Below are 57,671 nucleotides of genomic sequence, written 5' to 3' on the forward strand. Positions count from 1 at the left end.
CTCGCTGCGGCCGATCCAGTTGCGCTGCTGCAGCTTGATCGCCTCGGGCCAGTCCAGCACGTCCAGGTCGCCGGCCAGCCGGTCGGCGTACGCGGTGATCCGCATCATCCACTGGCGCAGGTTGGCCTTGAAGACGGGGAAGTTGCCGCGCTCGGAGCGCCCTTCGGAGGTCACTTCCTCGTTGGACAGCACCGTGCCCAGGCCGGGGCACCAGTTCACCGGCGACTGGGCGACGTAGGCCAGCCGGTAGCCGCTCAGGATCTCGGCGCGCTCCGGGCCGGTCAGTTCGGCCCACGGCCGGCCACCGGGCACCGGGCGACTGCCGTCCTCGAACCCGGCGACCAGGGTGTCGATCGGGCGGGCCCGGTCGGCGTCGGGGTCGTACCAGGAGTGGTAGATCTGCAGGAAGATCCACTGGGTCCAGCGGTAGTACTCCGGGTCGATGGTGGCGAAGGAGCGGCGGCGGTCGTGGCCCAGGCCCAGCCGGCGCAGCTGCGCCTTCATGTTGGCCATGTTGGCCTCGGTGCTGACCCGGGGGTGGGTGCCGGTCTGCACGGCGTACTGCTCGGCGGGCAGGCCGAACGCGTCGAAGCCCAGGGTGTGCAGGACATTGTGGCCGGTCATCCGCTGGTGCCGGGCGAAGACGTCGGTGGCGATGTAGCCCAGCGGGTGTCCGACGTGCAGGCCCACGCCGGAGGGGTAGGGGAACATGTCCATGATGAACTTCTTCGGCCGGGCGGCCAGATCCGGCTGACCGTCCAGGTCGCCGTCGGGGTTCGCGGCCGCGAAGGTGCCGTGCTCGTCCCAGTGGTCCTGCCAGCGGCGCTCGATCCGCGCGGCCAGCTCCGCGGTGTAGCGATGGGGTGCAGCCGTCTCGGCGGCCGGGGTGGTGTCGCTCATCGTCCTCGGTACTCCATCGATGTCGTGACGGCGGCGCCGCCGTGAGCCGGTCGGGAAGACCCGGGAGACCGCCGGAAGCCCCGGGAAGAACCCGGAGACCACGGAGCACCTCGGGAGCGGACCCGGAAGCGGGAACAAAAAAACCCCTCACGCAGGAGGGGTGCCGCACTGACGTCCTTCGTGGTCAGCGCGGCGGGCTAAGCAGGAGGCTCGCGGCTCGCATGGCAGCAGGATACCGCAGCGGGCGGCGGGCCCGCACCGAGGATGCCGGTGCGGGCCCGCCGACGTGCGAGGACGGTCGCCTCGTCAGTGCTTCTTGCCCGCCTTCGCGGGCTTGTACGACTGGACGTAGCCCTTGGCCGGGGAGCCGACGCCGGTGACGTCGTCGTAGCCCACCGTGGCGTGCAGCGAGCTGTCCGCGCCGAAGGTGCGCAGCGAGGTGATCAGGCCGTCCGAGGCGTCGGTGCTGTTCGCGAAGTCGACGCGGACGTTGGCGATCCCCTGACCCTGGCCGAGCGGGTGGTCGGTCACGTCGTGGTACGCGGAGGTGCCGTACCGGTCGTAGATCAGCGGGTTGGCGAAGCCGATCGGGACGCCGCCACGGGCCTGCTCAGCGAGCGCCTGGACACCGGCGATGACCGGCGAGGCCAGCGAGGTGCCGCCGAGGCGGTACTCGTTGTACTTCGCCTTCCCGTTCGGGAAGGTCATCGTCTCACCGACGAGGAAGCCGGTGTTCGGGTCGGCGACGGCCGCGATGTCGGGCTGGACCCGCATCTTGGTGGTGCCGCCGTTCGCCAGCGCGAGCGAGTCGGGGACGACGCCCTTCTGGTAGAAGGGCTGCGCGACGAGCTTGCTGGCGCCGCCGCCCGCACCCGAGGTGAACGGGCCGGGGAAGCCGTCCCAGCTCTTGCCGTCGGCCGACAGCGGGGCGCGCTCGGTGCCCCAGCCGGTCTCCCACTCGTACTTGTCGTTCTTGCCGACGGCCAGCGAGGTGCCGCCGACCGACGTGGCCCACTCCGAGTCGGAGGGGGTGCTGACGTCCTCGGCGCCGTCGATGACGTTGTCGCCGTCGTCACCGGAGGAGAAGTAGAAGCCGATGCCCTCGACCACGCCCTGCTCGAAGACCTGGTCGTAGGCGGCCTGGACGTCGGGGGTCTCGTCGGCCTCGACGTCGCCCCACGAGTTGGTGACGATGGTGGCGAGGCGGCCGTCGACGACGGTGCTCAGCGCGTCGAGCAGGTCGTCGTCGCCGCAGGAGGCGGCGCCCACGTAGACGATGTTCGCGTCCGGGGCGACGGCGTGCACGGACTCGACGTCGAGGGACTCCTCGCCGTACCAGCCGGACGCGTCGCAGTCGGCCACGCTGTTGTAGCCGTCGGGGCCCGGGGTGACCTGGGTGAGCTGGCCCTTGCGGTACTTCTGACCGCCGGTGTCCTTCGCCAACTGGGCGCTGTCGCCGACGATGTTCGGCGAGGCGTACGCGTCGGTGATCGCGACGGTGACGCCCTTGCCGGTGTACGAACCCGCTCCGTAGGCGGCGCGCAGCTGGTCGCCGTCGTAGCCCTTGATCGTGTAAGGGGCCTTGCCGCCGTACGCGGAGGGAAGCTTGGTGTTCGTGTTCGACCCGTAATAGGTCGAGAACGGGCCGGAGTTGACGAAGGCGGCCTCGGGACCGGGCAGCGTGTCGTCGTGGGTGGCCCGCTTGGGGGCGTTGTCCAGGCCGGTGACGGTCAGGACGGCGCCGTCGAGCGAGGCGGGGGCCGAGGCGTTGGCGTTAGGGGCGTGGTAAGTGTGCCCGCTCTTGGTGTAGTTGTGCAGCTGCGTGCCGAACGCCTTCTCGGCGGCCTTCACTTCGCCGGTCACCGTCAGGTAGTGCGCGTTGGCGCCGGTCACCTTCAGGCCGGAGGAGGTCAGCCACGCCTTGACCGCGGCCGTCTGGGCCGAGGTGGCGCCGAACCGCGACGTGGCCTGAGCGGCCGTCAAGTAGTGGGCGTACTGGCTGGAGTTCGGGTCGGAAACGGCTCTGGCGTAGGCGGCCAGACCCTTGGCGTCCTTGCCGGCCAGGTACACCCGGAGGGTCACCTTGCCGCTGTCGGAGGCCGCTCCCTTGTCCGCGTGGGCGGTGGCCCACGTCGGCTTCGTACCGCTCAGGAGCTGGCGTGCGCTGGGCTGTTCGGCCGTCGCGCTCTGTGCGCCGAGGGCGAGAGCGCCGGCGACCAGCGGCAGCGCCGCCGCGACCGCGAGTCCCGCGCGCGTTCTCTTGCGGTCAAATCTCATGAAACCCCCATGCGAAGCGAATGGTTGTCGCATCTGAGGCGGTGTCGCCGCTATGCGTGCGCGGGGCACCGCAGAGCGACACTCTTTCGCTGATCAGTTCATGCCAGGGATATGGTTTTCCCAAGAGAAGGTCAAGGAACGGTAGGCACCGGCGCCGGAACGATCAGACGCTAGCAGCGGCGGGCCTCACCCGAAAGGGCGGCGTGATCTCCGGCACACCCCGTGCTACCTGCGCCTCGTCACCTCGCCGGAGGGGTGCCTGACGCACCGTGCGTAGACGATCTCAACATCCGTGCCCGTGAGGCGACTTGGCGGGTCGGTTCGTGAAGTGGCCCTCTCTCTCGCGGGGTTCGGTGGGCCGCCCGGCGCGGATCCTCGCCGCGCGGCTCGTACCTCCCTCGGCGTACCCCCGCCTACTCCACCGACCGGCCCGGCCCGCCGCGGCGTACGGCCGCGGGCGCAGCCTCGGATGTCGCCCGCGGTGCGACGACACGGCCACGCGTAACGCGGAGGGTGGCACCGAGCGAGCGGACCTGGAGGGCCCAGAGCCGCGTCGACCGTACGGGAGTAGTCGTGACCTTGTGTTTCTCCTCGCCACCGGCCCCGCAGGACCGCGGCCGCGACCGGTGCGCGCCCCCGCCGCGGAACGAGGTGCCGGCATGAGCGCGTCCCACGCGATCGAGGTCTCGGGCCTGCGCAGGTCCTACGGTTCCCACACCGCGGTGCGGGACGTCTCCTTCCAGGTGCGGCACGGCGCGGTGACCGGATTCCTCGGCCCCAACGGTGCGGGGAAGTCGACCACGCTGCGGATGCTCGTCGGGCTCACCACGCCCGACTCCGGGCAGGCCCGCGTCCTGGGGTCGGACTACCGCGCGCTGCCCAACCCCGGCCGGCACGTCGGGGTGCTGCTCGACGCGTCCGCGCAGCACTCCGGTCGCACCGGCCGCGAGGTGCTCGCGCTGGGCGCGATGGCGATGGGCCTGCCGCCGCGGCGGGCCGACGAGCTGCTGGAGGTCGTCGGGCTGGACGCCGACGAGGCCCGGCGCCGCACCGGCACGTACTCCCTGGGGATGCGGCAGCGGCTGGGCATCGCGCACGCGCTGCTCGGCGACCCGCGCGTGCTGGTGCTGGACGAGCCGGCCAACGGGCTCGACCCCGGCGGCATCCACTGGCTGCGCACGCTGCTGCGGGAGTTCGCCGACCGCGGGGGGTGCGTGCTGCTGTCCTCGCACCTGCTGCGCGAGGTCGAGGTGATCGCCGATCTCCTGATCGTCATCGGCCGCGGCAGGGTCGTCGCCCAGGGCGCCAAGCAGGAGTTGCTGGCCGCGGGCGGCACCGTGGTGCGCGGCAGCGACGCCGGCACGCTCGCGGCCGCGCTGGCCGCCGCGGGCATCGCCGCCACCCGTACCGGCGACGCGTTCCTCGCGCAGGCCGAACCCGAGCAGGTCGCCCGGGCCGCCGCGGCCGGCGGCGTGGTCGTCCTCGAACTGCGCCCGGCCGGCACCGACCGGCTGGAAAGCCTCTTCCTCCAGCTCACCGCCGACGACTCCCGCGAAACGGTGCGACGATGACCACGCTCACCCTTCCCCCGGCGCTCGAACCCGCGCCGCTCGCCGGCCCGGCCGGCGTGCCCTTCGGCCGCCTCGTCCGCGTCGAGCTGCGCAAGCTCGTCGACACCCGGGCCAGCCGCTGGCTGCTCGCGGGCATCGCGGCGCTCACCCCGGTCATCGTCGTGGTCATGCTGGTGGCGGTGAAGCCGCACGACCTGACCTACGAGAAGTTCGTCGACTTCACCCAGGCCCCGCAGAAGTACCTGCTGCCGGTGCTCGGCATCCTGACCGTCACCAGCGAGTGGAGCCAGCGCACCGGCCTGGTGACCTTCACCCTCGCCCCGAACCGCGGCCGGGTGCTGTGCGCCAAGGCCGCCGCGGCGCTGCTGGCCGGTCTGCTGGTCATCGTGCTCGCCTTCGTCGCCGCGGCCGCCGGCAACGCGCTCGGCGGGCCACTGCGCGGCGGCGACGGCAGCTGGTCGTTCGGCGCGGGCGGCTTCCGCGACATCGTGCTCGTGCTGCTCATCGGGCTGGCCCAGGGCCTGGCCTTCGGGATGCTGCTGCTGGTCAGCGCCGCTGCGATCGTGACGTACTTCGTGCTGCCCAACGTCTCCAGCGTCGTCTTCAACACCGCGCCCGGGCTGAAGGCCGACGAGAAGTGGTTCGACCTCAACACCTCCACGAGCTCCCTCTACAGCCACGACACCACCCCGCACGGCTGGCTGCAGATGCTCAGCGCCACCCTGATCTGGGTGGTGCTCCCGGCCGTCCCCGGGGTGCTGCGGGTCCTGCGCAGCGAGGTCAAGTCCGGCTAGCCGCGAGGTCCTTGCGCCGATTCGAGGAGGGCCGACCCGCGGGGGCGGCGACCAACCCCGCGGGCCGGTTCAGACCCTCCGCACCGGCGCCGGGTCGGAGACGGTCAGGTGGAGGCTGCCGCGCGCCGCGTCGTACGGCGTGGCCGCATCGATCGCCTCGGCCGCCTTCGCGTCGCGGTCCACGGCGTTCGGCTCGCGGTCCCCGTCCGCCTTGGTCCAGGCCGCGGCGGCCCGCTGCGCCGACGCTTCCACCTGGGCGATCGGGCCTGCGGCGTCCGAGGGCCACTGGTGGGCCTTCAGTGCCCGCACCATGGCCTCCTCGGCCGAGGCCATGTGCACGGCGTACACGGTCCATTCGGACATGGCGCCGTCGGCCGTCGGGCTGTCCGGGACCTGGGCGCGGACGATGTCCAGGGCGTTCTCGGCGTCGAGGTACGCCGTCCGGTGCGGTCCGAGCACCGCGGGGTCCTGGTAGAGCGTCCCCTTGGCGCCGTTGGACTCCACGCTGCAGACGACCTGGTGGATGCCGCTGTACCGCCATCCGCTCCGGGTCGGGGCGAAGTAGCGTTCGGTGCTGCCGTCCGGAATCCGCCAGAAGTCCCTCGCGTAGCCGTGGGTGAGCCGGTCGCACTCCTGTGACGCTCTGCTCTCGAGCGTTTCCTGGTCGTCGGGGTAGTCCGACCACGCGCGGCCGGCGTCCCACACACCGACCACCTCCCCGTCGTGCTCGCTTCCGCAGCCGACCCGCCGGACCTTGTCCAGCGTGCCGATACCGTTGTGCGGGTCGATCTCGTGCTCGTGGGTGAGCACGTAGCACTGGTGGGCCTTGAGGTCGGTGACCGCCACCTGGTCGGAGCCGCCCGGCAACGAGATGGCCACCAGGCCCCCCACGAAGACGGCCGTCACCGCGGCGTTGATCCTGATCGCCCACAGCGCCTCGTGCCGGCCGCCCTGCCCGGTCCAGCGGATGTCCTTGAGCGCCAGGCGCCCGATGATCATTCCCACGAACGGAATCCATGACCTCCGCAGCGCCTTGACCGCTGATCTGCTGAGTTCTGGAGTCGACATGTCGATCTGGTCCATCAATCCCCCCCGGGAACGGCCGCGCCATGGCGGCCTCGATGTCGCACGGCCGGGACCACGCCCGTACCGTGACGCGATGGAACCACCGGACGCGGACACCAGGTGGAAGCGCGGATGGCGGCGCCGGAACGAGAACGCCGCACACCTCGTGCGGTGTGCGGCGTCGAACATCTCTGTGGAGCTACGGGGAATTGAACCCCGGACCTCTTGCATGCCATGCAAGCGCTCTACCAACTGAGCTACAGCCCCGCACGGGTCCCGGGGGACCCCGGCGACCTGGGGTTACTTTACACGGCGGTGGTGGTGGCGCCGCAAATCGATTGTCGGGGCGGCGGGCGCTCCGGCGGCCTCCGGGCGGGCCCGCACGGTGTTCACGAAGTCTCAATAATCGGTGCGGGGTTGGCGGGCTACGGTGGAACAGGCCGTGCGGACGAGAGGCTGGAGGCACCTGTGACCACCGCGTTCGACCCGATCGACCTGGGCGGGATCCGCCTGCACAACCGGATCGCCATGGCGCCGATGACCCGCAGCCGGGCGTACGCCCCCGGTCTCGCTCCCACCGCGTCCACGGCGGCGTATTACGCCCAGCGGGCCTCGGCCGGGCTGATCGTGACCGAGGGGACGCAGCCCTCACCCGTCGGGCAGGGCTACCCGGACACCCCCGGGCTGCACAGCGCGGAGCAGGTCGCCGCCTGGCGGGAGGTGACCGCGGCGGTGCGTACCGCGGGCGGCCGGATCTTCGCCCAGCTGATGCACACCGGCCGGATCGGCCACCCCTCGCTGCTGCCGGAGGGCCTGCACCCGGTGGGGCCGTCCGCGGTGGCCGCGAAGGGATCGGTCTACACCGCGAACGGGCCGAAGCCGTTCGTGGTGCCGCGCGAGCTGACCGAGGACGGGATCTGGCAGACCATCGAGGACCACGCCGCCGCGGCCCGCAACGCCATGGCCGCCGGGTTCGACGGGGTGGAGGTGCACGCCGCCAACGGCTACCTGACCCACCAGTTCCTCGCGCCGAACTCCAACACCCGCACCGACCACTGGGGCGGCGACGACCGGCGCCGGGCCCGGTTCGCCGCCGAGCTGGTGCGGGCGGTCGCGAGCGCCATCGGCCCGGAGCGCACGGGCCTGCGGATCTCCCCCGGCAAGCCGCTCGGCGACATCGACGAGCCGGAACCGGATGCCACCTACCTCGAACTGGTCCGCGCACTCGAACCGATCGGCCCGGCCTACCTGCACCTGGTCGAGGGGCGGGACCGGGCGCTGACCCTGGAGCTGCGCAAGCGGTTCGGCGGCGCCTTCCTCCTCAACGCCCGCGCCGAGCAGGGACATTCGGGCCCGGAGCAGCTCTCCCTGATCGAGGACGGCACCGCCGACATGCTCTCCTTCGGCGCCCTCTTCCTCGCCAACCCCGACCTGCCGCGCCGGCTGCGCCTCGGCGGCCCGTACAACTCCCCCCAGCGGGAGACGTACTACGGCGGCGACGACCGCGGCTACACCGACTATCCGGCGCTGCCCGCCACCGAGGAGCAGTAGCGCCCTCGTACGGACGCCCGCATGCGCGCCCGTACCGACGCCCGCACCGGCCGGAGCAGGCCCGCACCCGCCGGGAGGGGCCCCGGGTGGACCCGGAGCCCCTCGTCCGTACCGCGCCGCGCCTCCGCCTCAGTCGCGCCTGCGGGCCAGGGCGACGAGCGCTCCTCCCGCCGCGACCGCGGTCAGCGCCACCGAGGTGACGGTGAACGCGTGGGCCGAGGCGTGCAGCCCGCCCGAGCCGAGCCGGTTGAGGAACAGCGTGCCGAGGGTGGCCACGCCGATCAGCTGGCCGAGCTGCGTCACCGTGGCGAGCAGCCCGCTGGCGTCCGCCGCGTCCTGCGGGTCGACCTTGGCCAGCGCGAGGGTGAAGGTCGGGCTGAACGACAGGCCCAGGCCCGCACCGAGGAGCACCAGGCCGACGTAGATCAGCGCGCCGCCGTGCCCGCCGCCGTGCAGGGCCAGGCCGATGCCCGCCAGGGCGACCGCCGACAGCGCCATGCCCACCGAGGCCAGCCGGGGCCACCACGCGCGCGGCAGCCGCCGCCAGTACAGCCCGGCGCCGCCGAAGGCCACCGCGGTGGCCGCGAAGGTCAGCCCGGTGCGCAGCGCGCTGAAGCCGAGCCCGGTCTGGAGGTGCAGCGCCACCGCGAACAGGAAGCCCGCGTTCACCGCCATGGTGAGCATCAGCACGGTCACCGAACGGGTCATCCCCGGCGCCCGCAGCACCCGGCCGGACACCAGCGGGGCGCCGCCGCGCCGGGCCAGCCGCGACTCGATCACGACGAACGCGCCGAACAGCAGCACGCTCAGCGCCAGGCAGCACCAGCCCCACACCGGCCAGCCCTCCTCCTGCCCGAGCACCAGCGGCACCGTGAAGAGGGTGACGGCCGCGCCCAGCACGACCAGGCCCGGGAGGTCCAGGCCGCGCCGCCGCTCGGGGTCGGTGGGCCGGTCCTTGGGCAGCACCTTCGGCGCCACCACCAGCATCACCGCGCCGATCGGCACGTTCACCAGGAACACCGGCCGCCAGCCGCTGCCGAACAGGTCCGCGCTGACCAGCACCCCGCCCAGCGACTGGCCGAGCGCCGCGCCCGAGGAGAGCACGGCCGCGTACACGCTCATCGCGCGGGTGCGGGCCTCGCCGCGGAAGTTCAGCTGGAGCAGGCTCAGCACCTGGGGGATCATCAGCGCGGAACCGGCGCCCTGCACGAAGCGGAAACCGATCAGCTCGCCCGTGCTCTGCGCGAGACCGCAGGCCAGCGAGGCGGCCGTGAACAGGGCGAGTCCGGCGACGAACAGCCGCCGGTGGCCGAGCAGGTCACCGAGCCGGGCACCGGTGATGAGGAGGACCGCGTAGGCGATGGTGTAGCCGGCTATCACCAGTTGCAGGCCCGCGCCCGAGGCGTGCAGGTCGGTCCGGATGGTGGGCGCCGCCACGTTGACGATGAAGACGTCGAGCAGGGCCATGAACTGGCCGGTGAGGATGATCGCCAGCAGCATCCCCGGCCGTGGCCCGGCCCGGCCCGGGCGTCCCGTGCCGGGATGGTCGACGTGCCGGCCCGATCCGGGCACGGTGGAATCCGTGGCGGAGGTCGTCGGGGAAGCGGTCGCGGGGCTGGCTCCCGCCAGCGTCTCGTTGGTCATGCACCGATCGTGCGGCCCGCGCGGTACCGGTAACGAGAGCCCAGTGATCCTGGTACTGACACCACCTGGCACCCGCGGCGCCGCCCGTCCAGGATGGAAGCATGGCATCGCCAGAAGCCCAGCCCGACAGCCGGAAGCAGAGCCCGCAGCGCCGCAGCGAGCTCGCGGCCTTCCTGCGCAGCCGCAGGGCCCGGATCGGCCCGGAGGACGTCGGCATGCCGCCGGGGCTGCGCCGCCGCACCCCCGGCCTGCGCCGCGAGGAGGTCGCGCAGCTCGCCGGGGTCGGCGTCACCTGGTACACGTGGCTGGAGCAGGGCCGCCCGATCAACGCCAGCGTCCAGGTCCTGGACGCGGTGTCCCGGGTGCTCCAGCTGGACGTGACCGAGCGCGACCACCTCTACCGGCTGGCCGGCATCCCCTTCGTCCGCGAGCCGGTCTCCGACGCGGAGGTGGTCGGTGAGGAACTGCTGGGCGTGCTCGGCTCGCTGGACCCGCTGCCGGCCGCGGTCTACAACGCGCGCTACGACGTGCAGGCCTCCAACGAGACCTACCGCGTGCTGTGGCCGATGACCGCGCTCGTCGAGCGCTGGGAGCGGAACGTCCTGTACAAGCTGTTCACGGTGCCCGAGTGCTGCTCGACCTTCGTCAACAGCGCCGACGAACTGCCGTGGATGGTGGCCCAGTTGCGGCGCAGCTACGCGCGGCACATGGGCGAGCCGGCGTGGGAGAACTTCGTCCAGCTGCTGATCGAGGAGAGCCCGACGTTCGCGCAGCTGTGGGCGAGCGGCAACGTCGCGGCGCCGGGCCGCCGCGTCAAGGTCTTCCGGCACGCGGAGGTCGGCATCATCAACATGACCTCGATGTCGCTGAGCATCGACGGCATGGCCGAGCACCGGATCGTGGTCTACACCCCGGTCGAGGAGGAGGATCAGCTCCAGATCGAGCGGCTGCGGGCGATCGACGACCCGATCATCGGCTGCGCGCGGCACGCCCGCCGCCTGTCGGTGTCCCTGGCCGCCCGCGCCGACGCGGCCCGCGCAGGTCAGGAGCAGCGCGCCACCGCGACCTGAGGCGGGCGCACCCCCGGAACCCCGCCGAGCCGGAAACAGCCGCGCACGCGAACGGCCCCGCCCGTACCCGCCGCATGTCACAGAACGCCGGGCTGTCCCGTCGTGTAGGGAGACGGACTCCGGAGGCGGGAAGGGTGAGGGCCATGCGGCAACGGGTGGCGGGTGGGACCGGCGGCGGCGCGGCACGCGATGCGGAGGGGCCGCGGTGACGCCGGCCGAGGAGTTCCAGGAGCTGCGGCCGCTGCTGTTCTCGATCGCCTACCGCATCCTGGGCAGCGTGAGCGAGGCGGAGGACGCCGTCCAGGAGACCTGGCTGCGCTACGAGGGTGCCGCGACCCGGCCCGCCTCCACCAAGGCGTTCCTGTCGGCGGTGGTCACCCGGATCTCGATCGACGTCCTGCGCTCGGCCCGGGTCCGCCGGGAGCAGTACGTCGGGGAGTGGTTCCCCGAGCCGCTGCTGGCCGACCCCTACCAGGACCCGGCGCGCTCCACCGAGCTGGCCGACTCGGTGTCGATGGCCGCCCTGCTGCTCCTGGAGCGGTTGAGCCCGCTGGAGCGGGCGGTGTTCGTGCTGCGCGAGGTCTTCGGGTTCGGGTTCCCCGAGATCGCGTCGGCGGTGCGGCGGTCGGAGCCGGCCTGCCGCCAACTCGCGGTGCGGGCACGGCGCCACATGGACGAGGGCCGGCCGCGCTTCGAGGCCGATCGCAAGGAGCGCAGGGAACTCGCCGAGCGCTTCTTCGACGCCTTCCGGGAGGGGGACGTCGACGGGCTGCGGGACCTGCTGGCCTCCGACGTGGCGATGGTCGCCGACGCCGGCGGCAAGGCCCCGCTGTGGGGCCGGGGCGTCTTCGGCGACGGCAACGTCGCCCGGGTGCTCGCCGCGATGGCCGCGCCCTTCGACCGGATCGGCGGCGTGGTCCAGCCGCACGAGATGAACGGGCAGCCGGGCGCGATCTTCCGCGACCGGGACGGCCGGGTCGTCAACACGCTGACGCTCGACATCTACGAGGGCCGGATCCAGACGATCCGCTCGGTGCTCAACCCGGACAAGCTCGGGCACGTGGGTCCGGTGGCGGACGCCTGGGCGGTCGTCCGGGAGGCGAACGACGCGCGCCGCCCCACGGATTGACCGGGCGCCTGAGGACAGGCGCCGCCGTGCGGCCGCCGCTCCCCGGGAGGGGCGCGGCCGGAAAAGCAGCGAGCGGGACCCGTCCGCATTTCTCTCGGACGAATCCCGCTCACCTACGCGTGGAGCTACGGGGAATTGAACCCCGGACCTCTTGCATGCCATGCAAGCGCTCTACCAACTGAGCTACAGCCCCGCGTCCGACCCGGCAGCGCCGGCGACGAGAAGAAGCATAGCCGGTGGACGGGCCGGAAACGAAATCGGCCGCACGGCCCGCCGGGAAGCCCGGGATGCCGTCACACGTCGTCGCCGAGCACGGGTTCCGGCAGGGTGCCGGCGTTGTGCTCCATCAGCCGCCAGCCGCGGGCGCCCTCGCCCAGCACCGACCAGCAGCAGTTCGACAGCCCGCCCAGCGACTCCCAGCTCACCGGGTCGAGGTCGAGCAGGCGGCCGATGGTGGTGCGGATGGCACCGCCGTGACTGACCACGACGAGCACGCCCCGGTCGTCGAGCTTGTCGGCGGCGGCCAGCACCAGCGGCGCGGCGCGGTCGGCGACCTCGGTCTCCAGCTCGCCGCCGCCGCGCCGCACCGGCTCGCCGCGCTTCCACGCCGTGTACTGCTCGCCGAAGCGGGCCAGGATCTCGGTGTGCGTCAGGCCCTGCCACTCGCCCGCGTAGGTCTCCCGCAGGCCCTCGTAGTGCGTGACGGGCAGGCCGGTGAGGGTGGCCAGCTCGGCCGCGGTGTCGGCGGCGCGGCGCAGGTCGGAGGCGATGATCGCGTCCGGGCGCAACGCGGCGAGCAGCCGGGCGGCGCGGCGGGCCTGGGCCACGCCGGTCTCGGTGAGCGGGATGTCCGTGTCGCCCTGGAAGCGCTGCTCGATGTTCCAGGCGGTCTGGCCGTGGCGCCACAGGACGATACGGCGGTGGCGGTCGGTCCCGGTCACCCTGCGCTCACGCGTCCTCGCGCTCGGCGGCGACGGCGGCCGCCTCCGCCGCCTCGGCGTGGGCCGCGCCCTTGCCCCGGGTGGCCACGGCGTCCGCGGGCAGCTCGATCTCCGGGCAGTCCTTCCACAGCCGCTCCAGCGCGTAGAAGACCCGCTCCTCGGAGTGCTGGACGTGCACCACGATGTCGACGTAGTCCAGCAGCACCCAGCGGCCGTCCCGCTCGCCCTCCCGCCGCACCGGCTTGGTGTCCAGCTCCTGGAGCAGGTGTTCCTCGATTGCGTCGACGATCGCCTTGACCTGCCGGTCGTTGGGCGCCGAGGCGACCAGGAAGGCGTCGGTGATGGAGAGCACATCGCTGACGTCGTAGGCGATGATGTCGTGCGCGAGCTTGTCGGCGGCCGCCTGTGCGGCGGCGCGGGTCAGCTCAAGGGAACGGTCAGTGGCGGTCACGGATGCGGCTTTCCGGTCGGGGACTGTCACCTCAAGGGTCTCACGACCCTCGGACAGACCCCGACCGGAAATCGGGCGGCGCCGCTGACCTGCGGCGCCGCCCGGTTCGCCGGTCAGTCGCCGGAGGTGCTCGGCTTGTAGTCCTTGCCGAGCACGACCGAGATGTCCGCGTTGGACGGGACCGTGCCCTTCTTCACCGCGCTCGTCGGCAGGCCCAGCGTGGCCGCCACGTCCTTGGCCGCCGCCGCCCGGGCCGGGTCGGTGTAGAGCACCTGGGACACCGCCTGGGTCGTGGTGGACTTGCCGCCCGCCACGTAGGTGTAGGTGCCGCCGTTGACGATCGCGGCCTGCGCCATGGTCGCGGACTTGGAGTTGCCGCTGGCGTCCTTGACCGAGACCCTGGCCGCCGCGGAGGAGCCGGTGCTCTGCTTCACGCTGCCGCCGAGCACGTCCTTCACGATGCTGTCGGTGGCCTTCGTGTCGAGCGTCCCGTCCTTCTGCACCGGCAGCATGGTGGTGGAGTACTGGCCGGTCTTGGCGAGGTCGGCGAGTTCGGCGAGCGAGGCCCCGAGCTGCTTCTCGGTGAGCGACGGGTCGAGGATCTGGGCGAGCGCCTGCACGGTCTTGGTCGCGTCCGGCGCGTCGCTCGGCATCTTCTTCAGCACGGCCTGCATGACCTGGCCGAAGCGGGCGAGCTGGTCGGTCTGCGACTCGCCGGGCCCCTTGTAGGTGGCGTAGGTCACGGCGGCCTGACCGTTCAGGTCCTGCTGCTCGCCCTTGGGGACGAGCACCTTGTCCTTGTCCTTGCCGGTGCCCTTGATCTCGGTGTTCGTGTCGACGAAGACGTCGCCGAGGGAGTCGACCAGCAGCTCCAGGTACGGGGAGTCGAGCCGCCAGCTGCCCTTGATGTCGGTGCCGAGCAGGGTGTTGAGGGAGTCCCGGGTGGGCCCGACGCCGTTCGCGACCGACTTGTCCAGGGTGGTCGCGGAGCCGTCGTCGTCGGTGAGCTGCACGCTCCCCGGTATGAGCACGGTGGTGCCGTGCTTCTTCGTCGTGTTGTCCACCAGCAGCGCGGTGGAGCTGGCGCCGCCGTTGACGGGCAGCATGTGCACCACGATCACGTCGCGCCGCTGGTCGCCCCCGGTCGCGGCCGCCGCCGTGGAGTTCTTCTTCAGGCCGGGGATCTTGCCCGCCTGCCAGAGGTAGCCGGCGCCGCCGAGCAGCGCGAGCACGAGTATGACCACCAGCCCGGACGTGCGTTTGCGTCCGCGCCGCTTGGCCTCCTCCCTGCGCTCGGTGCGCGACTCGGAGAACTTCAGCCAGTCGATGACCTCTTCGGACTCCTCCGACTCCTCGTCGACGAAGGCGAACTGATCGGTCCCGTCGTCCCGCGCCGTCTGCTGCTCGGCCGCCGGGGGCTGCTCGCCCTGGTACACGGGCTGCTGGCCGGTCTCGTACGCCGGCTGCTGCCCGGTGTCGTACGCGGGCATCTGCCCGGTCTGGTACGCCGCCTGCTGGCCGGTGTCGTACGTCGGGATCTGGCCGGTCTCGTACGTCGGGATCTGGCCGGTCTCGTACGTCGGAATCTGGCCGGTCTCGTACGTCGGGATCTGGCCGGTCTCGTACGTCGGAATCTGGCCGGTCTCGTACGTCGGGATCTGGCCGGTCCGGTACACGGGCTGCTGGCCGGTCCCGTAGTCCTGCTGGTAGCCCTGCGGGGGGTGGACCGGGTGCTGGCCGGTGTCGAACTGCTCGTAGTACGGCGGCGCGGCCTGCTGGGGGATGTCGTAGCCCTGCGGCCGGCCGCCGCCGTAGGTCGACGACGGGTCCTGGTACGGCGGTTGGGCGTAACCCTGCTGCGGTGGCGCGGGCGGCGGCGGCACCGGGCGGCCGTACTCGTCGTAGTCGTAGCGCTGCTGCTGGTAGTAGGGGTCCTGCGGGTAAGGGTCTCTCTCGTTGTCCTGACCGCCCTCGGCATAGTGCCTGCGGGGGTTTGCGTCGTTCACGAGGAACCCCTTCTTGTTTGCTGTACGCCGCTACCCGGTCTCGTGCCGGTAGAGCGCGCGCTTGTCGATGTAGCGCACCACACCGTCCGGAACCAAGTACCAGACCGGATCCCCCTTGGCCACCCGCTGGCGGCAGTCGGTGGACGAGATCGCCAGCGCCGGGACCTCCACCAGCGACACACCGCCTTCGGGGAGCCCCGGGTCCGACAGCGTATGCCCTGGACGTGTCACGCCGATGAAGTGCGCGAGCGCGAAGAGTTCCTCGGCGTGCCGCCAGGACAGGATCTGCGAGAGCGCGTCGGCCCCGGTGATGAAGAACAGCTCAGCATCGGGATGCTCGGCCCGCAAGTCCCGCAGGGTGTCGATGGTGTAGGTCAGGCCCCCGCGGTCGATGTCGCTGCGGCTCACCGAGAACTGCGGGTTGGACGCGGTGGCGATCACCGTCATCAGGTAGCGGTCCTCGGCGGCCGAGACCTTGCGGTCTTCCTTCTGCCAGGGCTGACCGGTGGGCACGAAGACGACCTCGTCGAGGTGGAAGAGGCTCACCACCTCGCTCGCGGCCACCAGGTGCCCGTGGTGGATGGGGTCGAAGGTACCGCCCATCACACCGATGCGCTTCTTCTCTGACATACGGACCGTTAGTCCCGGTTGAAGCGGGTGACGACCCACAGCAGGAGCAGCAGGGCACCCAGCGCGCCGAAACCGGTCAGGTACGGGCTCAGGCTGGGGTGGTTGCCGCCCTCGGCGAGAGTGGTCAGGGTGGTGACTGCGGGGCTCGACATTCGGCTGACCCTTTGCGTTCTCGGGGACGGACGGGAAGACTCACGCCACATGGTACGGGCGGCGCCCGGGGAACTTCGCGCAGGCTCCGCGCGTCCAGCACTGTGTAACGGTTGGCGAGCAGGGGGTTGGCCCACGTGTCCGAATCGTCCCAGTCGAAGAAACCGAAGAAGGACGGGCCCGGCGGAAAGGGCTCGGCAGGGAAGGGTTCGGGCGGTGGTTCGGGCGAGAAACTGCCCAGCCGCACCCGTCGCCGCTTCCCCGACATCTCGTCGCGGGCGTACGAACACCCGGCCGACAAGTCGGCGCTGGTGGCGCTGCGGAAGCTGACCGGATTCGACACCGTCTTCAAGGCGTTGAGCGGCCTGGTGCCGGAGCGCAGCCTGCGGCTGCTGTTCCTGTCCGACTCGGTGCGGGTCAGCGACGAGCAGTTCCCCCACCTCAACGCGATGCTGCGGGACGCCTGTTACATCCTGGACCTGGAGAAGATCCCGGCGTTCTACGTCTCCCAGGACCCGCAGCCGAACGCGATGTGCATCGGCATGGACGAGCCGATCATCGTGGTCACCACCGGTCTGGTGGAGCTGCTGGACGAGGAGGAGATGCGCGCGGTCGTCGGCCACGAGGTGGGCCACGCGCTGTCCGGCCACTCCGTCTACCGGACGATACTGCTGTTCCTGACCAACCTGGCGCTGCGGGTGGCCTGGATCCCGCTGGGGAACCTCGCGGTGCTGGCCATCGTCACCGCGCTGCGCGAGTGGTTCCGCAAGTCCGAACTCTCCGCGGACCGGGCCGGCCTGCTGGTCGGCCAGGACCTCCAGGCGTCGATGCGCGGCCTGATGAAGCTGGCCGGCGGCAACCACCTGCACGAGATGAACGTCGACGCATTCCTCAAGCAGGCCGACGAGTACGAAGCCGCCGGCGACCTGCGCGACTCCGTCCTGAAGATCCTCAACGTGCTGCCGCGCAGCCACCCCTTCGCCGCCGTGCGCGCGGGCGAGCTGCGCAAGTGGGCGGCCAGCCGCGACTACCAGCGGCTGATGGACGGCCACTACCCGCGGCGCACCGAGGACAAGGACGCGTCCGTCTACGACTCCTTCAAGGAGTCGGCCAACCACTACGCCGATCGGGCCAAGCAGAGCAAGGACCCGCTGGTCGGTCTGATCCGCGACTTCGGCAACGGCGCAGGGGACATCGGCGGCAAGTTGCGCGACAAGTTCACCGGTTCAGGAGCGAAGGGCGACCCGGGTCCGGACACGTCGGGCGCCACGCCCGAGGGCGCGTAGCGGACGTCGACCGCGGTCCGCGCGAGCGGGATCGCGGCCGGCGCACTGGACGCTGCGGACGCAGAAGAGGCGATGGACGCGGTGGTCGTCGCAGCCGTGGTCCCGGGCGCGGCTGCGGTCGGGCCGGTGACGGTGGCGGCGGGCGCCGTGGCGCCGGCCGTCGCGCTGCCGGTCGGGCCGGCGCCGGCGGTGTCCAGGGTGGTGCAGACCGAGCCGGCCGTGCCGTCGGGGTGGTACGGGTCGGTGCCGTTGACGGCGCCGCCGCTGCCGCCGGCCAGTATCGGCCGGAAATAGCTGCCCACGCTGTCGGTGCAGCCCAGCGGTCCGGCCTGGACATCGGCGTCGACCAGCTCGATGTGGTGCTGCCGCAGGTCGGAGTGGTCGAAGTGGAAGGTCAGCTGGCGCCGCACCGTGAACAGCGACACCCCGGTGTTCGGAGTGCCGTGCAGGGCGTAGACGAAGGTGTAGTCGGAGACGATCTCCAGCGCGTTCCCGGCCGCGGCGGTCCGCACCTTCCCTTCGTTCACCCGGACCCCCTTGCCCGCGCCGACCAGGGCGATCCCCGCGGTCGGGTCGAAGCGCACCAGCCAGCCGGTGGCCGCGTGCCGGCCGTCGTCGCTGGGCTGCGAGAGGGTGTCGTCGAACTGGTCGAGCTGGCTCGGGCTCAGCAGGTCGCGTACCGGCTCCAGGTCGCCGTCGATCACCGTGCCGGGGTCGAGGGAGGTGTCAGTGAGGTACTCCTTGGCGGTGTCCAGCGCCTCCTGGACCTCGCTCTGCGCGTAGCCGCCGATCCGCCGGGCCGCGTCGCTCGGCAGGATGACGGTGCGCTGGTAGCCCTCCGCGCCGGTGCCGGCGAACGGCGTGCTCGCGGACACCTCGGGCACCGTGCCCTTCGGTACCAGCGGTATCAGGTTCACCCGGATCTGCTCGCTGACCGCGGGGGCGTGGGTGCGGTACGGGTGCCGCACCCCCATGTAGACCGCGAAGCCGAACGCGACCATGATCAGCAGGAACATCGCCAGTGCCTGGCGGGCGATGCCGCGCGGCATCGCGTGCCGGATGTGCACCGCGTGCGTCGCGTCGTCGAGCCGCTCCCGCGCGGAGTACTCCTGGATGCGGGCAGCCTTGACGAACGACTCGTCGAACACGACGGATCGGTACTCGTACTCGTCGTCTCCCCCGGCCGGTACGCCGTCGGGCGTGCCCTCGGGAGGGTCCTCGTGCCCGCTCATATCACAAGGTTAAGTCCGCGGGGACATGAGTAAACGCTCCGGTGACGGTCACGTTGACGGAGAATCAGGGCCGGGCCGAGAAGACCGGCGGCGAGACGGCCTGCGAGCCGATCGGCGGGTGGGTCGGCGGCGGGGTGGACGAGCGCCCGCTGCCGGCACCGCGATAGACCGCGGCGAAGGTCAGGGCGACCACGCCGATGCCCATCACCACCGCGAGCGCCCAGGCGACCGGCCGGTGCCAGCGGGTGCTGCTGCCGCGGTACGGGTGGCCGGCCGAGTACAGGTCGTCGGGTTCCAGGACGGACTCGGCGTCCGCCTCGGGTATGGCCGCGGCCCGGCTCGCGTGCCGTCCGGGGCGTCCGGGCGGCAGCGCAGGGCCCTCGGCGACGGCGAGCATCCGTTCCGTGGCCGTGGGCTCATGGAACAGGGCGGACCGTACGAAATCTTCGTCGAGGACTACGGAGGCGAACTCGTCATCGTCCGGCATCTGTTCAGGGTAATCCGGATGGGGCCCTTTTGGGCAGGGGATTCCTGGCCCACTGTGCGGAGACCGTGCGGCGGCCATCCGGCTGTGATAAGGCTGCCGTCCCGGGGCGGCTGGGACGGCGGTGCAGCCGTGGGGCCCGGGTCAGCGGATGTGGCCGTCGCCGGTGACGACGTACTTGGTGGAGGTCAGCTCCGGCAGGCCCATCGGCCCGCGCGCGTGCAGTTTCTGGGTCGAGATGCCGATCTCGGCGCCGAAGCCGAACTGGCCGCCGTCGGTGAACCGGGTGGAGGCGTTCACCATCACCGCCGCGGCGTCGACCAGCCGGGTGAAGCGGCGGGCGGCGGCCTGCGAGGAGGTGACGATGGCCTCGGTGTGCCCGGAGGACCACAGCCGGATGTGGGCGACGGCCGCGTCCAGCGAGTCCACCACGCTGGCCGCGATGTCGTACGACAGGTACTCCGTCTCCCAGTCCTCGGCGGTGGCCGCGACCACGGTGGCCTTGCTGTCGTACGCCCGCGCCGCGGCCTGCACGTGCTGGTCGCCGTGCACGGTGACACCGGCCTCCGCGAGCGCGTCCAGCGCGCGCGGCAGGAAGCGGTCGGCGATGGCGCGGTGCACGAGGAGGGTCTCGGCGGAGTTGCAGACGCTGGGCCGCTGGGCCTTGGAGTTCACCAGGATGCGGACGGCGGTGTCCAGGTCGGCGTCGGCGTCGACGTACACGTGGCAGTTGCCGGTGCCGGTCTCGATCACCGGCACGGTGGAGCCCTCGACGACGGCCCGGATCAGTGCGGCGCCGCCGCGCGGGATCAGCACGTCGACCTGGCCGCGGGCGCGCATCAGCTCCTGGACGGAGTCGCGGCTCTCGCCGGGGACGAGCTGGACCGCGTCGGCGGGCAGCCCGGCCCCGCCGATCGCGTCGCGCACCACGGTGACCAGGGCGGTGTTCGAGGCGTACGCCGAGGAGGAGCCGCGCAGCAGGACCGCGTTGCCGGACTTCAGGCACAGCGCGGCGGCGTCCACCGTGACGTTCGGCCGGGCCTCGTAGATGATGCCGACGACGCCGAGCGGGACCCGGACCTGCCGCAGGTCGAGGCCGTTGGGGAGGGTGGAGCCGCGCAGCACCTCGCCGACGGGGTCGGGCAGCGAGGCGACGTGCCGCACGTCGGCGGCGATCGCGGCGACCCGCTCCCGGGTCAGGGTGAGCCGGTCGATGATGGACTCGCTGGTGCCGGCGGCCTTGGCCCGCGCCACGTCCTCGGCGTTGGCCGCGACGATCTCCTGGGTGCGGACGATCAGCGCGTCCGCGATGGCGAGCAGCGCGTCGTCCTTCGCCGCGCGGGCCAGCGGCGCGAGGTCCGCAGCGGCCGCACGGGCGCGGTAGGCCGCGAGGAGTACGGGGCTTTTGGGGAGCGGCGAGGACAGGTCCATGCGGTGCAGGGTACCCCTGACCCCCGGGGCTGCCCGCGTCTGTTTGTCGAGGGACCACCTGCCGGTGGCCGGTTGCTCGCGCCGTTCCCCGCGCCCCTCGGGGATACGCCGTTGCCCGCGCCGATGCGTGCCGACCTCGCCACGGTGACCGGTTGCCCGCGCCGTTCCCCGCGCCCCTTCGGGGCGCGTCACGGTGGGGCGAGCTTCTATTCGCGGAGGGAGCCGCGCATAGCCAGGGGCGCGGGGAACTGCGCGACAAGCCACCGCGGACCGCGAGGTCCCGCAACTCGCAGCGCGGGGCAGCCGGGCGGGTCAGGGAGCTAGTAGGGGTGGACGCCGAGGGGGATCGCGGGGGGTGGGCCGTAGCCCTCGGCCAGGCGCTGGTGGTAGGTGGTGCGGTCGATGACTTCGAGCCCGACCGTCTCCCAGGGGGGCAACCCCGCGGTGGAGCGGTGCTCCCCCCACAGGCGCAGCGCGAGCGCCGCCGCGTCGTGGAGGTCCCGCGCCTCCTCCCAGTAGCGGATCTCCGCGTGGTCCGTGGCGTAGCGGCTGGTGAGGAGGAAGGGATGGTCGTGGGCGAGCTGTTCGAGCCCGCGTCTGACCTCGGCGAGGGGCGCCCGCGGCCCGGAGACGCTGAGGGTGACATGCCACAACCGGGAGAGCGGCCGTTCCTCGTGACGGGTGGCCGCGTCGTCAGCGCTGCTGCCGGTGCCGCCGACGGCCGTTCCGGCGTCGTGCCCGCTGTTCACGCTGACCAGCGCACGTCCCGACGCCCCCTTGGACGACTGCCCTGGGCGCCCTCGTTTCACCGGTGGCCTCCCTGTGGGTGACGTGACCGAGTGCCGCCCGCACACTGCCCGCAGACGACTCCTCCGCATCACAGTTGACCAGGCTCCGCGGCCGGGCGGGGCGTTTTCCCGGAGATTGGCCGAGGAGCGGAGGGTGCCTTCGGTCACTGATTGCGACGGAGCAGGACGAGGTCGTCGCGGTGGACCACCTCGCGTTCGTACGCCGGGCCGAGTTCCCTGGCCAGGTCGTGGGTGGAGCGGCCGAGCAGCCGGGGGAGCTCGCGGGCGTCGAAGTTGACCAGGCCCCGGGCGACCGCGCGGCCGGACTCGTCGAGCAGGTCGACCGGGTCGCCGGCGGTGAAGTCGCCCTCGACCGCGGTGAGTCCGGCCGGCAGCAGCGAGCTGTGCCGCTCGGTGACGGCCCGGACCGCGCCCGCGTCCAGGCGCAGCGAGCCGCGCGGCGCGGAGGCGTGCGCGAGCCACAGCAGCCGGTCGGCGGAGCGTTTCCCGGTGCGGTGGAAGTACGTGCCGGTGGCGCGGCCGGCCAGCGCGTCGGCGGCGTGCGCGGCGGAGGTGAGGACGACCGGCACCCCCGCGCCGGTGGCGATCGCGGCGGCCTCGACCTTGGTGACCATGCCGCCGGTGCCGACACCGGCGCGGCCCGCGCTGCCGATGGTGATGCCGGCCAGGTCGCCGGGGCCCGTGACCTCGCCGACCAGCCTGGTGCCAGGGGTGCGCGGGTCGCCGTCGTACAGGCCGTCGACGTCGGAGAGCAGCACGAGCAGGTCGGCCCGGACCAGGTGGGCGACGAGGGCGGCGAGCCGGTCGTTGTCGCCGAAGCGGATCTCGTCGGTGGCGACGGTGTCGTTCTCGTTGACGATCGGCAGCGCGCCCATGGCGAGCAACTGGTCCAGCGTGCGGTAGGCGTTGCGGTAGTGGCTGCGGCGGCTGACGTCGTCGGAGGTGAGCAGCACCTGGCCGACGCGGATGCCGTGCCGGGCGAAGGAGGCGGTGTAGCGGGCGACGAGCAGTCCCTGGCCGACGCTCGCGGCCGCCTGCTGCCGGGCCAGGTCGCGGGGGCGGCGCGGCAGGCCCAGCGGGGCGAGCCCGGCGGCGATGGCGCCGGAGGAGACGAGGACCACCTCGCGGTCCTCGCGGGTCTTGGCGAGGACGTCGACGAGGGCGTCCACCCGGTCCGCGTCCAGCCCGCCGGCGGCCGTGGTCAGCGACGAGGAGCCGACCTTGACCACGACCCTGCGGGCCTGGACCACTTCCTGCCGTGCCGCCGCTGTCACGTGCCCCGTCCCTCTGTCCGCTGTTCCTCCCCAGCCTGGCGGCTGGGAGGTGCCCCCAGCGCCCCCGCCGCCCGGCACGGGCCTGCCGCCCGGCGCGAGCCTGCCGCACCGGCCGCCGCGCCGTGCGCCGCCGTCATGCCGGGTGGTGCAGCCGCCAGCCCGCCCATGCCGAACCCACCATCTGCCGGACGTCGTACCGTGCCCGCCAGTCCAGCTCGCGGGTGATCGCCTCGGCCGAGGCGATGACGCGGGCCGGGTCGCCCGGGCGGCGCGGGCCGATCTCGGGCGTGAGGCCAGTGTGGCCGGTTTCCTCGGCGATCACCGCAACCATCTCGGCCACCGAGACGCCGCGGCCGGTGCCGATGTTCAGCACCAGGGACGCCTCCGGGTCGCGGGCCAGCCGGCGGGCGGCGGCGACGTGCGCGGACGCGATGTCCTCGACGTGGACGTAGTCCCGCACGCAGGTGCCGTCGGGGGTCGGGTAGTCGTCACCGAAGATCCGCGGCGGCAGGCCCTCGCCGAGCCGGCGGAAGACCATGGGGACGATGTTCGAGACACCGGTGTCGGCGAGCTCGGGGGTGGCGGCGCCGGCCACGTTGAAGTAGCGCAGCGAGGCGGTGGCGAGGCCGTGCGCCCGGCCGGCCGCCGCGAGCAGCCACTCGCCGGCGAGCTTGGTCTCGCCGTAGGGGCTCATCGGGGCGCAGGGCAGGTCCTCCGTGACCAGGTCGGCGTCGGTGGGTCCGTAGACGGCCGCGGAGGAGGAGAAGACGATGCGGCGCACCCCGGCGCCGACGGCCGCGTCCAGGACGGTGCGCAGACCCTCGACGTTCTCCTGGTAGTAGTACAGCGGGCGTTCGACGGACTCGGCGACCTGCTTGCGGCCCGCGACGTGCACGATGCCGTCGACCGCGTACCGGCCCAGCACCCGGTCGAGCAGCGGGCGGTCGAGCACCGAGCCGCGCTCCAGCGGCACTCCGGCGGGCAGCCGGGCCGGATCGCCGGTGCTCAGGTCGTCCAGTACCACGGTGTCCTCACCGGCGGCGGCCAGTGCCCGCACCACATGTGAGCCGATGTACCCCGCACCGCCAGTGATCAGCAACATCGGCCCACCCTAACAAGCGCCGGTCCGGTGCCGGACCGGCACTTGCGGGGTCCCTCGTCCGGGTGATTCGACTCAGGGCCGCCCGCCACGGCCGGCCGCGCCACCAGCGCCGTCGCCCGCCTGCCGGAGTCGCCACGCGGGACCCGCTCGCGACCCACACAACGGGCACAGGTCACCGTCCTAGACTCCGGGACCGTAGCCCCTCGATCCATTTTGCGGCGCTTGGGTGCTGTTTGGCCTGCCCTTGTGCCTGCGTGATGCGGCGGTCACCCCGGCGCCGCCGTGACGACAGCACGAAGAACCCGGACAGAACAGAAAGAGGCGTACTCCCGCATGGCGGTCAAGGTCAGCGTCATCGTCCCGGTCTACAACCCGGGCAAGTACATCGAGCCGTGCCTGGCCTCGCTGCTGGGCCAGACGCTGCCCGCCGAGGAGTGGGAGCTGCTCCTCGTCGACGACGGCTCGACCGACGACACCCCCGCGATGCTCGACGCGCTGGCCGCCGAGCACTCCCACGTACGGGTGATTCACATCCCCAACTCCGGCTGGCCGGGCAAGCCCCGCAACATCGGCGTCACCGAGGCCCGCGGGGAGTACGTGCAGTTCGTCGACCAGGACGACCACATGGGCGAGGACGCGCTGCGCCGGCTGTACGAACTCGGCCACCGCAACGGCTCGGACGTGGTGATCGGCAAGGTCGCCAGCAACTTCCGCGGGGTCCCGCACGGCGTCTTCCGGCTCAACCGGGACACGTGCACGATCCACGACGCCCCGCTGTACGACAGCCTCACCCCGCACAAGATGTTCCGCACCGCCTTCCTGCGCGACAACGGGATCAAGTACCCCGAGGGCAAGCGGCGGTTGGAGGACCAGCTCTACATGATGCAGGCGTACTTCGCCGCGCGGGCGGTCTCCATCCTCGGCGACTACACCTGCTACCACTACAGCAAGCGCGACGACGGCAAGAACGCCGGCTCGGCGCGGATCGTGCCCGCGCAGTACTACGACAACCTTCGCGAGGTCCTCGACGTGGTGATGGCCAACACCGAGCCCGGCGAGTTCCGGGACCGGGTGCTGCGCCGCTTCTACCGGGTGGAGATGCTCGGCCGGCTCAGCGAGCCGTCGGTGCTGACGTACGAGCCCGACTACCTGGACCAGATGGTGGTGGCCGTGCACGGCCTGGCCAAGGGCTACATGGGCGACGGCGTGCACGACGGGCTCGGCGCGCTGCCGCGGATCCGCTCCACGATGCTGCGCCGCGAGGACACCGCCGCGCTGCTGGAGACCGCCCGCCGCGCCTCGGCGGTCAAGGGCCACGCCCGGCTGGAGGACTTCCGCTGGGTGAACGGCCGCGCCGCGATCACCGTCACCGCCCGGCTGCGCCACGAGGACGGGCGGCCGGTCACCCTGCTGCGCCGGGACGGCCGCTACTTCCTGCACCCCGATTTCCACCAGGGCCTCCTGGACGACGGGGAGGAGGCGGACGTCACCGGCGAGATGGACGCCTTCCGCGCGGAGGTGCAACTGCGCAACCGGGAGACCGCGGTGGAGTGGTCCTGCCCGGCGGAGTTCGAGATGCACGTCGAGGACGTCAGCGACACCGAGGACAACGACGACAACGACGACGTCGCGGCCGCCGCGGACACCCCGGACACCCCGGACACCCCGGGCGCCTCGGACGGCCAGGACGACAGGACCGCCCGCCCCGCCGGAACCCGTTGCCACGTGGTGATAAAGGGTGTCGCCTACCTCGACCCGAAGAAGGTCAGGACGCGTCCGGCGCTGACCCGCGGGATGTGGGACGTGTGGGTGCCGGTACGCGGTCTCGGCCTGGTCCGCAAGGCCCGGCTCGGCGCCGACCGCTCCCCCTCGGTCGACGGCCACTGCCTGCCGGCGCTGCTGGGCACACCCGCCCGGATCGCCGTGCCGTACTTCACCAACCCGCACGGCAACCTCACCCTCGACGTCGACCGGCGCGGCAAGAAGCTCGGTGTCGCCCTGGCCGGCCGCCAGGTGCTGCGGATGCCGGGCACGCACCGTCTGGAGGTCGAGCTGAGCGCGATCACCCACCCGGGCACCGCGCCGGCCGACGCGACGCTCCGGCTGCGGGCGGAGAGCGGCGGTGACGTCGCCGCCGAGCTGCCCGCCACGCTGCTGCCGGTGGGCGGCCGGGTGCACCTGCGGGCCGACGGACGGCTGGACGCCGCGGCGCAGGCCACGGTGGGTGCGGGCACCTGGACGCTGTCGGCCTGCCTGGACGGCGCCAAGGCCCCCGAGCTGGAGATCGGGCCGGTGCAGGTGGACCGGCACGGGCGGATCCGGCTGTCGGACGGCCTCGCCGTGGTGGCACCGTCAACCGCGCGTGACGCGCGCCGGCAGCGCCGCAGGGCCGCCTTGCGGGCGGTGCTGCGGCAGGTCGGTGGGCCGCTGGTACGGCGGATGGGACCGGCCGGACGCAAGCGGGCCCGGCGGTGGGCGGGGAAGCTGGGGGCGTAGCACCGGCCGGACGCGCGGTAGCCTCTCGAAGAGTGGCATCCAGGAGAATTCCCGCTGTCACGGCGGAGTCGAACGGATGACACCCGATCGGGTCCGACCGGGGCCGCACGTCCGCCCCCCGGCTCGGCCCGGCCCGTCAGCGGCAGAGCGAGCGAAGGAAACGACACCCATGCGGCCACTGGACATCGAAGGCGCCTTCGTGCACGAACCGAAGGTCTTCCCCGACGACCGGGGCAGCTTCCACGAGTGGTTCAAGGCCGGGGACTTCCAGGAGTCCCTCGGCCACCGGCTCGACCTGGCGCAGGCGAACTGCTCGGTCTCCCGTCGCGGCACCCTGCGCGGCGTGCACTTCGCGGACGTGCCGCCCAGCCAGGCGAAATACGTCAAGTGCGTGCGCGGCGCGGTCCTCGACGTGATCGTCGACATCCGGGTCGGCTCGCCGACGTTCGGCCGCTGGGAGGCGGTCCGGCTCGACGACGAGCAGCACCACGCGGTGTACCTGTCGGAGGGCCTGGGCCACGCCTTCATGGCGCTCACCGACGACGCGACCGTCGTCTACCTCTGCTCGACCGGGTACGCGCCCGGCCGCGAGCACGGCATCAACCCGCTCGACCCGGAGCTGGGCATCGCCTGGCCCGAGGACGTCGAGCCGCTGCTGTCGGAGAAGGACGCCCAGGCGCCCGGCCTCGCCGAGGCACGCGCGCAGGGTCTGCTGCCCGCCTACGAGGACTGCAGGCGCTTCGCGGCGGAACTTCGTGCCCGAAGCGTGTGAGGTTCAGACAAACTTCCGCTGAACGATGTCCGTACGGCCATGCAAGCGCTAGCGTCGCTCCATCACTTTCCCGCCATCTTTCACAGCGAAGGGTTATTCAGTGCACCGTCACGAGTTCCTGCGCAGGCTGCACAAGGTCTACAAGCCGCGCAACTACCTGGAGATCGGCGTCAACGACGGAAAGAGCCTGGCACTGTCCCGGGTGCCGTCCGTCGCCATCGACCCGGCCTTCAAGGTCACCCAGTCGATCAGCTGCGACGTGCACCTCGTGCGGGACACCAGCGACGCGTTCTTCGGCCGCAAGGACCCGCTGCTGCACCTGCGCCCGGGCCGCAACCCGTTCCGTGCGCTGGGCCGCCGGGACCCGCTCGCCCTGGTCGGCGACCCGAGCCTCGAGCTCGCCTTCATCGACGGCATGCACCTCTTCGAGTTCGCGCTGCGTGACTTCATGAACGTGGAGAAGCACTCCCGCTGGTCCAGCGTGATCGTCTTCGACGACATGCTGCCGCGGAACGTCGACGAGGCCGCCCGCAACCGCCACACCGGCGACTGGGCCGGCGACGTCTACAAGGTCGCCCAGGTGCTGCGCCGCTACCGCCCCGACCTGACGGTCGTCGACGTGGACACCGTGAAGACCGGTGTCACCGCGATCTTCGGCGCCGACCCGACCAACACGGTGCTGCAGGACAACTACGACAAGATCCTCGAGGAGTTCGTCACCGAGGACCCGCAGGACATCCCGCAGGAGATCCTGGTCCGCAAGAACGCGGTCAACGCCGAGACCCTGCTGCGCGCCCCTTTCTGGCCGTCGCTGGTCCGCGCCCGCAACCTGCACCGCGGCCGCTCCTCGTTCGGCTCGATCCGCCGGCAGATCGAGGCCGTGAGCTGAGCTCACGCCCCACGTCCCGTCACCGGCGCCGCGTCCTGGTCGCCCTCAGCGGGCGGCCGGGCCGCGGCCCCAGGGGTGTGCGACGCGCGCCACGGGCGCCGGGGCGGCCCGCCGCGACCACCGAGCAGCGCCAGTACGGGCACGGTGAGCATCCCCAGGAAGAGCGAGGCGCACATGTAGCGCCACAGCGGTGAGGGGTTGGCCGCCAGGACCGTGAGCTGGAGCGCGAGCGGCAGCACCGCGAGGGCGAGCAGCTCGTACCGGCGGCGGCGCAACGCGACCAGTGCCACCACCAGGTAGCCGAGGTAGGTCCAGTTCACCCCGCGCCACAGGAAGGGCGCGCGGTGCGGGGTCTGCGTCCAGTTGAAGGCCCTGGCCGCGGCGTGGTGGAGCTTGTACGACAGCGGGTTGTCGGGCAGCGAGGAGTGGTACGGCAGCTCCTTGACCGAGGACAGGCCGAACCCGCTCCAGCGGGTCACCACCGACGTGTTGGACGGTGCGTACTTGCCGGTGTGGCCGGTGAAGGCCCAGGCGATGTCGGCGCGGCACAGCCTCGCGCCGATGATGAGCCCCGGATGGTGCTCCAGGATGCGCGCCCACAGCGCGAGCAGCTTCCCGTTCTCCTGGCCGGCCTTGATCCGGTTCATCGGCTTGCGCATGATCGGGTCCGCGACGTGGCAGTTGCCGCCCGGGCCGCGCCAGTGCGACAGCGGCGCGATGCCTTCGAGCAGCTTCAGGTCGGAGGCGGTGAAGATGCCTGGCTGCTTGGAGTAGGCCACCCCGATGTCGGCGTAGTTGAAGGCGTAGACCTCGTCGGGGCGGGGCTTCTGGACGCCGAGCGCCGGGTAGAGCACGTTGTTCATCAGCAGGGTCACCACCAGCGGCACCGCGACCGCGGCGGCCATCCAGCGGCGCATGCCCGGCAGCAGCGCCACCAGCAGCACTCCGGCGGCGATGAGGACCGGGAAGCCGTTGTTGCGGAACAGCCCGATGCCCAGGCAGCCCGCGGCCAGCACCAGCATCTCGCGCCGGAACGCCCGGCCGTGGTCGCCCTGGTCGCCGCGCAGCCGGCGCGCGGTGAGCTGCATGACCGCGCCGAACGCGACGATCGCGGAGATGGTGAAGGCGACGTCCTTCCAGACGTACACCGTGAACGAGCCGGTCATCGACGCCGCGGCCACCACCACGACCGCGAGCAGGCCCCAGCGCCCGCGCACGCCCAGGTCCCGCAGCGCCACGCTCACGTACGCCAGCGCAGCGGCCATCGCGATGGTCTGCGCGAACGTCAGGGCCGCGATGCCGCCGGTGAGTTGGAGCGAGATCCACAGCAGCGCGTCGTAGGCCACGGAGTGGTCCGAGCGCCAGTGGGAGGTGCTGACCTCGTAGAGGTAGGTGAGGCTGTCGCCCGAGATCAGGCCGGGGCGGAAGGCGGCCCACCAGCCGAACAGCAGCACCTGGCAGGCCGCGTACGCCGCGAGCGGCAGCCGCCAGTGGACGGGCAGCCGGGACGGCGACCAGCGGCGCGCCGCGGGCGGGGCGCCGCCGGCGCCGGCCGGCTGGGGTGCGGGCGGGCCGGACGGCAGCCCTTCGAAGGGGTGCGGCTCGGGTGGCTGCGACGCCTCGCTCACCGGCCCACCACCGGGTCGGCCGGCCGGGCCGGGCGTGGCACCCGGGCGAAGGCGTGCCCGGCCAGCTCGCGGGCGGTGCCGAGCCGGCGGTGGCGCAGCGCGCCCGGCACCATCAGCAGCGCGTGCAGCCGGGTGGACAGGTGGCGGCGGGCCGTCCGGGCGGCACGGTGCCACCCGAGCGCGTCGAAGTCGGCGGCGAGCTCGATCAGCAGCCGGCGGGTCTCCTCGAACCGGGAGCCGCTGACGGCCTGCGCCGAGGACTCGCTGGCCCGGTGCCGCCGGTAGTCGAAGCAGACGGCCGGGTCGGTGACCAGTTCCTCGCCCCGCAGCAGGAGTTCCACGGTCATCGCGAGGTCCTGCACGACCGTGAGGTCGGTGCGGAAGCCGACCTCCTTGAGCACGTCGGAGCGCCAGCACATGGCCGGGAAGTAGAGCCAGTTGCCGCGCAGCAGGCTGACCGCGAGCGCTTCGCCGCGCATCCGGGCGCGCCGGTCGGGAGCCGCCGAGTACAGCCGTCGCTTGGCGGTGTCGACCAGGGTCCGCACCGGGCGGCCCTCGCCGTCGATGACCCGGACACCCGGCTGGTACATCGCGGCGCCCGGCATCTCGGCGCGGGCCGCGCGGACCGTGGCGACGTAGCCGGGGCGCATCAGGTCGTCGCAGCCCATCATCACCGTGTAGGGGAAGTCCACGAGTTCGGTGCAGCGGCGGAAGTTGCCGGTGACGCCGAGGTTGCGCGGGTTGCGGAAGTAGCGCACCCGGGGGTCGCCGAGGCCGGCGAACCACTCGGGCACGCCGGGTCTGGTGTCGTCGTCCACGACGGTGAGCCGCCAGTCGGGGTCGGTCTGCGCGAGGACGCTGCGCACCGCGTCGCGCATCAGCGCGGGGTCTCCGTAGTAGGGAAGCATGATGTCGAGCGTGTCGGTCACTGGGAGCGTTCGCCTTCCACGGCGGCCAGCGGCCGCTCGGGCTCGGGGCGGTGGGCCGTGCGCAGGGCGGCGTCGCGGGCCAGTTCGGTCAGCCGGCGCTCCATGGCACGGAAGCGCAGGTAGGTGTTGAGCGCGAGAGCGGTCACGCCGACCACCAGGAGGTAGAGCACCAGGTCGGTGCCGCGCCCCACGCCGAGGAGGTGGGCGGCCCTGGTGGTGTCGCCGGGCCGCAGGACGGCATAGGCGTTGACGAAGCAGAAGCCGAGGAAGGCGATCCGCTTCCACGCCCGGGTCCTGGTGGTGTTCCAACTCCGCATGAACACGGCGAGCAGCACCACGACGGCGGAGATCAGGATGAACTGGATGAGCACCGGTCAGCCCTTCTCGCGGTTCATGGACAGGTCGAAGAGGATGTTCACGCCGTTCATCAACGACTGACCCTTGGCCCGCGAGTAGTCGGTGTAGCGGATCGACACCGGGGACTCGATGACCCTCAGGTCGGAGCGCGCCAGGAAACCGGTGATCTCCGAGGCGTGCGCCATGCCGTTCATGGTGATGTTCACCCGCGCGGCGGCTGCCCGGTTGAACAGCCGCAGCCCGTTGTGCGCGTCGGACAGTCTGAGCCGGCGTGCGGTGGGGCTCAGCGCGGCCGCGGTGCGCAGCACCAGGCGCTTGGTCCAGGGCACGTCGAGGCGTTCGCCGCCCGGACGCAGGAAGCGGGAGCCGAGCACCACGTCGGCGTTGCGGGCCCGGGCGACCGCCAGCATGGTGACGACGTCCTCCACCCGGTGCTGGCCGTCGGCGTCGAAGGTGACGAACCGTTCGGCGCCGGGCTGGCTCAGCGCGTAGCGCAGCCCGGTCTGGATCGCCGCGCCCTGGCCGAGGTTGACGGGGTGCCGGACCAGGTGGGCGCGGGTGCTCGCGACCGACTCGGCGGAGCCGTCCCGGCTGCCGTCGTCGACGCACACCACGTTGGGAAAGGTGCGCAGTGCCTCGGTCACCACACCGGCGACCACGGGTGCTTCGTTGTAGACCGGGATGATCAGCCAGACGTCGCTGAAGCTGCGGTTCCTGGCCAGGTACGGCGCGCCCGAGTTCACCATGGGGTAGCGCACCCTTTCGTCAGCTATTCAACCGATTGCGGACGCTCCGCGGAATCCGGGAAGTTGGTCCCCTGTACGGCATCCGTCCACCCAGCTTGACGGTCGAAGTGACGCTGAGGTTGCTTCCGGATGGCATAAGTCACCCGGATGGAGAGCAGGATCGCGGTGAGCGCCGCGCCGACGGCGTAGGCGATTTCGACCCGGTCACGGATCGGCAACGGACTGAACGTCACCCCGAGCAGTGCCGCGGTGCCGACGGCCCACGACAGCAGCTGCCGGCCGTGGCCGCCGGTGGTCTGCAGCGCCTGGCCGAGCACCGAGGCGAGCATGTAGCAGAGGGTGCCGGCCGACAGCCACGCGAAGTCGGTCCAGCCCAGCAGGTCCGGCGAGCCGAACAGCCGCGGCACCAGCCACGGCCCCAGCGCCACCGCCACCACCCCGCCGGTGCCGCCCAGCAGCACGGTGAACGAGGCCGTCCGCAGCAGCAACTGGCGGTACGCCGCGCGATCGCCGGCCGCCACGGCCGCGGACAGCCCGCGCAGCAGCGACGCCTGCAGTGAGCCGAAGACGAACAGCGGCACCCGGGCCAGCACCACCGCGGAGAGCAGTGCGGTGATGAAGTCGGTGTCGTCCGGGGCGAGCAGCTTCACGCTGATCACGGAGATGTTCACCAGGAGTTGGGCCAGCAGCGTGGAGGGGATCAGCGCGATCAGCCCGGACCACAGCGCCCGCCACGGCAGCGGCGGCGACGGCCGGCGACGGGCGTCCGCCGGGCGCCCCGGGTCGGCCCCGCGCCCCGGGTCCGCCGCGCCGTCACGCGCCGCCCGCCGCACCCACGGCAGCGTCGCCACCACCGACAGCAGCGTCGGCACCGTGAGCACCGCGGAGAACGCCAGCGGCGAGTGCGAGCCGGCCAGGGCCAGCACCACCGAGAAGACCACCCGCAGCACCCCGTCGAGCGCCAACTGGGTGCCATAGGCGAGGAACCGGCCGGTGCCGGCCAGCATGCCGCGGGTCACGTAGGCGACCGACAGCGCACCGAAGGCCGCGCACAGCGCGCCGACCAGCGAGGTGTCGCCGTCGAACAGCCGGTTCGCGATCGGGTGCGCGAACACCGCCACCGGCACGCACACCGCGGCCAGCAACCCCAGCGAGGTGGCCGCGCCCCGGCGCAGCACCGGGCCGGTGCCCTCCTCCGCCACCACCCGGGCGGCGACCAGCCGGGTCATCTCCTGCTCGATCGGGAAGAACAGGCCGAGCCCGACCGAGAAGACCAGCGTCCACAGCACCGACACGCCCGCCATCCGGTCGGACGGCAGGGAGCGGCCGGCGGCGGCGAGTTGGATGTAGCTGGCCAGGCCCAGCACCGCGGTGCCCGCGCCGACCAGCGCGGTGCCCGGCGGCAGCACCGCGAGCAGTCGGCGGCTCAGCCGCCGGCGCCCGCCGCCCGGGCCGGTGCCCTCGCCGCCGCCCGCGCCCGCAGCGGGCGCGCGGCGGCTGCCGGTACCGGCGCCCGCGCCGGCATCCGTCCGGGACCTTCCTGCGGGCGGGTCGCGGTCGTCCTCCGCACCCGGACCCTCGGCCCCTCCCCCGCCTTCGCTGTCGGCCTCGCCCCCGTTGCCGGCCGCGGCCTCAGCCACGCTCGGCTGCCACCAGGGCGGGGAACGCATCTGCCAGCGCCGACTGCCAGTCGCGGATCGGCTCGATACCGGCCGACCGCCACCGGTCATGGCCCAGCACGCTGTACGAAGGGCGCGGCGCGGGCCGCGCGAACGCCGCGCTGGTGGTGGGCCGGACCCGCTCCGGGTCGGCGCCGAGCAGCCGGAAGATCTCCCGGGTGAAGTCGAACCAGGTCGTCTCGCCCGCGCTGGTGCCGTGGTAGACGCCGGCCGGCGCGTCCCCGGCGAGCGCGGCCACACCGAGCCGGACCAGCCGGTCGGCGAGGTCCGCGGTCCAGGTGGGCTGCCCGCGCTGGTCGTCCACCACGTCGAGGGTGTCCTTGACGCCCTCCAGCCGGATCATCGTGCGGACGAAGTTGCCGCGCGCCGCTCCGTACAGCCACGCGGTACGCACCACGTAGCCGTCGTCGGGGAGGATGTCGAGCACCGCCCGCTCGCCGGCCAGCTTGGTGCGCCCGTAGGCGCCGCGCGGGCCGGTGGGCGCGTCCTCGGCGTACGGACTGCCCGCGTCGCCGGCGAAGACGTAGTCCGTGGAGACCTGGATCATCTTCGCGCCGGCCTTCGCACACGCCTCGGCGAGGTACCGCGGCCCGTCGCCGTTGATCCGCGCGGCGTCGGCCTCGCGGCTCTCCGCGTCGTCGACCCCGGTCCAGGCCGCGCAGTTGACGACCAGGACCGGCTGGTGCTCGGCGACGGCGGCGGCGACCGCCTCGGGGTCGGTGATGTCCAGGGCCGTACTGCCCAGGGCCACCACCGCCGTGTCCGGCTCGGTGCGCAGCCGGACCAGCAGGTCCTGGCCCAGCATCCCGGCGGCGCCGGTCACCAGCCAGGTCGCGTTCGGCGGTTTCACAGTGCGGCGCGCTCCTTCAGCGGCTCCCACCAGGCCCGGTTGTCCCGGTACCAGGCGACGGTCTCGGCCAGGCCGGTCGCGAAGTCCTTGCGCGGCTCGTAGCCCAGCTCGGTACGGATCTTGCTGCAGTCCACCGAGTAGCGGCGGTCGTGGCCCTTGCGGTCCTCGACGTACGCCACGCTGTCCCAGCCGGCGCCGCAGGCCTCCAGCAGCAGGCCGGTCAGCTCCTTGTTGGACAGCTCGGTGCCCCCACCGATGTTGTAGACCTCTCCGGGGCGGCCGAGGTTCCGTACCAGGTCGATTCCCTGGACGTGGTCGTCGATGTGCAGCCAGTCCCGGACGTTGCCGCCGTCGCCGTAGAGCGGGACCTTGCCGCCGTCCAGCAGGTTGGTGATGAACAGCGGGATGACCTTCTCCGGGAAGTGGTGGTGCCCGTAGTTGTTGGAGCAGCGGGTCACCCGCACGTCGAGGCCGTGGGTGCGGTGGTAGGCGAGCGCGATCAGGTCGCTGGACGCCTTGGCCGCGGAGTACGGCGAGTTCGGCTGCAGCGGGTCGGTCTCGGGCCAGGAGCCCTCGGAGATCGAGCCGTACACCTCGTCGGTGGAGATGTGCACGAACGTCTTCACGTCGTTGCGCAGCGCGCCATCCAGCAGGGTCTGGGTGCCGGCCACGTTGGTGGTGATGAACTCGGTGGCGCCCAGGATCGAGCGGTCGACGTGCGACTCGGCGGCGAAGTGCACCACCTGGTCGTGCTCGGCGAGCAGCTTGTCGACCACTGCCGCGTCGCAGATGTCGCCCTGCACGAAGCGGAAGCCCGGGTGCTGCCGGACCTCGTCGAGGTTGGCCGGGTTGCCCGCGTAGGTGAGCTTGTCCAGGACGGTGATCTCGACATCGCCGGGCCCGGTCGGGCCGAGCAGGGTACGGACGTAGTGGGAGCCGATGAAGCCGGCCCCGCCGGTCACCAGTATGCGGTCGGTCATGACGAGATCTGCACCTTGCTGTGATCGCCGAGCACCAGCCGGTGCGCGGCAGGGTTACGGGGGGCCGGGGTCACCTCGACGTTGCGCCCGATGAGGGACGCCTCGACCCGGCGGACGCCGGTCAGCGAGGAGTCGCGCAGCACTATCGAGTACTCGATCTCGCTGTCCTCGATCCGGCAGTTCTCCGACACGGAGGTGTACGGGCCGACGTAGGAGTCGCCCACCACCGCGTCCTTGCCGATGATGACCGGGCCGACGATCCGGCTGCCGGTCACCCGCGCGCCGGCCTCGATCCTCACCCGGCCGATGATCTCGCTCTCCGCGTCGACCTCGCCGAGGACGACCGGCTCCAGCGTGTCGAGCACCGACCGGTTGACCTCCAGCATGTCGGTGACGTTGCCGGTGTCCTTCCAGTAGCCGGAGATCGTGGTGGAGCGCACGTCGCGCTTCTCGTCGATCAGCCACTGGAGGGCGTGGGTGATCTCCAACTCGCCGCGCCAGGACGGCTTGATGGAGCGCACCGCCTCGTGGACGGCCGGCGTGAAGAGGTAGACACCGACCAGCGCCAGGTCGCTCTTGGGCTGTTTCGGCTTCTCCTCCAGGTTCTTCACCCGGCCCTGCGCGTCGAGTTCGGCGACGCCGAAGGAGGTCGGGTTCGGCACCTTCGTGAGCAGGATCTGCGCCTCGGGGCGCTGCGCGCGGAACTCCTCGACGAGGCCGGTGATGCCGCCGACGATGAAGTTGTCGCCGAGGTACATCACGAAGTCGTCCTCGCCGAGGAATTCGCGCGCGATCAGCACCGCGTGCGCCAGCCCGAGGGGCGCCTCCTGCGGGATGTACGTGACGTTGATGCCGAGGGCGGAGCCGTCGCCGACCGCCTCCTTGATCTCCCCGGCGGTGTCGCCGACGATGATGCCCACCTCGGTGATGCCGGCGTCGGCGATGGCCTCCAGCCCGTAGAAGAGCACCGGCTTGTTGGCCACCGGCACGAGCTGCTTGGCCGAGGTGTGGGTGATCGGTCGGAGGCGGGTTCCCGCCCCTCCGGAGAGCACAAGTGCTTTCACGTTACGTGTCCCATGCAGATGGATTCAGGGGGCGGTCACTGCGGGCCGCGACCCGCGCCCCCGGCTTGGAGCATACCCGGGCTTCACCCCGCGTTTCTCTCCTGGACATCCGCGGCCAGCTCGTCCTCGGCGCGCCGTTCCGGAGCCGCCTGCTCCATTTCAGCCCGTGCCTGGGCGCTCGTCTCCTGCAACGGGTCGATCTCACCCGACTGGCCCAACGCGGCCTGCTGGATGAGCCGGACGTCCGCCTTGTGCGCGAGTTCCCGCACGGCCTGCGAGAACCGCTCGATGGAGCTGGGGTGGTCGGGACCGAGCAGGTACTGCTTGATCTCCCGGCGCGGGCCGGTCAGCGGGTCGCGCTCGGGGGCGACCACGGCCGCCACCAGCTCGCCGACCCGGCTTGCCGAGTTGCCCAGGACGAGGGCGGCGCGGGCGGCGGTGTTCTGCCGCTTGAACTCCTCCTCGCCCAGCTCGGCCGAATCGGTGATGGCGTACGGCTTGCCGGTCGCCACGAAGTCCGAGACGACGCTGGAGATGTCCGAGACCATCGCGTCGGACTCGTTGAAGCACTCGTACAGGTGCGGCATCGGGCCGGTGACGACCTTGTGCTCCCACGAGCTCAGCGACTTCCAGTACGCGGCGTTCCACCGGGCGCGCAGCGCGGCCAGCCGCGCGGTCAGCTCCGGGTCGGTGATCGAGTCGCGGGACATTATCGCCATGTCCCCCTCGGTGGAGGTCGCCTCGGAAACCAGCGAGTCCAACTCGGCCTGGATAGCGGCGAGTTCGGTACGCGCGGCGGCCTGCGCCGCCTTGCCCTCGGCGATCCGCGCGGACCACGCCGGGTCCGCGGCGCGCTCGGCGTTCGCCTTGACCAGCACGGCGACGACCTTGTCGTGGGCCTTCTTCGCCTTCGGGTTCACGGTGCCGGTGAAGGGGTGCGGCTTGTACAGCACCCGGACCGGGGTCGCGGACTTCACCAGGCCGCGCACGATGTTCGCGCCGGCCAGCATCAGCGAGGTGTTGCCGGGCTCGTCGGTCCAGCCCTCCCAGGTCGGCGCGTACAGCACGGTCGGGACGCCGCTGGCGGCCGCGCCGTCCCAGGCGGCGATCCCGGCGAGCTGCGGACGGCCCACCTCGACCACGTCCTCGTCGCGCACGCCGACGTCGGCCAGCGCGTACCGGTCGCGACCCGCCTTGCCGGCCGTCCACACCTCGTCGTACGCCTTGCTGAACGGGTTGATGCTGGCGACCTTGTCGCTGTCGCCGTGGCCGACGAAGACGTGCTTCATGCTCGGCACCCGCAGCAGGTGGATGTTCTTGCCGACGTTCGCCGGGTACAGCGCCACCCGCACGGTCGACAGGTCCATGTTCATCAGGTGCACCGCGCCGGGCACGCACAGCACCGGCACCGCGGTGTCGGCGAGCTGCAGCAGGATCGCCCGCTCGCGCAGGATCACCAGCGGCCGCTCGTCGCCCTTCAGGTCCGCCATCGTGTCCAGCCACATGTTGACCTGGTACGCGGAGTCGGCGGAGCCGGAGAAGTACAGCACCGTCGTCGGCCGGTAGGCCCGCAGCCAGGTGTCCATGAACGCCAGCGCGTCGTCGGTCTGCGCCGGCAGCCTGCGGCGGGTGAGGTACGGCGCCAGGGCCAGCGTGTAGACGATGCCCAGGCCGAGGGTCAGCGCGGCGCCGAGGTAGACGAACGCCATGTGCCCGGCCTTCGCGTAGACCAGGAATCCGGCCATCGCGAACACGTCGAGGTGCAGCATCTTCTCCGCGGACCGCGAGGTCAGCACGGACGGCGGGGCGCTGGTGATGCGCAGGCCGCCCAGGTCGATGTTGCGGGTGCCGAACGGCAGCTTCCGGCGGTTGCGGATCAGCGTGACCAGGGCCGAGTGCGGCGCCTGCATGCCGTAGAAGACCAGGAAGCAGACGATGGCCGCGGAGAACGCGCGGTTGTTGGCGAGGTTCAGCTGGGCCATCAGCAGCACCAGGGTCAGCTCGCGCAGCAGGAAGCGCAGCGACAGCCCGGCGCGGGCCTTGCCGAGCCGGTTGATCAGGTACGAGCGGCGCTGGTGCAGGAACCAGTCCGCCACGTAGCTGACCACGGCGACCGCCACGAAGAACCACAGGCTCGGCAGCAGTGCGGCGATCACCAGGCACGGATAGCTGAGGAGCATGAGCAGCGCCGCGGCGAGTTCGCCGCCGGACGCCACACGGGCCATGCGAATGGCTTTTGAGATCACGGGGTGACTGCTCCAGTGCGATGTCGAGTGAGACGTCGAATGTGAATGCGAGGGGCGGAGAGTCCTCGCCGGGAGGGGCCGGTCGCCGGGCGCCGGGGTCCCTCCACAACGGACGAAGTCCCTGGGCGCACCGTGTCACGCGGGCCCAAGGACTGTCGATCCGATCGTGCCACGGTTACTGCTCGTCCTCCCCCTGGGCGAGGACGTGTGCCAGCGCGCGCTCGATTCCCGAGGCACCGGACAGGCCGTGCATCGGATCCTGCTGGCGGACGTCGATGACGTGCCCGGTGAGGGTGGACAGCAGGACGTCGAGCGAGGTGCGGGCGACCGCCTCCGAGGAGAGCAGGGAGCCGGCCGGTTCCTGGCCGAACGCCTTGGTGCGCATCGGGGTGGCGGTCCGCTCGGGGTTGACGCAGTTGACCCGGATGCCGTCGCCGGCCCACTCGTCGGCCAGTGCCTGGGTGAGATTCACCATGGCGGCCTTGGTGGAGGAGTACAGGCTGTACTCGGCCCGGCCCCGGGTGTAACTGCTGGAGGTGTAGAGCAGGAGCTGGCCGCGGGTCTCGGCGAGGTACTTGTGGGAGGCGCGGGCGATCTGCACCGGGGCCAGGTAGTTGACCCGCAGCGCCTCCTCGATGGTGGCGTTGTCGGTCTCGGCGAGTCGGCCGATCCGCAGCACGCCCGCGGTGTTCACCACGTAGTCGACCCGTCCGGTCTCCGCGTAGGCCCGCGACAGCGCGTCGTCCACGTGCTCGGGGTCCTCGACGTGGGTGCCGGTGGTGGAGCGGCCCAGCGCGAAGACCTTCGCCCCGTATCCCTCGGCCATCGCCGCGATGTCGGCGCCGATGCCGTAGGAGCCGCCGAAGACCACCAGGGTCTTGTCGGCGAGCAGCTCGCGGTAGGCGGCCTCGTCGGACTGGCCGGGGGCCGCGGTGGAGGCGAGCTGGAAGAGCTTGTCGGCGATGAAGACGTCCACCGGGGTGGTCACCTTCATGTTGTGCTCGTCACCCGGGACCACGTAGATCGGCACGTCCGGCAGGTAGCGCAGCACCACCGAGCAGTCGTCGGTCGCCTGGAAGTTCGGGTCGCCGCCGGCGATCTCGTAGGCACGGCGGATGGTGGACAGCCGGAACGCCTGCGGGGTCTGTCCGCGGCGCAGCCGGGAACGGTCCGGCACCTCGGTGATGAACTCGCCGTCGCCGCCGTGGGTGCGGGTGACGATGATGGTGTCCGCGGACGGGATCGCCACGTCCACCGCTTCGTACCGCTCCAGGGCCGCCACGCAGTCGGCGATCACCCGCTGGGAGATCAGCGGGCGGACCGCGTCGTGGAACAGCACGTTGCGGTCCTGGCCGGGCTCCAGGTCCTCGCTCAGCGCGGCGATGGCCCGCTCGGTGGTCTCGTTGCGCGTCGCGCCGCCCTCGATCACCTGGCTGACCTTCTTCAGGCCGGCCTTGGTGACGATCTTCTCGACGTCCGGGACGTAGCCCGGTGCCATCAGCACGATGATGTCGTCGATCGCTTCGGACTGCTCGAAGATGGCGAGCGTGTGCTCGATCACCGCCTTGCCGGCGATCTTCAGCAGTTGCTTGGGAATCGACAACCCGACCCGCTGTCCGGTGCCGCCGGCGAGCACGACGGCGGTGGTACGGGTCTGGGCAAGGTGCTGGGACACGTGAAACCTACCTAGCGGCAACAAGAGATTACGGGGATCGTCTCACCCCCGGTAACCGTCTCGCAAGGCGGGGTTCACCGTGGTGCCCTTGCGACGACGCCCCTGGCGTGCGCGGCTTCTTCTCGCGGAAGGAGCCGCGCACACCAGGGGCGCGGGGAACTGCTCTGCGGAGCTTCGCCCGGAAGGCGCCCCCGCAGCAGGTCACCGGCGGAAAGTCCGGCGGCCACGCGGACGAGCGGCTCGGGCGAGCCCCGTCACCCCCCGAAGGGGTGGAACTCGTCGTAGGCCTCCGCCGCCTCGTCGTGCTCGGCCTGGCGGTCGCGGCGGCGCGAGGCGGCCGGACGCGGGGCGTCGAAGCGATGGTCCTCGCCGCGCCGGCCCAGCATCTCCGCGCCCGCGGCCAGCGACGGCTCCCAGTCGAAGACCACTGCCTCGTCCTCGGGGCCGATGGCGACGCCGTCCCCCGCCTTCGCACCGGCCTTGACGAGCTCGTCCTCGACGCCGAGCCGGTTGAGCCGGTCCGCGAGGTAGCCGACGGCCTCGTCGTTGGTGAAGTCGGTCTGCCGCACCCAGCGCTCGGGCTTCTCGCCGCGCACCCGGTACAGCTCGCCGTCGTACTCGACGGTGAACCCGGCATCGTCGACCGCCTGCGGCCGGATCACCACGCGGGTGGACTCCTCGGCCGGGCGCGCCGCCCGCGTCTCGGCCACGATCCCGGCCAGCGCGAACGACAGCTCCTTGAGCCCGGCGTGCGAGACCGCGGACACCTCGAAGACCTGGTAGCCGCGCGCCTCCAGCTCGGGCCTGATCATCTCCGCGAGGTCCTGCCCGTCGGGCACGTCGATCTTGTTGAGCACGACCAGCCGGGGCCGGTCCTCCAGCCCGCCGCCGTACGCCCGCAGCTCCGCCTCGATGACGTCGAGGTCGGTCACCGGGTCGCGGTCGGACTCCAGGGTCGCGGTGTCCAGCACGTGCACCAGCACCGAGCAGCGCTCGACGTGCCGCAGGAACTCCAGGCCCAGGCCGCGGCCCTGGCTCGCCCCGGGGATCAGCCCGGGCACGTCGGCGATCGTGTAGACGGTCGACCCCGCGTGGACCACGCCCAGGTTCGGCACCAGTGTGGTGAACGGGTAGTCGGCGATCTTCGGCTTGGCCGCGGACAGCACCGAGATCAGCGACGACTTCCCCGCACTCGGGTAGCCGACCAGCGCCACGTCGGCGACGGTCTTGAGCTCCAGCACGATGTCCCGGGCCTGCCCGGGCACCCCGAGCAGCGCGAACCCGGGCGCCTTGCGCCGGGCCGAGGCCAGCGCCGCGTTGCCGAGGCCGCCGCGCCCGCCCTGCCCGGCGATGTACTGCGTGCCCTGGCCCACCAGGTCGGCCAGCACGTTCCCGTGCCTGTCCTGGACCACGGTGCCGTCGGGCACCGGCAGCACCAGGTCGACGCCGTCCTTGCCGGAGCGGTTGCCGCCCTCGCCCGGCTTGCCGTTGGTCGCCTTGCGGTGCGGGCTGTGGTGGTAGTCGAGCAGGGTGGTCACGTCCTGGTCGACGACGAGGATCACGTCCCCGCCCCGGCCGCCGTTGCCGCCGTCGGGCCCGCCCAGCGGCTTGAACTTCTCCCGGTGCACGGAGGCGCAGCCGTGGCCCCCGTTACCCGCGGCGACGTGCAGTTCGACGCGGTCCACGAAGGTGGTCATGGGTGCTTCCTCCAGAACGTACGGGTGTGTCCGGCTCTCACCGGGCTTGAACGCGCCGAGGGCGGCCCCGCTTCCCGGAGTCCGGGGAAGCGGGTCCGCCCTCGAAGGTTGTCGCGGCCTGCCTCAGGCGGCCGGGACGATGTTGATCACGCGGCGACCGCGCTTCACGCCGAACTCGACCGCACCGGCCGACAGCGCGAAGAGCGTGTCGTCCTTGCCGATGCCGACGCCGGAGCCGGGGTGGAAGTGGGTGCCACGCTGGCGGATGATGATCTCACCGGCGTTGACGACCTCGCCGCCGAAGCGCTTGACGCCGAGCCGCTGAGCGTTGGAGTCGCGACCGTTCCGGGTGGACGATGCGCCCTTCTTGTGTGCCATCTCTCCTCAGTCCCTTACTTCGCAGCCGCAGCGGGGATGCCAGTGATCTTCAGCGCCGTGTACTGCTGGCGGTGACCCTGGCGACGGCGGTAACCGGTCTTGTTCTTGTAGCGCAGGATGTCGATCTTCTGGCCCTTGTGGTGGTCCACGATCTCGGCCTCGACCTTGATCCCGGCGAGCACCCACGGGTCGCTGGTGACGGCCTCGCCGTCGACGACGAGCAGCGTCGAGAGCTCGACCGCGTCGCCGACCTTGCCGGTGGGAATCCTGTCAACCTCGACGATGTCGCCGACGGCCACCTTGTGCTGGCGGCCACCACTACGCACGATCGCGTACACGCGGAACTCACTCTCTCGCTCGATTTCGAACCCCTGATGCCAGCACCCCAGTCCTGCGGCGGGGGGCCTCTCCCGAAGTGGATCCGGGAGGAATGTGCTCAGTGGAAGGCGCAGAAACGCCGAGGATCCAGGCTACGGAGTCCACCCGTCCCTGGTCAAATCCGGTCCGGGCCGGCCCGGACCGGTGCCGCGCGGTCAGCCGTGCGCGTTGCCGCCGCCGAGGTACAGCACCGCCACCCCGATGATGATCAGCGCGGCGCCCAGGGCCGTGGTGGGCGTGATCCGCTCGCCGTAGATCACCGCCCCGCCCGCGAGCGCGCCCACCGTGCCGAGGCCGGACCAGATCGCGTAGACCGGGCCGACGTCGAGGCTCTTGAGCGCCAGGGCGAGCAGCACGAAGGCGGCGACGTAGCCGACGGCCACCACCACGGAGGGCAGCGGCCGGGTGAACCCGTGCGAGCCGCGCAGCGAGAGGGTCGCCGTCACCTCGGACACGATGGCGCACGCGACCAGGACGTAGGGCATCAGCTCTCTCCCCCCGGGCCGGGGACCCGCTGTCCCGGCCCCTCCCGCGGCGCGCCGATCCGTACGCCGTTCCGCACGTGATGCCGGACACCGCTTCGTACGCCGTCCGCTAAGTGGCCCCGTACACCGTTCCGCACGCCACACCCTCCCGCTCATGGGTGCGGCCCCTTCCGAGGAAGGAGCCGCACACGACGTCCCGCGCGACGTCTCCGCTACTCCGCGGAGCTGGCCGCCTTCTTGGTGGCGGCCTTCTTCGCCGTCGCCTTCGTGGTCGTCTTCTTGGCCGCCGCCTTCTTCGTGACGGTCTTCTTGGCCGTCTTCTTGGCCGCGGCCTTCTTCGCCGGCGCCTTGCGGGTCGCCCGCTTCTTGGGCTCCGCCTCGGCCTCGGCCGCCTCCGTCTCGGTGGTCGAGGACGCGGGCTCGGCGGCCGGTACGACCACCACCGCCGCCTCCTCGGCCGCGGCGGGAGCGCCCGCCGGGGCGGTCGCCTTCCGGGTCGCACGGCGACGGGTACGCGCCGGCGGCTCGGTCGACACGACCGGCTCCGGCTCCGGCTCGGCCGCGGCCTCGGCCGGCGCGGACTCCGCGCTGACCACGACCACCGCCGCCTCCTCGGCCGCGGCGGGAGCGCCCGCTGGGGCGGTCGCCTTCCGCGTGGCACGGCGACGGGTACGCGCCGGCGGCTCGGTCGACACGACCGGCTCCGGCTCGACCGGCGTCTCGACGTCGGGCTCGCTGACCGGCACGACCACGACGGCCGGCTCGGGCTCGTGGTCGGCGGCGGCCGGGGCACCCGCGGGCGCGGTGGCCTTGCGGGCACCGCGGCGCCGGCCGCGGCCACGGGAGCCGTTCGCGGCGGCCTCCGCCTCGGCGGCGCTGCCGAACCACTCCTCCTCGGGGTCGCCGACCGCGGGCACCAGGTCCGACTCGCCGACCTCGATCGGCTCCAGCTCCGGGAGCTCGGCCTCCTCGCCCTGGGCCTCGGTCTCCACGGCCACCTCGTGCTCGTGGTCGTGCTCGCCCGCACCCGCGGCGCCGCGGCGCCGCTTGCGCTTGCCGCCGCCACCGGTGGTGGTGGCCTGGTCCATGTGGACGATGACGCCCCGGCCGTTGCAGTGCACGCACGTCTCGGAGAAGGACTCCAGCAGCCCCTGTCCGACCCTCTTGCGGGTCATCTGCACCAGGCCCAGCGAGGTGACCTCGGCCACCTGGTGCTTGGTCCGGTCCCGGCCCAGGCACTCCAGCAACCGCCGCATCACCAGGTCGCGGTTGGACTCCAGCACCATGTCGATGAAGTCGACCACGACGATGCCGCCGAGGTCGCGCAGCCGCAGCTGGCGGACGATCTCCTCGGCCGCCTCCAGGTTGTTGCGGGTGACGGTCTCCTCGAGGTTGCCGCCCTGCCCGGTGAACTTGCCGGTGTTGACGTCGACCACGACCATCGCCTCGGTCTTGTCGATCACCAGCGAACCGCCGGACGGCAGCCACACCTTGCGGTCCAGCGCCTTCAACAGCTGCTCGTCGATCCGGTAGTTGGCGAAGACGTCGACCTCCGGCGTCCACCGCGACAGCCGGTCGACCAGGTCGGGCGCCACGTGCGAGACGTACTCGTGCACGGTGGACCACGCCTCGTCGCCGCTGACGATGACCTTCGAGAAGTCCTCGTTGAAGATGTCGCGGACCACGCGCACGGTCATGTCCGGCTCGCCGTACAGCAGCGTGGGCGCGTTGCCGGTCTTGGACTTGCGGCGGATGTCCTCCCACTGCGACTGGAGCCGCTCCACGTCGCGGCGCAGCTCGTCCTCGCTGGCGCCCTCGGCGGCGGTGCGGACGATCACGCCCGCGTCCTCCGGGACGACCTTCTTCAGGATGGACTTCAGCCGGGCCCGCTCGGTGTCGGGCAGCTTGCGGCTGATGCCGGTCATCGAGCCCTCGGGCACGTAGACCAGGTACCGGCCGGGCAGCGAGACCTGGCTGGTCAGGCGGGCGCCCTTGTGGCCGATCGGGTCCTTGGTGACCTGCACGAGCACCGGCTGGCCGGACTTGAGCGCGGACTCGATCCGGCGCGGGCCGCCGGACATGCCCAGCGCCTCGAAGTTGACCTCGCCCGCGTACAGCACCGCGTTGCGGCCCTTGCCGATGTCGACGAAGGCGGCCTCCATCGACGGCAGCACGTTCTGCACCTTGCCGAGGTACACGTTGCCGACGTAGGAGGTCGACTGCTCCTTGTTCACGTAGTGCTCGACGAGGACGTTGTCCTCCAGCACGCCGATCTGGGTGCGCTCGCCGTTCTGCCGGACCACCATGACGCGCTCGACCGCCTCGCGGCGGGCCAGGAACTCGGCCTCGGTGATGATCGGCACCCGGCGCCGGCCCTGCTCGCGGCCCTCGCGGCGGCGCTGCTTCTTCGCCTCCAGGCGGGTGGAGCCCTTGATGGACTGCACCTCGTCGGAACCGGTGCCGCCCTCGTAACGGGAGCGCGGCTCGCGGACCTTGGTGACGGTGCGCTCGGGGTCGTCGGACCCGGCGGCGGTGTCGTCGCCACCGTCCGAGCCGCGGCGGCGACGACGGCGGCGACGACGGCTGCTGGACGACGAGCCGCCCTGCCCCTCGTCGTGCTCGTGGTCGTCCTCGCCCGCGGCGCCCTCGTCCTCGTCGTGGCCCTCGGCGGACTCGTCGGACTCCTCGTCGGAGCCGCCGTCCTCGTGGTCCTGGTCACCGGACTCGCCCCGGCGACGGCGGCGGCCGCCACGGCGGCGACGGCGGGACGGGCGGTCCTCGTCGTGCTCCGACTCGGCCCCGTCGTGGTCCTCCGCCTCGTCGCCTTCGTCGGCGCCCTCGTCGGTGTCCTGCGCGGACTCGACCTCGGGCTCGTCGGCGGCGACGGCCGGCGACTGCTCGGGGGCGCTGCCGCGGCGACGGCGGCGACGGCGCGGGGTGTGGTCCTCGTCGGCCTCGGTGTCCGCCTCCGCCTCGGCGGCGGGGGCCTCGGCCTCGGCCGGTGCCTGCTCGGCGGCGTCGGGTGCCTGGAACACAGGCGGCTGGAAGACCGCCACGGCCGGGCGGGTGGCACGGCGGCGGCCGCGGGTGGGCGCGGGCTCGTCCGCCGCGGGCTCCTGCGCGGCGGCCGGCTCGGCCTCCTCGGTACGCACCTCGATCGCGATGGAGTCGACGGGGATGCCGAAGGCGGCGGCGAGGGCTTCGGCGGCCTCCGCGGTCGCGTCGGCCACGGTCTCGCCGTAGCCGCGGATCTCGTAGGCGTCGTCGATCTCGACGCCCCAGCCGTCGCCGTCGCGCAACGCGCGGCCGGTGTACGGGTGGTGGCCGGACGCGTCCTCCCGGGGCGCGAGCGCGCCCGGCTTCAGCCGGCGCAGGCCGTCACCCGCGGAGAAGGTCGGTACGGCGGCGCCCTTGCGGCCCCGGCGGCGCGAACGGCCGCTCTGCGGCTCCTCGGCGGCGGGGGCCCGCGCGGCTTCAGCAGCCGGTGTCTCGGCGGCAGGCGCGGCCGGCTCCTCGGCCGGGGCGGGGGCGGCAGTCTTACGGGTGGCCCGGCGACGGGTACGCGCAGGCGCCTCCTCCGCAGCCGGAGCCGCCTCCTCAGCGGCAGGCGCGGCCTCGGCGACCGGAGCCGCCTCTTCGGCAGCCGCGGGCGAACCGGCAGGAGCCGTCGCCTTACGGGTCGCACGGCGCCGGGTACGCGCGGGTGCCTCCTCCGCGGCGGGCGCGGGCTCTTCCGCGGCCGGAGTCTCGGCGGCAGGCGCGGCCGGCTCCTCGGCCGGTGCCGGCGCGGCAGTCTTACGGGTGGCCCGGCGACGGGTGCGCGCAGGCGCCTCCTCCGCAGCCGGAGCCGCCTCCTCAGCGGCAGGCGCGGCCTCGGCAGCCGGAGCCGCCTCTTCGGCAGCCGCGGGCGAACCGGCAGGAGCCGTCGCCTTACGGGTCGCACGACGGCGCGGGCGCGCCGGTGCCTCCTCCTCCGCGGCGGGCGCGGGCTCTGCCGCGGCCGGAGTCTCGGCGGCAGGCGCGGGCGAACCGGCAGGAGCCGTCGCCTTACGGGTGGCCCGGCGACGCGGACGCGCCGGTGCCTCCTCCTCCGCGGCGGGGGCGGCCTCGGCGGCCGGGGTCTCGGCTGCCGGGGCGGCGGCCGCGGTCTTGCGGGTGGCACGCCGCCGGGGGGCGGCCGGGGCCGCGTCCTCGGTGGCGGAGGTGCCTGCGGCGTCCCCGGTGTCAGTGCTGCCGGTGTCCGCGGCGGGCGGGCCCGCCGGGCGGGACGCGGCGCGACGGCGGCGGCGGGGTGCCGCGCTCTCGTCGGCCGCGGCGCCGGATGTGGTGTCCGGGTTCGAACCCGGGGTGGTCTCGTCGTTGTCGGGCATTCGGGCATTGCTCCCGTCGTGCCCCCGGGCGCCGCGCCGGTGGTTCCGGGGCCGGCGGGCCGCTTGGATCGCGGTGGCCGGCCTCCGGGGGCGTGGGCGCCGCACGGGGGCTGCTGTGTCGCTCATCGGCCCGCCCCTGCGGGGGGCCGACGAAAGTCTCGTGTGGTCAGCGTCGCCGGACCCGGGTGGCTCCCTGGTGCGTCGGCAACGCGTCGACGCCGTACCTAGGCGGAACCGGCAGGTACCGCCACGGCGTCGCGATCTGGCGCGAGCGGGTCGGTGACCGTGCCGGACTCCTCGTCGAGCGGCCCCTGCGCCAGCCTGGTCACCGCTGCGGGGACCGGCGGCGCGAGGTCGGCCGTCGCGTGGAGGCCGGACAGTACGTCGTCGGGTCGCACGGCAGGTGTCAGGTGTCGCACAACCAGCCGCAGTATCGCACAGGCATCGCCATCCGGCGCGCCTGCACCCTTTTCTGCCGCGCCCGTGTCCGTCGCGCCGCCCACCGCGTCAGCGGCGGGGACGACGTCGAACCGCGCGACGGCGGCCCGGCAGTCGAAGGTACGGACGCCGTTCTTGGTGCCGCGCTGTACTTCCACGGTCTCGGCGGCGAGGAACGCGGCGACGGCCCGGCGGGCCTCCTCCGGTTCGACCCCGTCGAGCCGGATCTGCCACACCGACGCCTCCAGCCGGTCGGCCAGGCCCGAGGTACGGGCGTCGACCGCCTCGATCACGTCGAGACCGGTGGGCAGGGACGCGTCCAGCAGCAGCCTCAGCTGCTCGGGGTCGCGCGGCGCGGCGAGCGCGATCTCCAGGTACTCCGCCTCGCTGCCGACGCCCGTGGGCGCGGCGTTCGCGTACGACACCTTGGGATGCGGGGTGAACCCGGCGGAGTACGCCATCGGCACGTCGGCGCGGCGAAGCGCCCGCTCAAAGGCGCGCTGGAAGTCTCGGTGGCTGGTGAACCGGAGGCGGCCGCGCTTGGTGTACCGCAGGCGGATGCGCTGCACCGCCGGTGCCGGCGGCGGGCCCTCGGGCTGTCGCTTGCCCAGTGTCGCTCAGTCCTTCATGTCGCATGTGGTGCCGCTCGCCCGCGTGCCTCTCGGAAGCACCCGGACGTTTTACCCCACCAAGGTTACGCCGAGCGCCGGGAGCCACGCGCCGCGCGCGATGCGCCCTGTGGACGGGCGGGCCGTGTCCCGGCGCCGCGGCCAGGGTTCGCCGAGGCCACGCCGGGTATGGGGTGAAATGTGCAGATATCAGGAGTCGGCCCACATGCCCCCGTCCCCACCGCCGTCGGAATCCCCGGCCGTACGACAGCGGTCGGGCACTGCCGCACGGCCGCCGCACCGGCGAGGTGACCCGATCATGACCATCGTGATAGCCCTCGCCGTGATCGCCGTGGTGGCCGTCGGCGGCGTGTGGCTGCTGCGCAAGCAGGCCTCCGAGCAGCGGGAGGGCGAGCCGAGGCCGCTGGTCGAGGACGGCCCGCCGCCCAGCGCGGAGGACCGCGACGCCCCGCACCCCGCACCCGACCGCCCCTGGCGTGACGACCCCCTGGACCGCCCGGGCGACGACGGCCTGCGGAGCCACGACCTGCCCCACTCCGCCGACCCGGACGTGGTGCCCGCCACCCCCGTGCACGCCGCGCCGGAGCAGGAACGCCAGGCGTGAGCAGGGCCTCCGGCGGCGTCGGCGTGCCGCCCACCGGGCGGACGCGCTCCGCCGCGGCGGAGGAGGCGCCGGTGCGGCTGGCGCTGAGCCCGCCGGGCAGCGGACCCCGCCTGATCGACGGCGTCTGGTGGCCGCGTTCGCACGACCTCGGCACATCCCTGCCCGGCCTGCTGGCCGCCCTGGAGGAGCGCTGGCCCGGCGTCACCCGCGTCACCGTGGACCGCTCGGCGTGGGGTCCCTGGCCGGACTCCCTGCTGATGCCCGACGGCCGCACCGTGCGCGTCACCCGCTCCCCGGCCGCCCGCGACCGCGGGACGATCCGCCTGCTCTCCTACGGTGTCGGGCGCTGCGACCTGCGGGTCGTCCCCCCGGAAGCGGACCCCGCCGATGCCCGCCGTCCGATGGCCGCGAACCGCGCCGGTTCACGCCCTCCCGCGGCCCCGTCGAGGCGCCGGACCGAGGAGTAAGGTCGGGAGAAACGAGGGTTTTTCGTCCGCTTTCTCCCGTATTCCCCCGCGTTCCAGCCACCCTCGTTCGTGCCGACCCCGGCACTCGCACCAGCCGAGGAAGTGACCGACATGGTCGCCTTGATCACGGCCCTGGTGGCCGTCGTCGTCATCGCGCTGATCCTGCTCGCGATGAGCGTGCGCAACGTCCAGCAGTACGAGAAGGGCGTGGTGTTCCGGTTCGGCCGGCTGCTGCCGGACATCCGCAGTCCCGGCCTGCGGCTGATCCGCCCGGTCGGCGACCGGATGCGGAAGGTGTCGATCCAGACCGAGGTGCTCGGGGTGTCGCCGCAGGGCGCCATCACCGCCGACAACGTGACGCTGACCGTCGACGCGGTCGTCTACTTCCGGGTGATCGACCCGGTCAAGGCGCTCGTCAACGTGCACAACTACCCCGCCGCGGTCTCGCAGATCGCCCAGACCTCGCTGCGTTCGGTGATCGGCCGCGCCGACCTCGACACGCTGCTGTCCGACCGCGACCACGTGAACGCGGAGCTGAAGAAGGTCATGGACGCCCCCACCGAGGGACCGTGGGGGCTGCGCATCGAGCGGGTGGAGATCAAGGACATCGCGCTGCCGGAGTCGATGATGCGCTCGATGTCCAAGCAGGCCGAGGCGGAACGTGAGCGGCGCGCCCGCGTCATCGCCGCCGACGGCGAGTTCCAGGCGTCCCAGCGCCTCGCCGACGCGGCCTCCACCATGGCCGACACCCCCGGCGCCCTCCAACTGCGGCTGCTGCAGACCGTGGTGGACGTCTCCGCCGAGAAGAACAGCACCCTCGTGATGCCGTTCCCGGTCGAACTGCTCCGGTTCTTCGAGCGGTTCACCGACGGGTCCGGGCAGGTCGACGGGTCCGGTCCGGAGTCCGGCCAGGAGCCCTCCCGGCAGTCCGGGGGGTCCGGCGGGACCCAGGGTCCGCCGGAGCCCGGGCGGCCCGGACCGCCCGACAGGGGCCGACCCGCGGATCCGGAGCGGATCGCCGCGGCGCTGCCGGAGGTGCTCGTTCCGCCGGTCGACGGGGCCACCGGGTCCACCCGGCGCGGCTGACCGTACGCCCGGCGCGGCTGCCGGGTCCGCCGTCAGGGGCGGGCCCGGCAGCCGCTGGTCAGACCCCGACCGGCGCGGCGCCGGCCGCCGTGTCCGCGTCCGGTCCCGCGTCCGGGTCGGCACCCGACAGGTACTCCTCCGAGATCTCCTTCGGCCCGAACGGCCAGACCTTCTCGTAGCGGGACCACAGCGCGAACGCGACGAGCCCGAGCGCCACCCACGCCAGCGACCACTCGATGGGATGGCGTCCGGGCGAGTTCTTGTCCGCGTACCCGTAGATGACCAGCCAGCCGACCAGCGCGACGATCGCCGGGACCGGGTAGAGCCAGATCCGGTACGGGCGGCGCAGGCCGGGCTGGCGGCGGCGCAGGACGCCGACCGCGAGGATCTGGGCGAGCGCCTGGACGATCACCATCACCGTGGTGAGCAACTGGATCAGCGTCTGGAGGTCGGTGTGCCGGCCGATCAGGAAACCGCCCGCGGTGACCACGCCCATGGTGGCCAGCCCCCACACCGGAAAGCGGTGCCGCTCGTGCAGCCGGCCGTAGGGCCGGAAGAACACCCGCTCGCGCGCGGCGTCGTACGGCACCCGGGAGCCGCCGAGCAGGCCGGTGAAGACCGAGGCGAAGGCCGTGATCAGGATGAGCACGGTGACGGTGTCGGCCGCACCCTTGCCCCAGGTCTTCTCCAGCACCGCGGAGGCGACCGAGGTGGAGGCGATGTCGTGCGGGTCGGTCATCCGGTGCCAGTCGATGACCCCGAGGGTGCCGATCTGGAGCAGGAGGTAGATCGCCATGATGCCGACGATCGAGAAGATGATGGAGCGCGGCAGCACCCGGCCCGGCTTCCTGATCTCGGCGCCCATGTAGGCGGTCGTGTTGTAGCCGAGGTAGTCGTAGATGCCGATGGTCAGGCCGCCGGCGAAGCCGGTCCAGAAGTGGCCGGTGGTCAGCGCGAAGGCGTGCGCGGGATAGGTGAAGGCCAGGTGCCCGGAGAAGTCCGTGGCCGCGGCGACGATCACCAGCAGCACCGACACGATCATCACCGCCCACATCACGGCGGTGATCCTGGCGATGTGCTCGATGCCGCGCCACAGCAGGCCGATCACCAGCACGATCATCGCGAGCCCGATCAGGTCGCCGGTGGTCTTCCCCATGTGCGGCGCGAGGTACCCGAGGTACTGCACGAAGCCGACCACGCCGGTCGACATGATCAGCGGGATGAAGAGCATCGCCGTCCACACGAACAGGAACGGCATCAGCCTGCCGCTGCGGTACTGGAACGCCTGCCGCAGGTAGACGTAACTGCCGCCGGAGCCCGGCATCGACGCGCCCAGCTCCGCCCACACCAGGCCGTCGGCGAGCGCGAGCACGGCGCCGGCCACGAAGCCGATCACCGCCTGCGGACCGCCGAACGCGCCGACCATCAGCGGGATCGTGACGAACGGCCCGATGCCGCACATCTGGCTCATGTTGATCGCGGTGGCCTGGAAGGGGCCGATGCGGCGGACGAAGCCGCCGGCGGCGGACGGGGGGCTGCCGGACATGGGGGCTCCCTGAACTGGTCGGATCACAGGCGTGGCTGGGGCGCGTTCAAGTTAAGTTCCTTTACTAATAGCGTCAAGGGGGTGCGCGACCCGGGCTTCCGGCCGCCTGCCCGCGCCATGGGCGACAATGCGGACCATGAGCAGCAGCGACGGAGGTGGCGAACAGCCCTGGAACCAGCAGCGGCTGCGCAGCTCCAACGAACGCCTGCTGCTGGAGCGGTTGCGGGCCGCCCCCGCCTCGCGCGCCCAACTCGCCCGCGCCACCGGCCTGTCCAAGCCCACCGTCTCCAGCGCGCTGGCCGCCCTGGAGACGGCCGGGCTGGTCCGCGAGGCGGGCCACCATATCCCCGAGCGCGGTCGCGCCGCCGTGCTCTACTCCCCCGACCCGTCGGCCGGTTACGCCCTCGGCATCGACATCGGCCGCACCTGGCTGCGGGTGGCGCTCGCCGACCTCGACGGCGTGGTGGTCGCGCGCGGCGACGTCCGCAACCGGGCCCGCTCCTCCGCCGCGATGGCCGACCTGGTGGTGGCCACCGCGCACCAGGTGGTCGCCGGCTCGGCGGTGCCCGCGGCCAAGGTGGTGCACGCCGTGGTCGGCACCCCCGGGGTCTACGACCCGGCCGCCCGGCGGGTGCGCTACGCCCAGCACCTGCCCGGCTGGGGCCGCGCCGGGCTCTTCGACCGGATGCGGGACGAACTCGGCGTCCCGCTCGCCGTCCACAACGACGCCAACCTCGCCGCCGTCGGCGAGCACTCCTTCGGTGTCGGCGCCGGCAGCCGGCTGTTCGTCTACGTGATGATCGGCACCGGGCTCGGGATGGGGATCGTCGCCGACGGCCGGCCCTTCACCGGGGCGAGCGGCGCCGCCGGGGAGATCGGCTTCCTGCCCTGGCCCGGGCGCGAACCCGGCACCCTGGAGGACACCGTCTCCGCCGACGCCGTGGTCCGCGCCGCCCGCGCCCTCGGCATGACCGGCACGCTCACCGCCAAGTCCGTGTTCGCCGCCGCCCGTTCCGGCCACCCCGCGGCGGTCGCCGCGGTCCGCCAGGAGGGCGAGCGGCTCGCGCACACCGTCGCCGCCGTCGCCGCCGTCCTGGACCCCGAACTCGTCGTGCTCGGCGGCGGCGTCGGCCACAGCGCCGACCTGCTGCTCACCACCGTCGGCGACACGCTGCGCCGGCTCACCCCGCTGCGCCCGAGGGTCGCGGCCAGCGCGCTCGGCGAGGACGCGGTGGTGCTCGGCGCGGTCGCGACCGCGCTCGACACCGCGCGGGACGTGGTCTTCGCGCAGCGCGGCTGACCCGTCCCGCAGGGGCCGCGGCGGACCCCGACACACGTGATGCGGCCCCGGACGGTGTCCGGGGCCGCATCACGGTCCGACGAGGGGTCAGCGGGCCGCGGCGACGGCCCGCCCCGCGGGGCTCATGACGTGCCGGCCCCGCCGCCCGCGGAGTTGGTGACCGTCAGGGGCAGGAGCTTGCGGCCGGTCGGGCCGATCTGGATGTCCAGGTCCAGCTGCGGGCAGACCCCGCAGTCGAAGCAGGGGGTCCAGCGGCAGTCGTCGACCTCGGTCTCGTCGAGGGCGTCCTGCCAGTCCTCCCACAGCCAGTCCTTGTCCAGCCCTGAGTCGAGGTGGTCCCAGGGCAGGACCTCCTCAGCGGTGCGCTCCCGGGTGGTGTACCAGGCGAGGTCGAGGTCGTACGCGGGCAGCGCGGCCTCGCAGGCCCGCAGCCAGCGGTCGTACGAGAAGTGCTCGCGCCAGCCGTCGAAGCGGCCGCCGTCGGCGTAGACCGCGCGGATGACGGCGCCGACCCGGCGGTCGCCGCGCGAGAGCAGGCCCTCGATGATGCCGGGCTTGCCGTCGTGGTACCGGAACCCGATGTTGCGGCCGTACTTCTTGTCGGCGCGGATCGCGTCGCGGAGCTTCTCCAGGCGGGCGTCGGTCTCGTCGACACCGAGTTGCGGCGCCCACTGGAACGGGGTGTGCGGCTTGGGCACGAACCCGCCGATGGAGACCGTGCAGCGGATGTCGTTCTGCCCGGTGACCTCGCGGCCCTTGGCGATCACCTTGCGCGCCATGTCCGCGATCTGGAGGACGTCCTCGTCGGTCTCGGTGGGCAGCCCGCACATGAAGTAGAGCTTCACCTGGCGCCAGCCGTTGCCGTAGGCGGTGGCGACGGTGCGGATCAGGTCCTCCTCGGAGACCATCTTGTTGATCACCTTGCGGATGCGCTCGGAGCCGCCCTCGGGAGCGAAGGTGAGGCCCGAGCGGCGCCCGTTGCGGGTCAGCTCGTTGGCGAGGTCGATGTTGAACGCGTCGACCCGGGTGGAGGGCAGCGACAGCCCGATCTTGTCGTCCTCGTAGCGGTCGGCGAGGCCCTTGGCGATGTCGGCGATCTCGGTGTGGTCGGCGGAGGACAGCGACAGCAGGCCGACCTCCTCGAAGCCGGTCGCCTTCAGGCCCTTCTCGACCATCTCGCCGATGCCGGTGATGGACCGCTCGCGCACCGGGCGGGTGATCATCCCCGCCTGGCAGAAGCGGCAACCGCGCGTGCAGCCGCGGAAGATCTCCACCGACATCCGCTCGTGCACGGTCTCGGCGAGCGGGACCAGCGGCTGCTTCGGGTACGGCCACTCGTCGAGGTCCATCACGGTGTGCTTCGACACCCGCCACGGCACGCCCGAACGGTTCGGCACGATCCGGGAGATCCGGCCGTCGGGCAGGTACTCCACGTCGTAGAAGCGCGGGACGTACACCCCGCCGGTCCGGGCCAGCCGCAGCAGGATCTCGTCCCGCCCGCCGGGCCGGCCCTCGGCCTTCCACGCCCGGATCAGCTCGGTGACGGTCAGCACCGCCTGCTCGCCGTCGCCGATCACCGCCGCGTCGATGAAGTCGGCGATCGGCTCGGGGTTGAAGGCGGCGTGCCCGCCGGCCAGCACGATCGGGTCGTCCAGGGTGCGCTCGGCGGCGTCCAGCGGAATGCCGGCGAGATCGAGCGCGGCCAGCATGTTCGTGTAGCCCAGCTCCGTGGAGAAGCTGAGGCCGAAGACGTCGAACGCGCGTACCGGGCGGTGGCCGTCGACGGTGAACTGCGGCACGCCGTGCTCGCGCATCAGCGCTTCCAGGTCCGGCCAGACGCTGTAGGTGCGCTCGGCGAGCACGCCGTCGCGCTCGTTGAGCACCTCGTAGAGGATCATGACGCCCTGGTTGGGCAGGCCGACCTCGTACGCGTCCGGATACATCAGCGCCCACCGCACCTCGGCGGCGTCCCAGTCCTTGACGGTGGAGTTCAGCTCACCGCCGACGTACTGGATCGGCTTCTGTACGTGCGGGAGCAGCGCTTCCAGGCGCGGGAAGACCGACTCGACAGGCATCTCGGCGACTTTCGTGTGTCCTGATCTTGCGGGCGCCCCGGCGGCACGGCCGTCCGGGGGGAAGGTGACCCTCAACAGTACCCGAGGTGCGGAGGGCGCCCGGCCGCCCCGCCTCGGGCAGCTGTGCCCACGCGCGCGGGGTGCGGACTCCCGCCGTCAGCCCTCGCGTTCCGCCGCGGCCCACGCCTCGGGCAGCCGGGCCTCCGTCTCCGCGGCGATCTCCCGTTCGGCCCGCACGACCGCCTCGTACGGTGCCGGGTCCTCCCCCGCCGCCTCGGCCCGGCCGCGCAGCCGGGCGACCGCGGCCCGGCACATCACGCTGTCCTGGTGCTCGCCCAGCAGCTGCTGCACCGCCTTCATCCGCGCGGTGTACGCGGCCGCCGGCGCGCCGAGCACCGGCTGGGCCGCCTCGCCGGAGTAACGGGCCCGCTTGGCGTCCTTGCGCGCCTCGTGCAGCGCGACGTCCCGCTCCCGGCCGGGCGGCAGCGCGAGCGCGGCGCGTACTGCCCCGCCCAGCCGTTTCCGGTTCCGCCGGACGGTGGCGGCGACCGCCTCGGCCGCGGGGTCGGCGGCGCCCGGCAGGTACGGCGGCTCGGCCAGCAGCAGGTCGAAGGCGTCCAGCAGCGCGAAGTAGCGGGCGCTGTCGAGGGCGCGGACGACGGCGGCGTGCGCGGTGCCCGCGTGCGGGTCGGCTCCCACCGGCAGTTCGGTGTGCACCCGGCGGCGCAGCGCGTCCACGCCTGGGCCCGGTTCGAGGTCGGCCAGGCGCCGGTCGAGGCGGGCGGCAAGTACCTCGCGGTCGCGCTCGGCGCCGAGGATCTCGGCGAGCCACTTCAGCTCGCCGCCGAGCGGGTCGGTGACGCCGCGGTCCACGACGTGCCCGAAGCTCTTCAGCGCGGAGCGGGCCCGGCGGGTGGCGACGCGCATCCGGTGCACCGCGTCCTCCTCGGCGCGCCGGACCGGCGGGTCGAGGGCGACGATCGCGGTGAGCTGGGCGCGCAGGTACGCGGTGGCGGCGTCACCCGCGGTGGCGTCCGGGCCCGGCGGTTCCGGGTGGTCGCTGACGGGTGCGGGGCGGCGGCTGCCGAGCGCGCGGGCGAGCTTGGAGGGGGCGTCGGAGCGCGTCACGCCCGCGTCGCGCAGCCGCTGCTCGACCGCGTCCAGCAGGGCTTCGTCCCCGGCGTACAGCTCGACCTCGATCTCGGACCAGGAGGGGCCGGGCTTCGCCCTGACCTCGTCGTAGGCGACCTCGGCGAGGGTGCGGCCCGCGTCGTCCAGCAGCAGCACCCGGCGGCGGGTGGTGCGCAGCCGGACGATCGGGGTGAGGATGCGGCCGCGGACCAGCGCGGCGACCTCCGCGCGGAGGTCCTCCGGGGGTGTGCCGGGGGCGGCGAGCGGGGCGTGGATCTCGGTGCGGGTGTCGGGGCGGTCGGTGGGGAGTTTCAGGTGCCAGCCGTCGTCGTCGCCGCCTTCGCGGCGGCGCAGCGTGATGCGGTGGGCCGCGAGGGTGAGGTGGGAGGTGTCGTAGTAGACCGCGTTCAGCCGCAGCGGGGCCAGGGCCCGGGTGCCGGCGGTCAGCCCGGTGAGGTCGGGCAGGTCGTGGCGGGGGCCTGTCTCGTACGTGCGTTCCGTCTCCGCGGAGGTTCGGCCCATACAAGGACGGTATGCCCGTCCAGGCCCCCTGGCTATCCCCTCCGGGGGCCCAGCCGCCCCCACGGCACCCCCACGCGCAAGGGTGCCCACCCCCCGGTGAAGGGGTCCCCTCACGGGCAGAGGGTGCCCACTCCCCCCGGTGGAGGGGTGCCCTCACGAGCCACGGCCCCTTCCCCCGCCCCCGGGGGCCCTCACGGGCAAAGGATGCCCACTCCCCGTGCCGGGGTTGCCCTTGCGGGCGACGGCAACCCCCAGGGGCGCGGGGAACTGCGCGCTCAGCCGGCGCGGCGCAGCCGGGGACCCGCAGGCCCAGCCCCCGCGGCGATGTCGCCGGACCACCGGCCGGTGGCCGGTTGCTCGCGCAGTTCCCCGCGCCCCTGATTGGCACCCTCCGCCCGCAAGGGCAACCCGAGGCCGGGGAAGGGGCACCCTCTGCCCGTCAGGGCACCCCGGCACG

General features: G+C 72.7%; 46 protein-coding genes, 2 tRNA genes and 1 pseudogene (1 of these 49 only partly in view). 13 read left to right on the plus strand and 36 right to left on the minus strand.

The window, feature by feature from the left end:
- On the minus strand, positions 1-900 hold the beginning of the coding sequence (leuS, locus tag C4U44_RS29940) for a leucine--tRNA ligase (RefSeq protein ID WP_103889174.1). 1,980 nt of this gene lie to the left of the window's left edge; the window shows 900 of its 2,880 coding nt (coding positions 1-900); its start codon is at positions 898-900; its stop codon lies off the left edge, out of view.
- A gap of 306 nt (positions 901-1,206) precedes the next feature.
- On the minus strand, positions 1,207-3,177 hold the full coding sequence (locus C4U44_RS29945; RefSeq protein ID WP_103889175.1) for a S53 family peptidase: 1,971 nt from the start codon (positions 3,175-3,177) through the stop codon (positions 1,207-1,209).
- A 659-nt stretch (positions 3,178-3,836) separates the two neighbouring features.
- Here C4U44_RS29945 and C4U44_RS29950 point away from each other — a divergent pair.
- Together C4U44_RS29950 and C4U44_RS29955 are read left to right on the plus strand one after the other, a co-directional pair.
- Positions 3,837-4,748: an ABC transporter ATP-binding protein gene (locus C4U44_RS29950; RefSeq protein ID WP_103889176.1), complete on the plus strand. Its 912-nt coding sequence runs from the start codon at positions 3,837-3,839 to the stop codon at positions 4,746-4,748.
- Positions 4,745-5,542, plus strand: coding sequence for an ABC transporter permease (locus C4U44_RS29955; protein WP_103889177.1), 798 nt, complete (start codon positions 4,745-4,747; stop codon positions 5,540-5,542). The genes C4U44_RS29950 and C4U44_RS29955 overlap by 4 nt, the downstream gene beginning before the upstream one ends.
- Positions 5,543-5,611: 69 nt before the next feature.
- On the opposite strand, the gene C4U44_RS41715 is transcribed toward C4U44_RS29955, so the two are convergent.
- Both C4U44_RS41715 and C4U44_RS29965 read right to left on the minus strand, forming a co-directional pair.
- Entirely contained in the window at positions 5,612-6,541 is a 930-nt protein-coding gene (locus C4U44_RS41715) for a septum formation family protein (protein WP_103889178.1), read from the minus strand.
- Between the two features lie 260 nt (positions 6,542-6,801).
- Positions 6,802-6,874, minus strand: a tRNA-Ala gene (locus C4U44_RS29965).
- Positions 6,875-7,075: 201 nt separating this feature from the next.
- On the opposite strand from C4U44_RS29965, the gene C4U44_RS29970 reads away from it, so the two are divergent.
- On the plus strand, positions 7,076-8,158 hold the full coding sequence (locus C4U44_RS29970; RefSeq protein WP_103889179.1) for an alkene reductase: 1,083 nt from the start codon (positions 7,076-7,078) through the stop codon (positions 8,156-8,158).
- A 129-nt stretch (positions 8,159-8,287) separates the two neighbouring features.
- Here the strand turns inward: C4U44_RS29970 and C4U44_RS29975 are convergent, their stop codons facing one another.
- A complete protein-coding gene (locus C4U44_RS29975; RefSeq protein ID WP_407642910.1) occupies positions 8,288-9,802 on the minus strand; it encodes an MFS transporter in 1,515 nt (504 codons plus the stop codon).
- A gap of 101 nt (positions 9,803-9,903) precedes the next feature.
- Here C4U44_RS29975 and C4U44_RS29980 point away from each other — a divergent pair, with 101 nt between their 5' ends.
- Together C4U44_RS29980 and C4U44_RS29985 are read left to right on the plus strand one after the other, a co-directional pair.
- On the plus strand, positions 9,904-10,872 hold the full coding sequence (locus C4U44_RS29980) for a helix-turn-helix transcriptional regulator (RefSeq protein WP_103889180.1): 969 nt from the start codon (positions 9,904-9,906) through the stop codon (positions 10,870-10,872).
- A 205-nt stretch (positions 10,873-11,077) separates the two neighbouring features.
- Entirely contained in the window at positions 11,078-12,001 is a 924-nt protein-coding gene (locus C4U44_RS29985; RefSeq protein ID WP_103889181.1) for an RNA polymerase sigma-70 factor, read from the plus strand.
- Between the two features lie 120 nt (positions 12,002-12,121).
- Here the strand turns inward: C4U44_RS29985 and C4U44_RS29990 are convergent.
- The 6 genes from C4U44_RS29990 to C4U44_RS42070 form a co-directional block, all read right to left on the minus strand.
- Positions 12,122-12,194, minus strand: a tRNA-Ala gene (locus tag C4U44_RS29990).
- Between the two features lie 100 nt (positions 12,195-12,294).
- Positions 12,295-12,942 carry a histidine phosphatase family protein gene (locus C4U44_RS29995; protein WP_103889182.1) on the minus strand — a complete coding sequence of 216 codons (648 nt, stop codon included), beginning with the start codon at positions 12,940-12,942 and terminating at the stop codon, positions 12,295-12,297.
- A 7-nt stretch (positions 12,943-12,949) separates the two neighbouring features.
- Complete coding sequence (rsfS, locus tag C4U44_RS30000; RefSeq protein ID WP_103889183.1) at positions 12,950-13,393, minus strand: ribosome silencing factor; 444 nt, start codon at positions 13,391-13,393, stop codon at positions 12,950-12,952.
- A gap of 113 nt (positions 13,394-13,506) precedes the next feature.
- Positions 13,507-15,399, minus strand: a complete 1,893-nt coding sequence (locus C4U44_RS30005) for an LCP family protein (RefSeq protein WP_103889184.1) — start codon at positions 15,397-15,399, stop codon at positions 13,507-13,509.
- 30 nt (positions 15,400-15,429) lie between these two features.
- On the minus strand, positions 15,430-16,029 hold the full coding sequence (gene nadD, locus C4U44_RS30010) for a nicotinate-nucleotide adenylyltransferase (protein WP_103889185.1): 600 nt from the start codon (positions 16,027-16,029) through the stop codon (positions 15,430-15,432).
- A gap of 8 nt (positions 16,030-16,037) precedes the next feature.
- On the minus strand, positions 16,038-16,181 hold the full coding sequence (locus C4U44_RS42070; protein ID WP_200823453.1) for a hypothetical protein: 144 nt from the start codon (positions 16,179-16,181) through the stop codon (positions 16,038-16,040).
- A gap of 231 nt (positions 16,182-16,412) precedes the next feature.
- Here C4U44_RS42070 and C4U44_RS30015 point away from each other — a divergent pair, with 231 nt between their 5' ends.
- Positions 16,413-17,465, plus strand: a complete 1,053-nt coding sequence (locus tag C4U44_RS30015; protein ID WP_103889277.1) for a M48 family metallopeptidase — start codon at positions 16,413-16,415, stop codon at positions 17,463-17,465.
- A gap of 197 nt (positions 17,466-17,662) precedes the next feature.
- On the opposite strand, the pseudogene C4U44_RS43790 reads toward C4U44_RS30015, so the two are convergent.
- From C4U44_RS43790 to galE, 6 genes and pseudogenes are all read right to left on the minus strand, one after another.
- A pseudogene (locus C4U44_RS43790) lies at positions 17,663-18,697 on the minus strand (SCO2583 family membrane protein); the annotation flags it as partial.
- A gap of 64 nt (positions 18,698-18,761) precedes the next feature.
- Positions 18,762-19,184 (minus strand): SCO2583/SCO2584 N-terminal domain-containing protein, encoded by a 423-nt coding sequence (locus C4U44_RS30025; RefSeq protein WP_200823454.1) that lies wholly within the window; start codon positions 19,182-19,184, stop codon positions 18,762-18,764.
- A 141-nt stretch (positions 19,185-19,325) separates the two neighbouring features.
- Complete coding sequence (locus C4U44_RS30030; RefSeq protein WP_103889186.1) at positions 19,326-20,612, minus strand: glutamate-5-semialdehyde dehydrogenase; 1,287 nt, start codon at positions 20,610-20,612, stop codon at positions 19,326-19,328.
- A 320-nt stretch (positions 20,613-20,932) separates the two neighbouring features.
- Positions 20,933-21,421: a hypothetical protein gene (locus C4U44_RS30035; protein WP_103889187.1), complete on the minus strand. Its 489-nt coding sequence runs from the start codon at positions 21,419-21,421 to the stop codon at positions 20,933-20,935.
- A gap of 143 nt (positions 21,422-21,564) precedes the next feature.
- The gene (proB, locus tag C4U44_RS30040; RefSeq protein WP_407642912.1) at positions 21,565-22,695 is read right to left on the minus strand and encodes a glutamate 5-kinase; all 1,131 of its coding nucleotides are present in this window, start codon (positions 22,693-22,695) and stop codon (positions 21,565-21,567) included.
- A gap of 133 nt (positions 22,696-22,828) precedes the next feature.
- Positions 22,829-23,797 carry a UDP-glucose 4-epimerase GalE gene (galE, locus tag C4U44_RS30045; protein ID WP_103889189.1) on the minus strand — a complete coding sequence of 323 codons (969 nt, stop codon included), beginning with the start codon at positions 23,795-23,797 and terminating at the stop codon, positions 22,829-22,831.
- 333 nt (positions 23,798-24,130) lie between these two features.
- On the opposite strand from galE, the gene C4U44_RS30050 reads away from it, so the two are divergent.
- The 3 genes from C4U44_RS30050 (at position 24,131) to C4U44_RS30060 (ending at position 27,954) form a co-directional block, all read left to right on the plus strand.
- Positions 24,131-26,293, plus strand: coding sequence for a glycosyltransferase family 2 protein (locus C4U44_RS30050; RefSeq protein WP_103889190.1), 2,163 nt, complete (start codon positions 24,131-24,133; stop codon positions 26,291-26,293).
- A gap of 169 nt (positions 26,294-26,462) precedes the next feature.
- Positions 26,463-27,065, plus strand: a complete 603-nt coding sequence (rfbC, locus tag C4U44_RS30055) for a dTDP-4-dehydrorhamnose 3,5-epimerase (RefSeq protein WP_103889191.1) — start codon at positions 26,463-26,465, stop codon at positions 27,063-27,065.
- Positions 27,066-27,165: 100 nt separating this feature from the next.
- On the plus strand, positions 27,166-27,954 hold the full coding sequence (locus C4U44_RS30060) for a class I SAM-dependent methyltransferase (protein WP_103889192.1): 789 nt from the start codon (positions 27,166-27,168) through the stop codon (positions 27,952-27,954).
- 2 nt (positions 27,955-27,956) lie between these two features.
- Here the strand turns inward: C4U44_RS30060 and C4U44_RS30065 are convergent, their stop codons facing one another.
- From C4U44_RS30065 to C4U44_RS30140, 16 genes are all read right to left on the minus strand, one after another.
- Positions 27,957-29,582, minus strand: coding sequence for a DUF6020 family protein (locus tag C4U44_RS30065; protein WP_103889193.1), 1,626 nt, complete (start codon positions 29,580-29,582; stop codon positions 27,957-27,959).
- Positions 29,579-30,511, minus strand: a complete 933-nt coding sequence (locus C4U44_RS30070; protein ID WP_235032461.1) for a glycosyltransferase family 2 protein — start codon at positions 30,509-30,511, stop codon at positions 29,579-29,581. Before C4U44_RS30070 ends, C4U44_RS30065 begins: the two co-directional genes overlap by 4 nt.
- Positions 30,508-30,882, minus strand: coding sequence for a DUF2304 domain-containing protein (locus C4U44_RS30075; protein ID WP_103889194.1), 375 nt, complete (start codon positions 30,880-30,882; stop codon positions 30,508-30,510). The genes C4U44_RS30070 and C4U44_RS30075 overlap by 4 nt, the downstream gene beginning before the upstream one ends.
- Before the next feature lie 3 nt (positions 30,883-30,885).
- Complete coding sequence (locus C4U44_RS30080) at positions 30,886-31,614, minus strand: glycosyltransferase family 2 protein (protein WP_103889195.1); 729 nt, start codon at positions 31,612-31,614, stop codon at positions 30,886-30,888.
- Positions 31,615-31,637: 23 nt separating this feature from the next.
- Positions 31,638-33,254, minus strand: a complete 1,617-nt coding sequence (locus tag C4U44_RS30085; protein ID WP_146088389.1) for a lipopolysaccharide biosynthesis protein — start codon at positions 33,252-33,254, stop codon at positions 31,638-31,640.
- A complete protein-coding gene (gene rfbD, locus C4U44_RS30090; protein ID WP_103889279.1) occupies positions 33,247-34,098 on the minus strand; it encodes a dTDP-4-dehydrorhamnose reductase in 852 nt (283 codons plus the stop codon). Before rfbD ends, C4U44_RS30085 begins: the two co-directional genes overlap by 8 nt.
- Positions 34,099-34,139: 41 nt before the next feature.
- Entirely contained in the window at positions 34,140-35,123 is a 984-nt protein-coding gene (rfbB, locus tag C4U44_RS30095) for a dTDP-glucose 4,6-dehydratase (RefSeq protein WP_103889197.1), read from the minus strand.
- Positions 35,120-36,187 (minus strand): glucose-1-phosphate thymidylyltransferase, encoded by a 1,068-nt coding sequence (locus C4U44_RS30100; RefSeq protein WP_103889198.1) that lies wholly within the window; start codon positions 36,185-36,187, stop codon positions 35,120-35,122. Before C4U44_RS30100 ends, rfbB begins: the two co-directional genes overlap by 4 nt.
- 83 nt (positions 36,188-36,270) lie before the next feature.
- Entirely contained in the window at positions 36,271-38,412 is a 2,142-nt protein-coding gene (locus C4U44_RS30105; RefSeq protein ID WP_235032462.1) for a hypothetical protein, read from the minus strand.
- A gap of 196 nt (positions 38,413-38,608) precedes the next feature.
- Positions 38,609-40,108, minus strand: coding sequence for a bifunctional cytidylyltransferase/SDR family oxidoreductase (locus C4U44_RS30110; protein WP_103889200.1), 1,500 nt, complete (start codon positions 40,106-40,108; stop codon positions 38,609-38,611).
- 254 nt (positions 40,109-40,362) lie between these two features.
- Positions 40,363-41,805, minus strand: a complete 1,443-nt coding sequence (gene obgE, locus C4U44_RS30115) for a GTPase ObgE (protein ID WP_103889201.1) — start codon at positions 41,803-41,805, stop codon at positions 40,363-40,365.
- Between the two features lie 123 nt (positions 41,806-41,928).
- Positions 41,929-42,183, minus strand: coding sequence for a 50S ribosomal protein L27 (gene rpmA, locus C4U44_RS30120; protein WP_103889202.1), 255 nt, complete (start codon positions 42,181-42,183; stop codon positions 41,929-41,931).
- A 14-nt stretch (positions 42,184-42,197) separates the two neighbouring features.
- Positions 42,198-42,521 carry a 50S ribosomal protein L21 gene (gene rplU / locus C4U44_RS30125; RefSeq protein ID WP_103889203.1) on the minus strand — a complete coding sequence of 108 codons (324 nt, stop codon included), beginning with the start codon at positions 42,519-42,521 and terminating at the stop codon, positions 42,198-42,200.
- A gap of 195 nt (positions 42,522-42,716) precedes the next feature.
- Positions 42,717-43,046 (minus strand): DMT family transporter, encoded by a 330-nt coding sequence (locus C4U44_RS30130; protein ID WP_103889204.1) that lies wholly within the window; start codon positions 43,044-43,046, stop codon positions 42,717-42,719.
- 212 nt (positions 43,047-43,258) lie between these two features.
- Positions 43,259-47,416 (minus strand): Rne/Rng family ribonuclease, encoded by a 4,158-nt coding sequence (locus tag C4U44_RS30135; protein ID WP_103889205.1) that lies wholly within the window; start codon positions 47,414-47,416, stop codon positions 43,259-43,261.
- A gap of 224 nt (positions 47,417-47,640) precedes the next feature.
- The gene (locus C4U44_RS30140; protein ID WP_103889206.1) at positions 47,641-48,423 is read right to left on the minus strand and encodes a TIGR03936 family radical SAM-associated protein; all 783 of its coding nucleotides are present in this window, start codon (positions 48,421-48,423) and stop codon (positions 47,641-47,643) included.
- 358 nt (positions 48,424-48,781) lie between these two features.
- On the opposite strand from C4U44_RS30140, the gene C4U44_RS30145 reads away from it, so the two are divergent.
- The 3 genes from C4U44_RS30145 (at position 48,782) to C4U44_RS30155 (ending at position 50,640) form a co-directional block, all read left to right on the plus strand.
- Positions 48,782-49,087, plus strand: a complete 306-nt coding sequence (locus C4U44_RS30145; RefSeq protein WP_103889207.1) for a hypothetical protein — start codon at positions 48,782-48,784, stop codon at positions 49,085-49,087.
- Positions 49,084-49,554, plus strand: coding sequence for a DUF5994 family protein (locus C4U44_RS30150; RefSeq protein WP_103889208.1), 471 nt, complete (start codon positions 49,084-49,086; stop codon positions 49,552-49,554). Before C4U44_RS30145 ends, C4U44_RS30150 begins: the two co-directional genes overlap by 4 nt.
- 111 nt (positions 49,555-49,665) lie before the next feature.
- The gene (locus tag C4U44_RS30155) at positions 49,666-50,640 is read left to right on the plus strand and encodes an SPFH domain-containing protein (protein ID WP_235032463.1); all 975 of its coding nucleotides are present in this window, start codon (positions 49,666-49,668) and stop codon (positions 50,638-50,640) included.
- A 58-nt stretch (positions 50,641-50,698) separates the two neighbouring features.
- On the opposite strand, the gene C4U44_RS30160 is transcribed toward C4U44_RS30155, so the two are convergent.
- Complete coding sequence (locus C4U44_RS30160) at positions 50,699-52,186, minus strand: APC family permease (protein WP_103889209.1); 1,488 nt, start codon at positions 52,184-52,186, stop codon at positions 50,699-50,701.
- A 136-nt stretch (positions 52,187-52,322) separates the two neighbouring features.
- On the opposite strand from C4U44_RS30160, the gene C4U44_RS30165 reads away from it, so the two are divergent.
- The gene (locus C4U44_RS30165; RefSeq protein ID WP_103889210.1) at positions 52,323-53,486 is read left to right on the plus strand and encodes an ROK family transcriptional regulator; all 1,164 of its coding nucleotides are present in this window, start codon (positions 52,323-52,325) and stop codon (positions 53,484-53,486) included.
- A 122-nt stretch (positions 53,487-53,608) separates the two neighbouring features.
- Here the strand turns inward: C4U44_RS30165 and C4U44_RS30170 are convergent, their stop codons facing one another.
- Positions 53,609-55,561, minus strand: a complete 1,953-nt coding sequence (locus C4U44_RS30170; RefSeq protein WP_103889211.1) for a TIGR03960 family B12-binding radical SAM protein — start codon at positions 55,559-55,561, stop codon at positions 53,609-53,611.
- A gap of 156 nt (positions 55,562-55,717) precedes the next feature.
- Entirely contained in the window at positions 55,718-57,214 is a 1,497-nt protein-coding gene (locus C4U44_RS30175) for a CYTH and CHAD domain-containing protein (RefSeq protein ID WP_103889212.1), read from the minus strand.
- Between the last annotated feature and the right edge of the window lie 457 nt (positions 57,215-57,671).

Origin of the sequence: Actinacidiphila yanglinensis (genome assembly GCF_900107965.1) — a bacterium.
GTDB lineage: Bacteria > Actinomycetota > Actinomycetes > Streptomycetales > Streptomycetaceae > Actinacidiphila > Actinacidiphila yanglinensis.

Excerpts from the sequence above, each read along its gene's own strand:
- C4U44_RS29945 (WP_103889175.1), bottom strand. The coding sequence starts at position 3,177 with ATGAGATTTGACCGCAAGAGAACGCGCGCGGGACTCGCGGTCGCGGCG.
- C4U44_RS29950 (WP_103889176.1), top strand. The coding sequence starts at position 3,837 with ATGAGCGCGTCCCACGCGATCGAGGTCTCGGGCCTGCGCAGGTCCTAC.
- C4U44_RS29955 (WP_103889177.1), top strand. The coding sequence starts at position 4,745 with ATGACCACGCTCACCCTTCCCCCGGCGCTCGAACCCGCGCCGCTCGCC.
- C4U44_RS41715 (WP_103889178.1), bottom strand. The coding sequence starts at position 6,541 with ATGATCATCGGGCGCCTGGCGCTCAAGGACATCCGCTGGACCGGGCAG.
- C4U44_RS29975 (WP_407642910.1), bottom strand. The coding sequence starts at position 9,802 with ATGACCAACGAGACGCTGGCGGGAGCCAGCCCCGCGACCGCTTCCCCG.
- C4U44_RS29980 (WP_103889180.1), top strand. The coding sequence starts at position 9,904 with ATGGCATCGCCAGAAGCCCAGCCCGACAGCCGGAAGCAGAGCCCGCAG.
- nadD (WP_103889185.1), bottom strand. The coding sequence starts at position 16,029 with ATGTCAGAGAAGAAGCGCATCGGTGTGATGGGCGGTACCTTCGACCCC.
- C4U44_RS42070 (WP_200823453.1), bottom strand. The coding sequence starts at position 16,181 with ATGTCGAGCCCCGCAGTCACCACCCTGACCACTCTCGCCGAGGGCGGC.
- C4U44_RS30025 (WP_200823454.1), bottom strand. The coding sequence starts at position 19,184 with ATGCCGGACGATGACGAGTTCGCCTCCGTAGTCCTCGACGAAGATTTC.
- C4U44_RS30030 (WP_103889186.1), bottom strand. The coding sequence starts at position 20,612 with ATGGACCTGTCCTCGCCGCTCCCCAAAAGCCCCGTACTCCTCGCGGCC.
- galE (WP_103889189.1), bottom strand. The coding sequence starts at position 23,797 with ATGTTGCTGATCACTGGCGGTGCGGGGTACATCGGCTCACATGTGGTG.
- C4U44_RS30050 (WP_103889190.1), top strand. The coding sequence starts at position 24,131 with ATGGCGGTCAAGGTCAGCGTCATCGTCCCGGTCTACAACCCGGGCAAG.
- rfbC (WP_103889191.1), top strand. The coding sequence starts at position 26,463 with ATGCGGCCACTGGACATCGAAGGCGCCTTCGTGCACGAACCGAAGGTC.
- C4U44_RS30080 (WP_103889195.1), bottom strand. The coding sequence starts at position 31,614 with ATGGTGAACTCGGGCGCGCCGTACCTGGCCAGGAACCGCAGCTTCAGC.
- rfbD (WP_103889279.1), bottom strand. The coding sequence starts at position 34,098 with ATGCTGGGCCAGGACCTGCTGGTCCGGCTGCGCACCGAGCCGGACACG.
- rfbB (WP_103889197.1), bottom strand. The coding sequence starts at position 35,123 with ATGACCGACCGCATACTGGTGACCGGCGGGGCCGGCTTCATCGGCTCC.
- C4U44_RS30105 (WP_235032462.1), bottom strand. The coding sequence starts at position 38,412 with ATGGCCCGTGTGGCGTCCGGCGGCGAACTCGCCGCGGCGCTGCTCATG.
- obgE (WP_103889201.1), bottom strand. The coding sequence starts at position 41,805 with ATGACCACCTTCGTGGACCGCGTCGAACTGCACGTCGCCGCGGGTAAC.
- rpmA (WP_103889202.1), bottom strand. The coding sequence starts at position 42,183 with ATGGCACACAAGAAGGGCGCATCGTCCACCCGGAACGGTCGCGACTCC.
- C4U44_RS30130 (WP_103889204.1), bottom strand. The coding sequence starts at position 43,046 with ATGCCCTACGTCCTGGTCGCGTGCGCCATCGTGTCCGAGGTGACGGCG.
- C4U44_RS30135 (WP_103889205.1), bottom strand. The coding sequence starts at position 47,416 with ATGCCCGACAACGACGAGACCACCCCGGGTTCGAACCCGGACACCACA.
- C4U44_RS30145 (WP_103889207.1), top strand. The coding sequence starts at position 48,782 with ATGACCATCGTGATAGCCCTCGCCGTGATCGCCGTGGTGGCCGTCGGC.
- C4U44_RS30155 (WP_235032463.1), top strand. The coding sequence starts at position 49,666 with ATGGTCGCCTTGATCACGGCCCTGGTGGCCGTCGTCGTCATCGCGCTG.
- C4U44_RS30160 (WP_103889209.1), bottom strand. The coding sequence starts at position 52,186 with ATGTCCGGCAGCCCCCCGTCCGCCGCCGGCGGCTTCGTCCGCCGCATC.
- C4U44_RS30165 (WP_103889210.1), top strand. The coding sequence starts at position 52,323 with ATGAGCAGCAGCGACGGAGGTGGCGAACAGCCCTGGAACCAGCAGCGG.
- C4U44_RS30170 (WP_103889211.1), bottom strand. The coding sequence starts at position 55,561 with ATGCCTGTCGAGTCGGTCTTCCCGCGCCTGGAAGCGCTGCTCCCGCAC.
- C4U44_RS30175 (WP_103889212.1), bottom strand. The coding sequence starts at position 57,214 with ATGGGCCGAACCTCCGCGGAGACGGAACGCACGTACGAGACAGGCCCC.